The organism is candidate division KSB1 bacterium (assembly GCA_034505495.1).
Classification (GTDB): Bacteria; Zhuqueibacterota; Zhuqueibacteria; order Residuimicrobiales; family Krinioviventaceae; genus Fontimicrobium_A.
In genome coordinates, this window is the sequence record JAPDQV010000004.1 from 106,003 (window position 1) to 151,634 (window position 45,632).

General features: G+C 55.1%; 38 protein-coding genes. 22 read left to right on the forward strand and 16 right to left on the reverse strand.

Annotation, left to right across the window (positions count from 1 at the left end; translation table 11 throughout):
• The 4 genes from ONB24_03170 to ONB24_03185 all read left to right on the forward strand — a co-directional run.
• Nucleotides 1-1,367, forward strand: a 1,367-nt coding sequence (locus tag ONB24_03170) for an Nramp family divalent metal transporter (GenBank protein ID MDZ7315103.1), incomplete at its 5' end; no start/stop codon positions are given.
• A 168-nt stretch (nt 1,368-1,535) separates the two neighbouring features.
• Complete coding sequence (locus tag ONB24_03175) at nt 1,536-2,747, forward strand: PQQ-binding-like beta-propeller repeat protein (protein MDZ7315104.1); 1,212 nt, start codon at nt 1,536-1,538, stop codon at nt 2,745-2,747.
• A 175-nt stretch (nt 2,748-2,922) separates the two neighbouring features.
• Nucleotides 2,923-3,447, forward strand: coding sequence for a TIGR03546 family protein (locus tag ONB24_03180; GenBank protein ID MDZ7315105.1), 525 nt, complete (start codon nt 2,923-2,925; stop codon nt 3,445-3,447).
• A 2-nt stretch (nt 3,448-3,449) separates the two neighbouring features.
• Nucleotides 3,450-5,300, forward strand: a complete 1,851-nt coding sequence (locus tag ONB24_03185; protein MDZ7315106.1) for a TIGR03545 family protein — start codon at nt 3,450-3,452, stop codon at nt 5,298-5,300.
• A gap of 17 nt (nt 5,301-5,317) precedes the next feature.
• On the opposite strand, the gene ONB24_03190 is transcribed toward ONB24_03185, so the two are convergent.
• The gene (locus ONB24_03190; GenBank protein ID MDZ7315107.1) at nt 5,318-5,719 is read right to left on the reverse strand and encodes a cytochrome c maturation protein CcmE; all 402 of its coding nucleotides are present in this window, start codon (nt 5,717-5,719) and stop codon (nt 5,318-5,320) included.
• Between ONB24_03190 and alr (ONB24_03195) the strand changes: the two genes are divergently transcribed.
• Nucleotides 5,718-6,983, forward strand: a complete 1,266-nt coding sequence (alr, locus tag ONB24_03195) for an alanine racemase (protein MDZ7315108.1) — start codon at nt 5,718-5,720, stop codon at nt 6,981-6,983. The two genes, ONB24_03190 and alr (ONB24_03195), sit on opposite strands and share 2 nt — an antisense overlap.
• A 9-nt stretch (nt 6,984-6,992) precedes the next feature.
• Here the strand turns inward: alr (ONB24_03195) and ONB24_03200 are convergent, their stop codons facing one another.
• The 7 genes from ONB24_03200 to ONB24_03230 form a co-directional block, all read right to left on the reverse strand.
• A complete protein-coding gene (locus tag ONB24_03200; protein ID MDZ7315109.1) occupies nt 6,993-7,526 on the reverse strand; it encodes a D-lyxose/D-mannose family sugar isomerase in 534 nt (177 codons plus the stop codon).
• Between the two features lie 112 nt (nt 7,527-7,638).
• Complete coding sequence (gene cdaA / locus ONB24_03205) at nt 7,639-8,424, reverse strand: diadenylate cyclase CdaA (protein ID MDZ7315110.1); 786 nt, start codon at nt 8,422-8,424, stop codon at nt 7,639-7,641.
• Between the two features lie 3 nt (nt 8,425-8,427).
• Complete coding sequence (gene folP / locus ONB24_03210) at nt 8,428-9,282, reverse strand: dihydropteroate synthase (protein ID MDZ7315111.1); 855 nt, start codon at nt 9,280-9,282, stop codon at nt 8,428-8,430.
• Between the two features lie 4 nt (nt 9,283-9,286).
• Nucleotides 9,287-11,173, reverse strand: coding sequence for an ATP-dependent zinc metalloprotease FtsH (ftsH, locus tag ONB24_03215; protein MDZ7315112.1), 1,887 nt, complete (start codon nt 11,171-11,173; stop codon nt 9,287-9,289).
• 167 nt (nt 11,174-11,340) lie between these two features.
• The gene (gene hpt / locus ONB24_03220) at nt 11,341-11,892 is read right to left on the reverse strand and encodes a hypoxanthine phosphoribosyltransferase (GenBank protein MDZ7315113.1); all 552 of its coding nucleotides are present in this window, start codon (nt 11,890-11,892) and stop codon (nt 11,341-11,343) included.
• Nucleotides 11,870-13,282, reverse strand: a complete 1,413-nt coding sequence (gene tilS / locus ONB24_03225) for a tRNA lysidine(34) synthetase TilS (GenBank protein MDZ7315114.1) — start codon at nt 13,280-13,282, stop codon at nt 11,870-11,872. Before tilS ends, hpt begins: the two co-directional genes overlap by 23 nt.
• A 7-nt stretch (nt 13,283-13,289) precedes the next feature.
• On the reverse strand, nt 13,290-13,775 hold the full coding sequence (locus ONB24_03230) for an MGMT family protein (GenBank protein MDZ7315115.1): 486 nt from the start codon (nt 13,773-13,775) through the stop codon (nt 13,290-13,292).
• A gap of 245 nt (nt 13,776-14,020) precedes the next feature.
• On the opposite strand from ONB24_03230, the gene rfaE2 reads away from it, so the two are divergent.
• Entirely contained in the window at nt 14,021-14,512 is a 492-nt protein-coding gene (rfaE2, locus tag ONB24_03235; protein MDZ7315116.1) for a D-glycero-beta-D-manno-heptose 1-phosphate adenylyltransferase, read from the forward strand.
• Here the strand turns inward: rfaE2 and ONB24_03240 are convergent, their stop codons facing one another.
• A complete protein-coding gene (locus tag ONB24_03240) occupies nt 14,513-16,423 on the reverse strand; it encodes an AMP-binding protein (protein ID MDZ7315117.1) in 1,911 nt (636 codons plus the stop codon).
• A 156-nt stretch (nt 16,424-16,579) separates the two neighbouring features.
• Between ONB24_03240 and dnaG the strand changes: the two genes are divergently transcribed.
• From dnaG to alr (ONB24_03255), 3 genes are read left to right on the forward strand one after another with little or no spacing between them, the layout of a single operon-like run.
• Nucleotides 16,580-18,388, forward strand: coding sequence for a DNA primase (gene dnaG, locus ONB24_03245; GenBank protein MDZ7315118.1), 1,809 nt, complete (start codon nt 16,580-16,582; stop codon nt 18,386-18,388).
• On the forward strand, nt 18,385-19,272 hold the full coding sequence (locus ONB24_03250) for a metallophosphoesterase family protein (protein MDZ7315119.1): 888 nt from the start codon (nt 18,385-18,387) through the stop codon (nt 19,270-19,272). The genes dnaG and ONB24_03250 overlap by 4 nt, the downstream gene beginning before the upstream one ends.
• On the forward strand, nt 19,269-20,441 hold the full coding sequence (alr, locus tag ONB24_03255) for an alanine racemase (GenBank protein ID MDZ7315120.1): 1,173 nt from the start codon (nt 19,269-19,271) through the stop codon (nt 20,439-20,441). The genes ONB24_03250 and alr (ONB24_03255) overlap by 4 nt, the downstream gene beginning before the upstream one ends.
• Here the strand turns inward: alr (ONB24_03255) and ONB24_03260 are convergent.
• Nucleotides 20,408-21,211, reverse strand: coding sequence for a hypothetical protein (locus ONB24_03260; protein MDZ7315121.1), 804 nt, complete (start codon nt 21,209-21,211; stop codon nt 20,408-20,410). The genes alr (ONB24_03255) and ONB24_03260 overlap by 34 nt on opposite strands.
• Before the next feature lie 477 nt (nt 21,212-21,688).
• On the opposite strand from ONB24_03260, the gene ONB24_03265 reads away from it, so the two are divergent.
• The 3 genes from ONB24_03265 to ONB24_03275 all read left to right on the forward strand — a co-directional run bounded on the left by ONB24_03265 (nt 21,689) and on the right by ONB24_03275 (nt 24,662).
• The gene (locus ONB24_03265; protein ID MDZ7315122.1) at nt 21,689-22,369 is read left to right on the forward strand and encodes a SagB/ThcOx family dehydrogenase; all 681 of its coding nucleotides are present in this window, start codon (nt 21,689-21,691) and stop codon (nt 22,367-22,369) included.
• A 588-nt stretch (nt 22,370-22,957) separates the two neighbouring features.
• Nucleotides 22,958-24,325 carry a TrpB-like pyridoxal phosphate-dependent enzyme gene (locus ONB24_03270; GenBank protein ID MDZ7315123.1) on the forward strand — a complete coding sequence of 456 codons (1,368 nt, stop codon included), beginning with the start codon at nt 22,958-22,960 and terminating at the stop codon, nt 24,323-24,325.
• A gap of 52 nt (nt 24,326-24,377) precedes the next feature.
• Nucleotides 24,378-24,662 (forward strand): hypothetical protein, encoded by a 285-nt coding sequence (locus ONB24_03275; protein ID MDZ7315124.1) that lies wholly within the window; start codon nt 24,378-24,380, stop codon nt 24,660-24,662.
• Between the two features lie 6 nt (nt 24,663-24,668).
• On the opposite strand, the gene ONB24_03280 is transcribed toward ONB24_03275, so the two are convergent.
• The 6 genes from ONB24_03280 to ONB24_03305 form a co-directional block, all read right to left on the reverse strand.
• The gene (locus ONB24_03280) at nt 24,669-24,857 is read right to left on the reverse strand and encodes a zinc ribbon domain-containing protein (protein ID MDZ7315125.1); all 189 of its coding nucleotides are present in this window, start codon (nt 24,855-24,857) and stop codon (nt 24,669-24,671) included.
• 1 nt (nt 24,858) lies between these two features.
• Nucleotides 24,859-26,799 (reverse strand): heme lyase CcmF/NrfE family subunit, encoded by a 1,941-nt coding sequence (locus ONB24_03285; GenBank protein ID MDZ7315126.1) that lies wholly within the window; start codon nt 26,797-26,799, stop codon nt 24,859-24,861.
• 70 nt (nt 26,800-26,869) lie between these two features.
• Nucleotides 26,870-27,430 carry a manganese efflux pump MntP family protein gene (locus ONB24_03290; GenBank protein MDZ7315127.1) on the reverse strand — a complete coding sequence of 187 codons (561 nt, stop codon included), beginning with the start codon at nt 27,428-27,430 and terminating at the stop codon, nt 26,870-26,872.
• A 10-nt stretch (nt 27,431-27,440) separates the two neighbouring features.
• A complete protein-coding gene (locus tag ONB24_03295; GenBank protein ID MDZ7315128.1) occupies nt 27,441-28,163 on the reverse strand; it encodes a hypothetical protein in 723 nt (240 codons plus the stop codon).
• 5 nt (nt 28,164-28,168) lie between these two features.
• Entirely contained in the window at nt 28,169-29,044 is an 876-nt protein-coding gene (locus ONB24_03300) for a cytochrome c3 family protein (GenBank protein ID MDZ7315129.1), read from the reverse strand.
• A 17-nt stretch (nt 29,045-29,061) separates the two neighbouring features.
• Nucleotides 29,062-30,237 carry a hypothetical protein gene (locus tag ONB24_03305; protein MDZ7315130.1) on the reverse strand — a complete coding sequence of 392 codons (1,176 nt, stop codon included), beginning with the start codon at nt 30,235-30,237 and terminating at the stop codon, nt 29,062-29,064.
• A 297-nt stretch (nt 30,238-30,534) separates the two neighbouring features.
• Between ONB24_03305 and ONB24_03310 the strand changes: the two genes are divergently transcribed.
• From ONB24_03310 to ONB24_03355, 10 genes are all read left to right on the forward strand, one after another.
• Complete coding sequence (locus tag ONB24_03310) at nt 30,535-31,077, forward strand: cytochrome c family protein (GenBank protein ID MDZ7315131.1); 543 nt, start codon at nt 30,535-30,537, stop codon at nt 31,075-31,077.
• Between the two features lie 129 nt (nt 31,078-31,206).
• Nucleotides 31,207-33,096 (forward strand): cytochrome b/b6 domain-containing protein, encoded by a 1,890-nt coding sequence (locus ONB24_03315; GenBank protein MDZ7315132.1) that lies wholly within the window; start codon nt 31,207-31,209, stop codon nt 33,094-33,096.
• A gap of 225 nt (nt 33,097-33,321) precedes the next feature.
• Nucleotides 33,322-34,239, forward strand: coding sequence for a sugar phosphate isomerase/epimerase (locus ONB24_03320; GenBank protein MDZ7315133.1), 918 nt, complete (start codon nt 33,322-33,324; stop codon nt 34,237-34,239).
• A gap of 144 nt (nt 34,240-34,383) precedes the next feature.
• Nucleotides 34,384-35,550, forward strand: a complete 1,167-nt coding sequence (locus ONB24_03325; GenBank protein MDZ7315134.1) for a DUF2961 domain-containing protein — start codon at nt 34,384-34,386, stop codon at nt 35,548-35,550.
• Between the two features lie 15 nt (nt 35,551-35,565).
• Nucleotides 35,566-36,354, forward strand: coding sequence for a VIT1/CCC1 transporter family protein (locus tag ONB24_03330; protein MDZ7315135.1), 789 nt, complete (start codon nt 35,566-35,568; stop codon nt 36,352-36,354).
• Nucleotides 36,355-36,620: 266 nt separating this feature from the next.
• Nucleotides 36,621-40,010 (forward strand): phospholipase D-like domain-containing protein, encoded by a 3,390-nt coding sequence (locus ONB24_03335; protein MDZ7315136.1) that lies wholly within the window; start codon nt 36,621-36,623, stop codon nt 40,008-40,010.
• Complete coding sequence (locus ONB24_03340; GenBank protein MDZ7315137.1) at nt 40,007-44,392, forward strand: DUF559 domain-containing protein; 4,386 nt, start codon at nt 40,007-40,009, stop codon at nt 44,390-44,392. The genes ONB24_03335 and ONB24_03340 overlap by 4 nt, the downstream gene beginning before the upstream one ends.
• Before the next feature lie 123 nt (nt 44,393-44,515).
• The gene (locus ONB24_03345; GenBank protein MDZ7315138.1) at nt 44,516-44,620 is read left to right on the forward strand and encodes a DUF4258 domain-containing protein; all 105 of its coding nucleotides are present in this window, start codon (nt 44,516-44,518) and stop codon (nt 44,618-44,620) included.
• 149 nt (nt 44,621-44,769) lie between these two features.
• The gene (locus tag ONB24_03350) at nt 44,770-45,009 is read left to right on the forward strand and encodes a DUF2283 domain-containing protein (GenBank protein MDZ7315139.1); all 240 of its coding nucleotides are present in this window, start codon (nt 44,770-44,772) and stop codon (nt 45,007-45,009) included.
• Nucleotides 45,010-45,458: 449 nt separating this feature from the next.
• On the forward strand, nt 45,459-45,632 hold a 174-nt coding region (locus ONB24_03355), incomplete at its 3' end, for a sulfate transporter subunit (protein MDZ7315140.1).

Genomic DNA, 45,632 nt, shown 5'->3' on the forward strand with positions numbered 1-45,632 from the left:
GCGGTTTGGGCATTCTTTTGTTGGTCGGGCCCTCTATGGTTTGGGCAGCGGAGTTCATCGGCTCCGGCGAGGTCATCCTTTCTACGCGTATGGGGGCAATCCTGGGTCCCACGGTGTTGTGGGCGGTTGTGTTCGGCATTTTCCTGAAATACTGGATCGGGATGAGCGGCGCGCGCTATACGATCTGTACGGGCGAAGGCATGATCGACATGATCAGCCGCATGCCCGGACCCAAGAATTGGGCGGTTTGGGTGACGCTGATCGCTCAATTTGCCGCTGCCGCCGTTTCGATCGGCTCACTGGCCGCCGCCGCCGGTGTTTTTGTACACAGTCTGCTGCCGGTGTCTCCGGTTCTCGGCGGCTGGCTGGTCACTCTGTTCGCGCTGGCGGTGGTTTGGTCGGGCGTCTTTGACATCCTGAAAATGGTCATGAGCTTTTTTGTTCTGCTTATCGTCTTCGGCGTCCTGTATGTGGCCGTCAAAGTTTCTCCGGGGATGACGACGCTGCTGAAAGGCCTGCTTTTTGATGTGCCGCCGGTTCCGGATTGGGCTTTAAATCTTCCCGGGGTAAATGCCAATCCCTGGCGCGAGATTCTACCGGTGTTGGGCTGGGCGGCAGGAGGGTTTGCAAGCCAGGTTTGGTACACCTATTGGGTAATCGGCGCAGAATACGGCATGACTAAAGGTCGCGGTTACGGCCGCCCGGCCGATGTTGCGGCGCTGAAACAGATGCCAAAGCACGTTGCAGACAAAGTCGCCGGCTGGTGCCGCGTTGTTTATACGGACGCCACCTTGGCGATGCTCATCGGCGTCGTGACGACATCCGGATTTTTGTTGGCCGGCGCCGGCGTGCTGCGGCCGCATCAGTTGGCGCCTGAGGGACCCACCACGGCCATGACGTTGGCGACCATCTTTTCCTCGCGCTGGGGAGAGTTCGGCGCTGTTTTGTTTTTGCTTGCAGGCTGCGCCGCATTGATCAGCACACAAATCGGCCAACTGGCCGGTTGGCCGCGCCTTTTGGCCGATGCCCTCCGCATCTGTATACCCGCCTTCAACCGCCGTTTCAATTGGAAACAACAGTTTCGATTGTTTTTAAGTTTCTTTTTTCTCTCCAATATGATTCTCGTCTATTCATTCGGTTTCAAACCGGTGCTGATCGTTAAACTCTCGGCCGTACTGGACGGCCTGCTGCTGACCCCTCTTCAGGCGCTATGGATCTTGATCGGTCTCTTTGTTATACAACCGAGGCTTCTCTCACCCCAGGCGGCAGAACGATTGAAGCCGCATTGGATTTTTGCCGTCGGACTTTTTATCGCCTTTTTGGTTTACGGCTATTTTTGCGTGTTTCAAATTCCGTTACTTTTTTAACGAAATCGGGATTGCGGTCAAAAAACAGTTGTATCATTTTACCCAGCAGGAACCGGCGGCAGGCGCTTTTATCAGCCATGCCGTCGTACGACATTGAAGACCAATCGAACAATGGAAACATGACGTTCGTTTATAGGTTGCAGCGTCTAAAATGCAAGGAGGTTGCACATGAACAAAGGATTTAAAACGGTTGCGTGTTTGGCGCTAGGGCTGTTTCTGTCGCTTTCAGCGCAGGAATGGCCGCAATGGCGCGGCGTCAATCGCGACGGAAAAATCAGCGGCTTCAAAGCGCCGAAAGTGTGGCCTCAGACTTTGACCAAAGCTTGGCAGGTTACCGTCGGCTACGGCGATGCCACGCCGGCGCTGGTTGCAGATCGTCTCTATGTCTTCGCACGACAAGGCGATGAAGAGGTTTTACTGTGCCTTCGCGCAGCCGACGGCAGCGAGTTATGGCGGGCTGCTTATCCCGCGCCGGCGGTGACCGGACCGGCGGCCTCGCATCCCGGCCCAAGAAGTACTCCCTTGGTTGTTGACGGTAAGGTCGTGGTTCTTGGTGTCGGGGGCGAGCTGCGCTGCTTCAATGCCGCCGACGGGAAATTGTTGTGGGAAATCGAAGAATATGCCGGCAAAGTGCCGGACTTTTTCCCCTCCCTTTCTCCCTTGGCGCATAACGGAGTCGTCTATGCTCATCTCGGCGGGAAAAACGAAGCGGCCGTACTGGCCGTAGATTTACAAAGCGGCCAATTCAAATGGAAACTTGCCGCAGAATGTCCCAGCTATGCTTCTCCGATCATCGCAAAAATCGGCGGCATCGAACAGCTTGTTCTCTACTCCGAGAAAAGCCTGTTCGCCGTCGACATTAAGACGCCGCGCATTTTGTGGAGTTTGCCGTTGCAGTTGGAGCGCTTCTATTCCAATGCAGTGTCCCCCCTCCTTATCGGCGATCGAGTCATTGTAACCGGCCAAGGCAAAGGCACGACGGCCTATCAGATTCAAAAAGAGGGCACAGAATTCAAGCTCAAAGAAGTTTGGCATGCGGAAAGGGGGAACACCTTCAACACGCCGATTGTTCTCAACGGCGCCCTCTGGAGCTTGTCCGACAAAGGTCTTTTCTATGCTCTGAAAGCCGACGACGGCCGCGAACTCTGGGCGGGCGAGGAAAAGCACGACCGCTTCGGCTCCTTTGTCGACGCGGGCGAAGTTGTTTTTATGCTTTCGGCGACAGGCCAATTGGTCGTCCTTAAGCCGGAAAAAACATCGTTTCAAGAAGTTGCCCGCTACAAGGTTTCGGAAAAGGCAGTTTATGCTCACCCGATCGTCGCCGGAAAGCGAATTTATATCAAAGAAGAACAATCAGTAACGCTCTGGACGCTCGATTAAGTTAATAAACGTTTTTCTATATTTCGGATGAAATAGGCCGTCAATGCTTATGGGCAAGGCGGACGGAATTCCCGACGCCTTGCCTGCGTTTTTAGACGTCAGATTGAACAGCCGTAAAGCTGCCGCCTGTCGTTCAAACGGAAAGTGATGTTAGAGTCAACTCAAAGGTTAAGAGATGATCGCTTTAAAGATTCTTGCCAAACTGATCAAGACGCTGCGCTCGAATGCCGCACCGGCGCAGATTGCATGGGGATTCGTCTTGGGCATGATTCTCGGTCTCACCCCTCTGTGGAATCTGCACAATCTATTGGTGATTCTTCTTCTCATCATTTTCAACGTCAATTTGGGCGCGGCCACATTGGCGTTTTTTATCTTTAGTCTCTTTGCCTATCTGCTCGACCCGTTGTTCCACAGTCTCGGGTACTTTTTGCTGGTTGAGGTGGAGTCCTTGCGACCATTGTGGGTCTTTTGCTGCAGCACGCCGATCCTCGCTTTCGCCAACCTCAACAACACCGTCGTTTTGGGCAGCCTGGTAAGCTCCCTGGTTCTGCTGCTGCCGGTCTTTTTCCTCTTTAAAAAATTCGTAGTCGTCTATCGACAGAGCATCGATCCGCGCGTGCAGCAGTTAAAAATCATGCAAATCATCAACAGTTCCAAGATCTACAATTTGTATCAGCAAGTCAGCCGATGGGGAGAATAGCCGTGCGTTGGAAAGGAATTCTTTTTTTGGCGGTATTAGCTGCTCTGTTTATTGTTCTAAGCCTTATTTTTACCGACCTTTGGTTGGAAAGGCGGCTTGAAAATTTGGGATCCTCATTGGTCGGGGCAAAAGTCGAAATCGATCATCTCGATTTTTCCTTCGTTGGTCTGCATCTGAAATGGGACAGCCTTCAGGTCGCCAATCCCAAACAGACCATGAAGAACATTTTGACCACCGGCCGGACTGAATTCGACCTCGATCTGTTGCCGTTGTTGCAGAAAAAGATCGTCATCGAAAATCTGCAGGTGACATCGGTGACTTCGGGAACCGATCGCACGACCGACGGCAAGCTCCCGAAAAAACCGCGTCCGGAGAAAGAAAAAAAGCCGAATCTGATCACCAAAACCATCGATCGGCTGACGCAACAGGTCGCCGAAGCGCCGGCCTGGAATCTTGACGATCTCGGTAAAAAGGTGAACGTCGACAGCCTCATCAAATTCCTCGACATCCGCTCGCCGCAAAAAATCGACTCGCTCTATCAGGCGACTAAAACGCGTTACGACTATTGGGATAGCCTGTTCTCCTCAATCAAGGTCAAGCAGGAACTCAACGATTTTGAGACTAAGCTGACGGCGCTTCGGCCGAATGAAATCCGTTCCCTTGAAGATTTGGAAGCAGCCTTGCAGACGGTGCGCAGGATCAAGACAAAGGTCGATTCGCTGGAAAAATTTGTTGCGGATACGCGCGCAGGACTCAAGAGCGATTTGGATCTCTCGTTTCAAGGCGTCAGCTTGGCGGACGATTGGATAAAGGAAGATTATCGGCGCGCTCTGGAAAAGGCGCGGTTACCGGAGATCAGCAAGGAAAACATGGCCCGCTTTCTGTTCGGCGATCAGGTTGTCAACGATGCGGTGCGGGCTTTGGCTACTGTGAACACCGTCCGTTCTTACGCGGAAATGTTCAAATCGGACAAGCCGAAGAAAGAGAAACCGCCGCGTTTAAAAGGCCAGACCATTCATTTTGTTGAAGAAAACCACTATCCCCGCTTTTGGATCAAGAACGTGCGCCTCTCTGGCCACACGACGCGCGGTTTCCGTATCGAGGGCGGCGTAACGGATATTACGACGCAGCAACTGCTGGTCGGTCGGCCGACGGTCCTCAAAATTGCCGCCGAACGTCGCGACGGCGCCAACCTCGCCTTTGGGGGGGAGCTGAATTATCTGAGCGCCCCGCGGGAAACCTTTCGCCTGGAGCTCAACCGCATGCCGCTGCAGAACGTCACGCTGTCCAATCTTCGGCTGCTGCCGCAGCGGATTGCTCAAGGCAGCGGCCGTTTGAATCTGGACCTGCAGTTGACCGAGGATCGCATCCAGGGCGAACTCTATTTCATTGCCGAAAAGCTGCGGTTTGCCTTTGCCGAAGAAGCGACCAAGCGGCATGAACAGATCCTTCGCCGCGTGATCGATGCGGCGGATCTTCTTGATCTGCGCGTTTCCCTCCTAAGCGACGAAGGCAAGACCTCTTTGCGCCTGAATTCCAACCTCGACGATTTCCTGGCGCGTGAACTGAGAGCCGTGCTGAGCGAAGAAGTCGATAAAGCCAAAGCCAAGATCGAAGCGTATCTCGCGTCGCAAATCGATCGGCATAAGCAACAGCTGGACAAACTAGTGCAGACCAAAAGCGCGGCTCTCGGCATGGAGATCGACTCGATTGACGAGCTGATCAAGAATCCTAAAAAACTGCTCGACGAAAAACAAAAGGAACTGGAGCGCCGCATCGAGGAGGAAAAGAAAAAAGGAGCCAAGCGTCTGGAGGATGAAGTCAAAAAGCGTCTGCCCGGCGTCGGTCGCTGAGCGCTTACCTTTGGGTGTCAGAGAGTCTCATTCGATTGTTGACGCTTCGCCTCATATTTTGACGGGCATTTCAGCATGATTTTGGAGGCGCGGAACGAACCGTCGACCAGCTTGCCTTCAAGCACCACCTCCTGGGCTTCCGCCAGCTGATCGGGTTTGACGCCGTGATAAATTACGTTGAGGGTGTCTTGATCCGTAAACAGCCGAAAGGTTAATTGTCGGCCGAGCCGATCATAATGAATAGAGCGGGGATCGGCAAATCCATGCACGCGTAGGGTTCGTCCGCTGTTCGGTTCGCCGCGCGCGACGAGCTCGGATACCGTCAAATAATAAGCGGTGCTGCTGCGCAGACCATCGACAATCAAAAAAATCAGTGCGCCGACAATTAATGCGACGCCGACGACCACTTTGAGTTTCATGAGCGCCTCTGTTTGTACCGGCGACAAAATACAAACCGAACGAATAGAAAACAAGTGCGAGTATCAGCTGGATATGGATTTTTCCGACATACCAAAGAATGCGGAGTTATTGCGGCCGGCTTGGGTTGAGGTGGATCTCGATGCCGTCGCCCATAATGTGCGCCAAATCAAGGCCTATCTGGGTAATGTCAAGCTGCTGGCGGTGGTAAAGGCGGACGGTTACGGTGCCGGTGCGGTCGAGACGGCACGAACCATTGTCGAGAGCGGCGCCGACTATTTGGGAGTGGTCATGCTGGAAGAGGCGTATGAACTGCGCTGCGCCGGCATTCAAGCGCCTATCCTCAACACCGGCACCGTTTTCCCCGAGCAGGCGGAGCACGTTCTGGCTCTCGACCTCGAGCAGATGATCGATCGCTACGAGACCGCTGCCGCGCTCTCCCGCGCCGCCGTTAAAGCCGCCAAGACGGCCCGCATTCACTGTAAAATCGACACCGGCATGAGCCGCTACGGATTTGCCTTCGCCTCAGCCGCGGCGGAAATTGCCCGCATCGTTGCACTGCCGCGCCTGCAGATCATCGGCGCCTTTACTCATTTCCCTATGTCGGATGGGCTCGACAAGAGCTTTGCGCTGCTGCAAATCGAGCGAATGTTACGGGTAAAACGCGATTTGGAAGCAATGGGGATTGCGATTCCCCTTTGGCACATGGCCAACAGCGGCGGAACACTCGATTTACCTCAGGCGCATTTCGATATGGTGCGCGTCGGTCTGCTGAATTACGGTTATTGGCCGTCGAAAGAAGTTCGTCGTCCATTCGAGATCAAGCCGGCGATCAGCCTAAAGGCCCGCATCGTGGCCGTGCGGCAGATTGGTCGCGGCGACAGCGTCGGTTACGGCCGCAAGTTCATTGCCGAAAAGGATGAGCGAATTGCCGTGCTGCCCATCGGCTATGCCGACGGCTATGACCGCGGACTGAGCAAAATCGGCGAAGTTATCTGCAAAGGCAGGCGACTGCCGATCGTCGGCGGCTTGTGCATGGACGCCGCTTTTATCAAGGTGACGGAATGGCCGGACATCGGCATCGGCGATCTTGTGACGCTCATGGGCAAAGACGGCGATGACGAAATTTCTCCCCATGACATTGCCGCTTTGATCGGCTCGGTATCGTACGAAGTGATTTGTCGGTTGGGGCGAAGGCTGCCGCGCGTCTATGTCAAAAACGGCCGCGTCTCTGCCGTGCGCAACGAGTTGATGAGAAAAAGTTGAAACGACGCCTCAGGCTTCGACGCGCCGAATCTGCGGATCGGTAAAGAGGTCGTACTCGTCGCGGCTGGTGGTGGAGAATTCCGAAATGACGGCGCCTTCATCGCCCGCCTGAAACCAGTGCAGGGTATTGGGAGGCAGGGTATACTGTTCACCGGGCCGCAGAACGATCTCATGCCATACCGTAAAGCAGTTCGCTTTGTCCTGCGGAATGCGGGCTTGGGGATTCGGCGTCGGATCGCCCGGGACGTAGAGGTAAACAACGCCGCAACGGCAGCGAAAAGTTTCTTCTTTGCCCGGATCATCCAGAAGCGGCGGATGACGATGCTCGGGACAAATTTGCCGCGGCAGAAGCACCAATTCCTTGGCGCATACGCGCTCCGTATTGACGTAAACGACAATTCCCAAACCAATCTCCAAAAATCGCCCCAAACCCAAATCGGTAATTTCAACGGCCGCTTTTTCCGCCTCGGTCAAAACAATGCCCGCTCTCTGCAGATAGTCGAGGACGAGAAAACGGGCCGTTTCTTTTTCATTTTCCTTCATACCAAAATCCCAAATCTTGATGAACCAATCTTTTCCGTTTTTACCCGTAAAAACTGAAAAAGCGCTCTCGTCCGTTGGTAACGATCCAAGTCTATCGTACTAATTGAAAGCCCTAACGCGTCGTCAACGGCCCGTACTGAAAACCCTCGATGAGAATGCGTTTCAGTTCAGCGGCGCTGAGGTCGCGGTGCAACACGCCGTTCATAGCCACCGAGATTTTGCCGCGTTCTTCGGAAATGACGATGACAATGGCATCTGATTCTTTCGAAAGGGTCAGTGCCGCCTTGTGGCGGGTACCGTATTCAATGTCGGCAAACTCGTCCTGGGAGATGGGCAGGATGCATTTAGCCGCCTCGATGAGGTCGTTTTGAATGACGACAGCGCCGTCGTGCAACGGCGAGCGGGGGTTAAAGATGGAAATCAGGAGGGCGGGCGATACTTCGGCCTGCAGGCGCGTACCGGTTTCGATAATTGGCCGCATGCCGGTCTCGCGCGCCATAACGATCAGGGCGCCGTAGCCTCGGTCGCATAGCGCTACCGACGCTTCAACCACCTGATCGATAACCTTGCTGCCCCCGACTTTGATGAAAAAACGGACAATCGGGCTTTGTCCCATGGTGATCAATAATCTGCGGATTTCGGATTGAAAGATGATGACAAAGGCCACAACCCACACGGTGCGGACGTTCTCAAAGATCCAGGTCATGCCTTTGAGCTGCAAAAGAGGCGCCACGGCGGAGGCGAGCAGGATAAAAACCAGCCCCACCAGCATCTGCATGCCGTAGGAACCACGGAGGAAATTGTACAGTCGATAGATGATGTACGACATCACGGCGATGTCGAACAGATCCATGACGGTGACGGGCAAGAATCCTATGCGAAAGAGGACAAAGCGCATGGCTTATAATCCGCTGACGTCCAGGCGACCGGAAACGGCATCGGCGATCAGAGCAGCGCGCTTGGCGGCGCGGACGTCGTGAACGCGAACAATGCGTGCACCCAGGAAAACTGCAATTGCAACCGCGGCAAGAGTACCTTCGAGCCGTTCTTCGGGCGGCAGGTCGAGAATCCTGCCGATAAACGATTTGCGCGACGGGCCGATCAGCAGCGGCTGTTCGAGACGCCGAAATTCTTCCAGCCGCCGCAGGATTTCGAGATTGTGCTGCAGCGTCTTACCGAAGCCGATTCCAGGATCGACGACGATCTGTTCGCGCTTCACGCCGGCGGCTTGGACCGTAGCGATCCGCGCTTCAAGCTCGCGGAGGATGTCCTCAACCACATCGTCGTATTGCGGCTGCAGCTGCATGGTCTTGGGCTCGCCTTGGATGTGCATCAGCACCAAACCGGCGCCGCTTTCGGCCGCCAGCTCGGCCATGCGCGGATCGTAGGTGCAGCCACTGATGTCGTTGATGATTTCCGCACCGGCCGCCAGAGCGGCTTTGGCAACCGCGGCTTTGCGCGTATCGATGGAAATCGGCAGATCGAGGCGCGCCGCAATGCGCTCGATGACCGGCAGAATGCGACGCAGCTCTTCTTCTTCGGGTACGGTTTCGGAGCCCGGCCGCGTCGATTCGCCGCCGACGTCGAGAATGTCGGCGCCTTCTTCGGATAAGCGCATCGCCTGCTCGACGGCCGCTTGAGGATCGGCGTAACGGCCGCCGTCGTAAAACGAATCGGGCGTCACGTTCAAAATCCCCATAACAAGCGGCCGGTTCAGGTCGAGCCGTCGTTTTGCGGTTTGCCAATAGTTTTGCATCAAGTCAGCTCGCACTTTGTGTATCGGTCTGAGCTTCGGCAGAAGCGGCTGCGCGGCTTTTGCGCCTGCGGGCGGTTCCCTGCTTTCTTTCAGCTTCGGCCTGCTTCTTGGGTTTGACCGGCTCGAGCGCTTCACCTTTCATAATCTGGTCGATCTCTTCGCTGTCGAGGCTTTCCCGTTCCAAAAGCGCGGCAGCGAGACGATGGAGCGTGTCGATGTTGGTCTGCAGCAGATTATCGACGTCCTGCTGCGCCTCCAGAATCAGCCGCCGTACTTCGCGGTCGATCATCTGGGCGGTTGCCTCGCTGTAATCGCGATGCTGAGCGATCTCGCGTCCCAAAAAGATCTCTTCCTGTTTTTCGCCGTAGGTGACCGGACCCATCTCTTCGCTCATCCCCCACTCGCAGACCATTTTGCGCGCCAATTCGGTCGCCCGCTTGATGTCGTCTCCGGCGCCGGTGGTATACTCGTTAAAGATCAGCTTTTCGGCCTCGCGGCCGCCCAAGAGCTGACGCAGCATAGCCAGACAATAGGTGCGTGAGTAACTGTGCTTTTCGTCGATCGGCATGGTCCAAGTAACGCCCAACGCTCGACCGCGCGGGATGATGGTGACCTTGTGTACCGGATCGGAGCCGGGCGTCAGACGCGCCACCAAGACATGACCGGCTTCATGGTAGGCGGTGCTCTGCTTTTCCTTTTCGCTGATCAGCAGGCTCTTCCGCTCCGTGCCCATGATCACCTTGTCCTTTGCCTCTTCGAAATCTTCCATATCGACGCGCTGCTTATTTTTGCGGGCGGCCAGCAGAGCGGCTTCGTTCACCATGTTCGCCAGATCTGCGCCGGAAAATCCTGGCGTGCCTTTGGCTAGAATGCTCAAATCGACATCCGGGCCGAGGGGGATTTTGCGCGTGTGCACCTTGAGGATGCCCTCACGGCCGCGTACGTCCGGACGGTCGACGACGATTTGTCGGTCGAAGCGGCCGGGCCGCAGCAGCGCCGAATCGAGCACGTCGGGCCGATTGGTGGCCGCCAGCACGATCACGCCGTCGTTGGAGGTAAAGCCGTCCATTTCCACCAACAGCTGATTCAGAGTCTGTTCGCGTTCGTCGTGGCCGCCGCCCAAGCCGGCGCCGCGATGTCTGCCCACTGCATCCAGTTCATCGATAAAAATGATGCAGGGCGCATTCTTTTTCCCTTGCTCAAAAAGATCGCGCACGCGTGAAGCGCCCACGCCGACGAACATTTCCACAAAGTCGGCGCCGGACATGCTGAAAAAGGGCACACCGGCTTCGCCGGCTACCGCCTTGGCCAACAGCGTCTTGCCGGTTCCCGGAGGGCCGAGCAACAGCGCGCCTTTGGGGATCTTGCCGCCCAAGCGTTGAAACTTTTCCGGTTCTTTGAGAAACTCGATGATTTCGCGCAGCTCCTGCTTGGCTTCATCGGCGCCGGCCACGTCGTTAAAGGTCACGCGCGGATAGTTCTCATTGACCAGCCTGGCGCGCGACTTGCCGAAATTGAAAATACCTTGTTGTCCGCCCGCCTGCATTCGGCGTAAAAGATAAAGCCAAACGCCTAAAAACAGAATCCACGGCAGCGCCTGCATCAACATGGTCAGAAGGCTGGGCGAGCTAGGTTTGAAAGTAATCTTGACGCCGTGTTCCGTTCGCCACTTTTCGGTAGTGGCAAAATCCGGAGTGGTCGGCAGCACCACTTTAAAAGTCTCCAGGCTTTCCGAGCCCTCGGCGCGCCGCTTGCCCGTCACCAGGCTTTCCTCCACGCGAATTTCTGTCACGCGGCCCTTTTCCATGGATTCCATGAACTCGTCATAACCGATCAGGCTCTGCTTTCTCTCCCGTTCGCCGGAAAACTGCTGCGAAATGAGCAGCGCCAAGGCAAACAGGCCGATCCAGAAGAAAAGCGACCGCGATGCCTTGCCCCACTGCGGCGGATTTTGTTCCGGCCCGCCCGGCTTGGACTGCCGCGGCGGCGTCGGATTGTTCGACTGTTTTAGAAAAAGAGATTTATATAAAGATTTCATAGAGCGTTTTTGCCTTTTCGTTAGTCTAAAATGTAAACTGCCGGCAGATTGCGCAGCAGCTGTTTATGATCCAACCCATAGCCGATGACAAACTCGTTGGGAATCTCGAAACCAACGTAATCGATCGTTCGCGGATATTTGACATTTTCCTTTTTGTAGAGCAAAGTCACGTATTTGAGTGAGGCCGGCCTGAGCTGCTGAAACATCTGATCCATGTAGTGCAGAGACAGTCCGGTATCGACAATGTCCTCGACGACCAACACATGCCGGCCGGTTATGTTTGCGTCGATGCCTTTGAGCACCGTCACCTTGCCGGACGAGACCTTTTCGTCGCCGTAACTGGAAAGCTTGATGAAATCGATCTCCAAATCGATTTCAATAGCGCGCACCAAATCGGCGATAAAGATAAAACAGCCGTTGAGCACGCCGATAACGATCGGATCCTTGCCGCGATAGTCGCGGGTAATTTCGCGCCCCAATTCCAGGATGCGTTGACGGATCTGCTCCTGCGTGATGAGCACGCGAAAGTCGCCGCCGTATACGGCGCGTTCATAAATTGATTTTTCGATCATGCAGTAATGTCAACTTTAAACAGTTTCGAGTAGTTTCCGTGATTTTTACGCGATCATCGAGCCGCAAGCCGCAGACCCATACGATCCCCTCCTGATCCAATAAAATCGGCAGGCGCTTTCGTTCATGCCTCGGCACATGCGCTTCGTTCATCAAATCGGAGACCTTCTTGCGTCCTACGCCGTTGAGCGGCCGAAAACGATCGCCTGCCTGAAACGGGCGAATCTGAAACGGCGGCCGCAGCGCATCCGCATCGAGATAGGCAACCGTCGCGGGATGTGCAAAGATTAACGGTTTTTCAGCCGGCGTTATTTCCATGATGAGGTCATCCCATAATGGAATGGCACCTTTGAGTTTATCGAAGGCAAGCGGCTCTGGAACCGCCTTCAATCGGGAAATCGTCAGCCGCTCACCTTCCAAAGAGATCTCGATATCGCGCCCCAGTCTAAAGCTCTTGCCGAATCGTCCCGACCGGAGAAAGCGACTCAAATTCTCCCAAACGGCAAACGACAGGCGGCGCGGGTCATCGCGCAAGATCCGGAGCGCCTGCTGTAATATTAGTCTTTGCAGAGAGTTAAGATACGCTAAAAACAGCTGATTATCAAGGACAATTTTGTCCTCCCGCGATTCGATTAGGCACCGGTGCAACATCTCTTCTGCGGCGGTTTCCTGCACTCCATCCAACTCCGAGGCGGATTCCGCCAGTCGGTTGAGCGCGGCAACGACTCGGGGATTGAACTGCTCTTTGAGAAGCGGCAGGAGCACGAGTCGGATGCGGTTGCGGCGAAAAGCGGGATTCCGGTTGCTCGAGTCTTCGCGAAAGACCAGTCCGATTGCCTCGGCGGCTTCGGCCAGCTCGCGGCGTTCGGCAAACAGCAACGGGCGAATGTAAAGCCCTCTCTTGACGGGAATTCCGCTGAGACCCTTGATGCCGCAGCCGCGGAGCAGATGATCGAGAACCGTTTCGGCCTGGTCGTCCGCCGTATGTGCCGTAGCCACTGCACCCAAGGCAAGTGACTGTGCGGCAGCTTCGAAAAACCGATACCGCAGTTCACGGGCGGCCGTTTCCAGCGACAGCTTGTTCGATGCGGCAAAAGCCGTTACGTCGGCAGCTTCGCTCGAAAATGGAATTCCTCTTGATTTGCAGTATTCGCACACAAACGCTTCGTCGCCGTCCGACTCTTCTCCGCGCAGGCAATGATTGAAATGCAAAACAAAGAGCTCGAGACGCCGTTTTTCCCGAATTCGTTCGAGTAAAAGCAGCAACAACATCGAGTCGAGACCGCCGGAAACGGCCGCTCCCAGCCGCTGCCCCTCCTCGATTAATCCATGACGATCGACAAAAGCTTCGAACCTTTCGGTCAAACGCTCAAGTAAATCCTTGCTGCCCATCGAACACTCAAATTTTAACCAACGCCTGCCGATAGTTTTCCACAATCCATTTTTTGCCTTTTTGTACGAGGTGATGACCCTCTGCCTCCAATCGCTGCCTTTGCAGGTCTACGCCGCCCGGATATTTGGGGTTGACCTCGCCGTCGCTTTTCAAAATGCGCCAATAGGGCGTTATGTCGCTTTTTCCTGCCTGCAGCTCCTCTTCCGCAGCGTAAGCTGCAACCCAGCAAAAGATTCCGGTTGTAATGGGACAAGCCGTTGTTGTGCCGTATTGCGACGCCAAAGCTTTGCGAATCTCGTTGATGGTCAGCAGTTTTCCCGTCGGCACTCGCCGCATGATCGCATCGACGTCGAGCGGTTTGGCAATGACAAACGTATCGCCGGGTTTGACTCCCCATCGCATTGCGATTTTCATCGACGCGTCGCAGACGACAATTTTCGGCAAATTTTTGCTGTCGGCCAGTTTTTCATGCCAAGACTTTTTTGCGGCCATGCGCATTTCTCCTCGCGGAACCCGAGATCTTTAGCGGCAATAAGCAATAATTTGTCATCATCAAAAACAAAGGCGTACTTTCAAGGCATTCCTCAGCATGGGTTCTATATTCAAATCAGAGGCTTTTGGCGCCGCAATTTGCGTCGGCGGCTGACTTGATTTCCGGCGCTTTTTATAGCGTCTGCAGAAAAACAATTGGAGAGCAGCCTTTTTCTCTTTACATTTTCGCCAAACGGGAGGTCGATATGACGCATATTTCGAAACAAAAGACGCTCGCAGAATTGATGGAAATCGTCGCCTTGGGTCGCTCGACGGGGAAAAAGGTTGTGTGGACGAACGGATGCTTTGATATTCTGCATGCGGGGCATGTATTGTACCTCCACGCGGCCAAAGAACAGGGCGACATCCTCATCGTCGGCGTCAACAGCGACGCTTCGGTGCGGCGCAACAAGGGACCTCAGCGGCCGATCAACTCGGAGAAGGATCGCCTCATCGTGCTGGCGGCGCTCGAGTGCGTCGATTATCTGCTGCTGTTCGATGACGATTCTCCGGTGCAATTAATCGACCAGTTGCGGCCGGACATTTACGTCAAGGGCGGCGATTACACCATCGATACCGTCAACCAGGACGAACGGCGGCTGGTGGAACGGTACGGCGGCAAAATCGTGTTGATTCCCGGTGTTCCCGGCCTTTCCACCAGCGCCGTTATCGAAAAAATCCTGCAGGCTTACCGATAATTACTCGGTAAAGCGGGAGACAATGGTCAGGTTCTGGTGGTTATAGATGTCCTTGCCTTCCGGCGTGTACATGTAATCCAGGCGCGATTTGTAGAACTCGACAATGCGGCCGCGCACCATTTTGAGCGTGCTGTTGAGTAGGCGGTTTTGCTCGGTAAAACCTTCGCCGAGCAGGGCAAAGGTTGCCGGCAGCCACTTCGATGGAAAGAGTCCCGCCTGCTTGCCGCTGCGGTACTCTTCGATCACGTCATCGATCAGCTTGATGGCGGCGCGTTGACCTTCCGGCGTCTTGACGCTCAGTCCTTTTTGCGCCAGAGCCCTGACGACCGCCGCTTGATTCGGCACAATCAATGCCGTCGTGTAGGGCGACTGGTTGTTGTAGAGCATCATCTGATCGATCAGATCGCTGTGGCTGCAAAGGGTCTCTTCGATGCCCTCGGGACTGTATTTTTCACCGTCATTGCTGATCAGCAGACTTTTTTCGCGACCAAGCACATAAAGAAAGCCGTCCGCATCCACATAACCAAGGTCGCCGGTGTAAAGCCAACCGTCGCGCAAAGTTTCGCGTGTAGCCTTTTCATTTTTCCAATAGCCCGCCATGACGTTTTCGCCCTTGACGATAATCTGTCCCTTTTCGCCCACCGGCAGTTCGCGGCCGTTATCGTCGATGATTTTCAGCTCGAGATTCGGGACGATTTTCCCAGAAGAGCCGAGTTTGTGGCACTTGGGTACATTGGCGGAAATGATCGGTGCCGCTTCAGTCAGCCCATAGCCCTGAAACATTGGTATGCCGATGGCATAGAAGAAGCGCTGCAGTTCTATGTCCAAAAGCGCGCCGCCGCCGATAAAGAACTCTAACCGGCCGCCGAAATTTTCGCGAATTTTGCTGAACAGGATCTTGTCGTAGAGCGCCAACAGCGGCTTTTTTAGTTTGCGCAGCCCTTTGCCGCGATCCCAACCGATGCCGTTGTACTCATAGGCCGTGGCTAAAGCTTTCTGAAAAAGCTTTTCCACCTTGGGCCCCTTTTGCCGAATGCCTTTTTCGATGTTCTTGCGGAAATTGGCCGCCAAGGCCGGTACGCTGAGCAGAAAGACCGGCCGCGTTTCTTTGATGTTGACGGGAATATTTTTCAATGTCTCCAGCGGCGAAGACCCAACCTGCACCGACGCCATCGAGGCGCCGTTGCGCATCAGCGTATAGATGCCGGCCGTGTGCGCAAAAGAGTGATCCCATGGCAAAATGAGCAGCGACGTGTACCATTCGGGAATCGGCAGCAGCGCCGAAGCCTGCTCGACATTGGCCGTATAATTACGGTGCGTGAGGATGATGCCCTTGGGATCAGCGGTGGTTCCCGACGTATAGCAGATGTTTGCGGGATCATTTTCGCGCACGCCTCTCCACCGCACATCGAACTCTTCGCGGGAAGTCTTGAGGAACTCGTCACCCTGACGGTAAAGTTCTTCAAGAGGCACGATATTTTCCGCCGCTTCATCGATCGGATCGAGAACAATGATCTTTTCGAGATCGGGAAGGTCGTTTTGGATCGCCAACACTTTGCGCGCCTGGTTCTTCGAGACTACCGCCATGCGGCAGCCGGAATGCGCTAGGCGGAACTTGAGCTCGGACAGCTCCTCGATTTTGACCGAAAGCGGCACATTGATCACACCGGTATAAAGAATGCCGAGCTCGGAAATGACCCAATCGTTGCGGCCTTCGGAAATGAGCGCAATGCGGTCGCCTCTTTGAATGCCGTTGGCCATCAAACCGGCGGCAAAACGGTAAACCGACTGCTGGATCTCTTTGTACGTCGTCCCTTCATAACGGTCGGTCTTTTTCTCCCACATGAGAATGTTGTCGGGATACTTTTTCACGCTGTCTTCGAACAACTGCACCAAGGTTCTCTCGCTCACGATTGCTCTCCTTCTGTTGACAGAATGCACGTTCCGTTCGTCGTCGGCAAGCGGCGGCGCAGGACTTTTTTTTTCGGTTAATTTTTTGTAAGTTGCGCGGGCAATCTAACGGAAAAACAGGCTTATGTCAAGATTTTTCTCCGCTGTTGACCAGCAATGAGCCGCTATTCTCAAGAGATCATCGATCGGGTACGCGCCGCCAATGACATCCTCGAAGTTATTTCGGGCTATCTGAATCTGCGCCGAAAAGGACAAAACTATTTCGGCTTGTGCCCTTTTCATCACGAAAAGACGCCTTCGTTCAGCGTCAACGAAGAGATGCAGATCTTTCACTGCTTCGGCTGCGGCGCCGGCGGAAACGTCTTTACCTTTATTATGCGTATCGAAGGGCTCACCTTTATTGAGGCGGTTCGCTATTTGGCGCGCCGCGCCGGCATTGCGTTGCCGGAGGACCAGGAAGACCTGCAGGACGTACGCATCAAAGAGGCGCTTTATTTCGCTAATCGCATGGCGGCTGAATACTATGCGCAGATGCTGCGCTCGCCTCAGGCTGAAGAGGCCCGCGCTTACCTCGCCGGTCGCGGCATTTCCGAAGACGAGTATGATCTTTTCGGCCTCGGCTACGCACCCAATGAATGGGACGGTCTGCTGCGCCGAGCCGCTGAAAAGTCAATCGACGCGGATTTGCTTGCAAAGGCAGGACTGGCGATCAAAAAGGAGAACGGCGGCTATTATGACCGCTTTCGCGGGCGGATCACCTTTGCGATCAAAGACCTGACCGGCCAGGTTGTGGCTTTTGGGGCGCGGAGACTTTATGAGGACGGTTCGCCGAAATACATTAATTCGCCGGAAACGGAAATCTACCAAAAGCGCTACATCCTTTACGGCCTTTACGACAGCCGCGAAGCGATCCGCAAGGCGGATCAGGTCATCATCGTCGAGGGGTATACCGACTGGATGAGCCTCCATCGCGTCGGCATCCGCAATATCGTCGCCACCTCGGGAACGGCCCTCACCGAAGACCATGCCGCCGTTCTGCGCCGCTATACCTCGAACGCGGTGCTCTTTTTCGACTCGGATTCGGCAGGAGCGGCGGCTTCGCTGCGCGGGGCCGACATATTGCTCGAAAACGGCCTGGAAGTCAAAATCTGTTCCGCGCCCGAAGGTAAAGATCCCGACGAATTTGCCAGACGCGCCGGTGCTGAGGAGGTAAAGCGTGTAACGGCCGCAGCCGTGCCGCTGATCGACTTTAAATTGAAGCGCTTCGAGGCGCTCGGCAGAGGAGCTTCCGCCAATCGGCGCGCGGAATTGACGCGTGAATTGCTCGCCTCGGTGGCCAAAATGAGCGATCCGATCCGCCGCTCGTTTTTAGTGCGGGATTTTGCCGAACGTCTGCATGTTGATGAAGCATTTTTATGGAGCGAATTGACCAAGCTTCAGCAGCAACATCGCGCGGCTGCACGCGCCGAGAAGCAGGAGCCGGTGTCGGAACCCGCGGTCCGCACCCGTCGTCAGGCAGCGGAGATTGCCCTGCTGGAAGTCTCTCTGCGCCACCCTGAGGTTATCAGCCCGATCATGAAAAATCTCAACCTCGATGATATTGCCGATGAAGAAATTCGCAGGATCTTTGAACGATTCAAAGAAGAACCTGTCGATCCGGATCAGTTTCGGCCGCAGGACTATGTCACCGCCGTCGGCGATGCCTATCTTGCCGAGCGCCTTTCCGGTCTGCTGCATGCGGACGATCCCTTTCCCAAGTTCCGGCAATACGCGCGCCAGTGTTTAATCAATCTGCACTTGGAACTGATCGATGAAAAGATTCGTCAAATCAAGGAACTCATGAAGGAAGAAACGGCCGAACAAAAGACGGAACTGCTCGATCAACTGCGTTATCATCTGCAGGAGCGGGAAAAAATGCGGCGCGGCGAACACCTCATCTGGCCGCTAATCCAAGAATCTCTATGAAAAAATCCCAACGAATTCTCTCGCGCCGACTCGAAAGACACCTTAAAATCATCGTCGAACACCTCAAGGCGCCGGCAATCATCCTGACGCCCGCGCTCAAGCTCACGGGACTCTATGAGCGCGGTTTTCGCAACGCTTCCCGATTGCGGCGATGCGAGTTTTCGCTGTCCTTTACTGCACTGCCGCCGGCGTTCGACGGCTATCGTCTGCTGATTCTCAGCGATCTGCATATCGACACCCCTCTGCCGCTTGCCGAACAAATCCGCTCGTTGACTCGAGATGTTCCTTTCGATCTCGCGCTGTTTTTGGGTGATTTTCGGCATAAAATTTCCGGAGCCCATCGGTCGGCCGCTGAGAAAACGAAGCAACTGTTAGCCGATCTAAGCCCCAGGGACGGCATTTTGGCGGTACGCGGTAATCACGACTCTCCTGCTCTTATGGAGGAGTTGCAGGATGCAGGCATAGAGGTCTTGACCAATCGTCACAAAGCCGTCAGACATGATGATCAGGCGATTTGGATTCTCGGCGTTGACGATCCGCACTATGACCGCGCCGATGATTTGGCGGCCGCCGCTTCAGGCGTTCCGGCAGACGGATTCAAGATTCTGCTCGCGCACACGGCCGAGCTGTTTAGAGAGGCAGCCGCATCGGGCGTCGATCTCTATCTGTGCGGTCACACGCACGGCGGCCAGATTTGCCTGCGCAACGGCCGACCGATCATCACCAACGTCCGCACGCCGCGCGCCTGGTCGTACGGCTTTTGGCATTATCGCAATATGACAGGCTATACCAGCAGCGGTGTCGGCTGCAGCTCAGTTCCGGTTCGATTCAATTGCCCGCCGGAAATTGTCCTCATAACACTCAGGAGAAAAATGAGCGAATGAAACGCATTAATCAGCCGACCATCGCCGAGTGGGAAAACATCGTTCGTCCGACCCAGGTTGAAGTCAACTTGACGCGGTTGCGGCAAAACTTGGCGGCCATTCGCGCCAAAACCGCGCCGGCGCGCATCATGGCCATCCTCAAAGCCAATGCCTACGGCCACGGGTTGGTAAGGGTTGCTCAATTGATGCAGGAAGAGCGCGTCGATTATATCGGCGTTGCGGTATTGGAGGAAGGCCTGCTGCTGCGCGAGGCGGGCATCCGGCTGCCCATCTTGGTCTTGGGAGGCGTGTTGGGCAATCAGATTCCCTACTTTATTCGTCACGATTTGACCATCACGGCTTCCAGCATCGACAAGCTGCGGGCGATCGAGGAAGCTGCAAAAGCCATGGGACGCACGACCAAGGTGCATCTCAAAATCGATACGGGAATGGAGCGGATCGGCGTCCATTACTATAACGCCGAGGGATTCATTCGTGCCTCTCTGGAATGCCGTCATGTTATGGTGGAAGGCATTTACACGCACTTTGCCAACGCCGATACAGCGGACTTGTCGCATGCACGGCTGCAGCTGCAGCGTTTTCTCGACGTGTTGGAAATCTATGACCGGCTGGGTGTGCCGCGCCCCACGGCGCACGCGGCCAATTCCGGCGCCATCCTGCAGCTCCCCGAGGCCTATCTGGACATGGTACGGCCCGGCATTCTGCTCTACGGCGTCTACCCTTCCCGCACTGCAGCGCGCACCGTACCGGTCAAGCCGGCATTGACTTGGAAATCGCGGGTGGTCTATTTTAAGGTCATTCAACCCGGCCATCCGGTCGGCTACGGCTCCACATGGCAGACGGATCATCCGGTGCGCGCAGTCACGGTGCCGGTAGGCTATGGAGACGGCTATTTCCGCAGCATGTCGCACAAGGCGCAGGTTATTCTGCACGGCAAACGCTATCCGGTCGTCGGCGTGATCTCCATGGATCAGATTGTCGTGAATATCGAAAACGACAGCGCCTACAACGACGATGAGGTCATCTTGATCGGCGAGAGCGACGGGGTTTCAATTACCGTCGAAGAATTGGCCGACTGGGCGGGGACCATCCCCTACGAAATTCTGACCAACATCAATACCCGCGTGCCTCGACTCTATCGCGGGGAAGAGGTGCCGAATCTGCGGTAGAATTCGGACAGATTAAGTACCGGAATACCGTTGTTTCGCGCTTTTTCCTGCTGATCTTGATTGTTGTAGCCCCATCCCGCCAAATAGAGATTGATTCCCAACGGCTTGATTTTGAGCAATGTGTCGACTTGATCATCGACAAAGTGAAAGGCGCATGCGTCACAGGCGCGTTCGTCGAGCAATCGCTTGATGATCTCCCCTTTGGGAGCGGCAGAGGTGTCGAATATGTTTTCCTCCGGCAGAACGATCCGATGAGCTTGAAAGATTTTCTCGACGAACGTCAGGCGCTTGCTGGTGATGATGTAAAGGTTTGCTTTGTGAGGATAGGTTGAGAGAAACTCGCGCATGCCGGAATATAGCGGATTCAGCTCGCCCCATAGATGCGGCGTCTCCCGACTGAATTCCAAGCGCCGATGATAAATGAGGTCGAAGAAGCGCTGCCGCAGATCGCGCCATTGTTCCGTAAAGGCGTCGAACGCCTTCTGGTTTTCGATGGCGGCGTTTTGGTGAATGGCGTGAGCAATGTAAACATAGTCCTCGCCTTGGCGGATGAAATTGCGCAGGCGACGCGCTTCTTTCAGCCAGTCTGCGGGAAGCGCAGCCTCGTCCGGCACATGCCGATCCCCGCAATAATCAGCATAGGCATTGTAAGCGTTGAACAAGCACTCGCGGATGCTGTCAATGATCACACCGTCCATATCGAGCGCCAGGATTTCCCGGCTCGGGTCGAACGAATCCGCCCCAAGAAACGATAGAGAGCAATCAGTCATAAAATCCTTTTGCATGGGATGAAAAGTCGGGACTCTGCCTCAACTATCTCAATCTATTTGAAAACCCGACTCTTTTTTTGCAATATGGCGATTTTTGCGCTTCTTTGCAACAAGGCGAAAGGTAATTCGGGAACCGGCCGGAATAAGCGAACCTAAACATTTGAACTGCGTTTTTTAGATCGATTCCTATCAGCAAAAAAGACCTTGCGCGAGCCTTCATATAAAGGCGATTCAAGACTCTGCCGCATTCGGCTTGGCGGCCCGACAAGCCTGCGGCAGGCCTTAATTCTTGATGAAAGAGAGTAAAAGCAAACATTTCCGGCAACATCTATCACTTAAAAGCATCGAGTTGACGCAAAAAGTTTAAAACGTCGGATTGTGCCAAATTGCTCGACTATAAACCAATTCAAAAAGTTTTACTAAGGGATCACGCGAAACAGAAAATTAGCAAGTTCTTGAATCAGAAAGGAGCTGCCCATGAAAGGAAGAATGTTGCTTTTGTATGGATTAATGATGTTCGGACTGCTTTCGGCTCAGGAGGCGCGGAGCATCAAGCTCAATCCTCCCGACTTGACGCGCGGGCTGCCGTTCATGCAGACCTTGGCGGTCAAGGCATCGGCGACAGAGTGGTCGGATAAGGAGATCAGCCTACAGGACCTCTCCGATTTGCTCTGGGCCGCCAACGGATTGAATCGCCCGGCTGAGAACAAGACCACCGCCTCGTCGGCCATGAACGCGCATGACGTCGACATTTTTGTCTTTATGAAGGACGGCGTCTATGTATACGATTTTCAGAACCATGAGCTGGATTGGGTGCGCGACGGCGATTTTCGCGGGCAAATCTATCGACCGAGGCCGAGGCCTATAACCAATGCTGCCGAACCGGCTGAACCAACCCCGCAAGTGACCGACGCCCCGATTCAGCTTTTGTTGATCTCGGACACCGACCGTTTTCGTGCCGGCAGCAAAGAGGCGCGGTACGAGTGGGCCGCCCTCGATGCCGGAATCATCTCACAGAACATCTCGCTTTTTTGTGCCGCCACGGGACTTAAAACCCGACCTCGTGCTCTGGTCGATAAGGATAGGGTACGAGAGATCCTTAATCTGAAAGAGTCGCAGTACGTCTTTCTCAACCACCCGATCGGCTACGCCAAATAGATACGGCGGTTGTACCAAAGATTTTAAGCCGATAAAGCGGAAGGCAATAAAAACTTTCAAAGCTGCCAAATCAGCGGATTTCAGCCTACATCACGCGCATTGCCGCGGACAAGAGCGGAGGGATATCGATGCTGCAGTCAATGTCGAAGCGAGTACAGGCAGCCTTTTTTCGTAGAAAAAGGGTTTTCAGTGAATGAATTTCTTGACACGAATAGACAAAAATGATATATTTAGTCGGATTTTAACGAAAGACATATGTGATGAAACTTGAACTGAACAACGCGTGGTTTTGGTGGGGCTGGCGCAGCCATAGTGGATGCGGTGGGTCAACACCATAATCGCGCGTGATTAGGATAGTACAAGCCCGCTGCAGGAATTCTTCAGCGGGCTTTTTTTTTGACTGACCGCCTGACAGTTCATGCAGGCTGCTAAAAAGCAGTGCTTAAACCAAGCCCGTTTGAAAACGGCTGCCTGACGGCACAGCCGCACAACTTTAAAGCAATCGGATTCTTTATGCTGGGTAAAGTAACCATCAGATGATCGACAACAAATTCAGTTCACTATAGAACCATAACTGGAGGAATCAGCATGACCAAGTTTACGCTCACAGACAAAGACATCCCGCGGCAATGGTACAATTTGGGCGCCGACTTGCCCAAGCCGATGCTGCCGCCGCTCGGTCCGGACGGCAAACCGATAACGCCGGAAATGCTGGCGCCGGTTTTTCCGATGAATCTGATCGAACAAGAAGTTACGACGCAACGATGGGTGGACATTCCCGAAGAGGTGCTGGAACTCTACTCGATTTACCGTCCCACCCCGCTCTATCGGGCGCGCCGTCTGGAAAAATTTCTCGGCACTCCGGCCCGGATTTACTTCAAGAACGAAGGCGTCAGTCCTGCCGGTTCGCACAAGCCGAACACGGCCATTCCGCAGGCGTGGTACAACAAGCAGTTCGGCATCAAACGGCTGACGACCGAAACCGGCGCCGGACAATGGGGCAGCGCCCTTGCCTTTGCCTGCTCGCTGATCGGTTTGGAGTGCAAAGTTTTTATGGTACGCATTTCTTTCGATCAAAAGCCATTCCGCCGCTTGATGATGGAGACATGGGGCGGAAAATGCGTGCCGAGTCCCAGCAAAGAAACCGAAGCGGGCCGCAAGATTTTGGCCGAGCACCCGGACACCCCCGGAAGCCTGGGTATTGCCATTTCTGAAGCGATCGAGGCGGCAGTGACGGATCCCACCGGCAAAACCCGCTACTCCCTCGGCAGCGTGCTCAATCACGTCATGCTGCACCAAACGGTCATCGGACTGGAGGCCAAAAAGCAGCTCGAACTGGCGGGCGAGAAAAAAGTCGACGTAGTCATCGGCTGCGCAGGCGGCGGCTCCAACTTTGCAGGACTCTCTTTCCCGTTTGTGTTGGACAAAATCAACGGCGCGCAAATCGACATCATTCCGGTCGAGCCCTCCTCCTGCCCCACCCTCACCCGCGGGCCTTTTGTCTATGATCACGGCGACACGGCCAAAATGACGCCGCTGCTGCCGATGTACTCGCTGGGTCACGATTTTGTACCGGCGCCGATTCATGCCGGCGGTTTGCGTTATCACGGCATGGCGCCGTTGGTCAGTCATGCCACTAAGCTGGGATTGCTTTCGCCGCTGGCATTGCCGCAGCTCGAATGTTTCGAGGCGGCCATCACCTTTGCCCGCACCGAAGGGTTTATTTCGGCGCCCGAAACCAGCCATGCCATCGCCGCCGCCATCCGCGAGGCGAAAAAAGCCAAGGAGGAAGGCAAAGAAAAGGTCATTCTCTTCAACTGGAGCGGGCATGGATTGATGGATCTTCGCGGTTATGAACTGTATATGGCCGGTCAGCTCTCCAACTATTCACTCCCCCAGGAGGAGATCGAGCGTGCCATGGAGGTATTTAAAAACTATCCTCCCGCCGTTGTTTGAAAAAAAGAAACGGGGCGCCAAAGATCGGCGCCCCGTTCGAGGGTAAATACAAATGATCGATCAATTCGACAAACTGGAAATTCGCTGCCCCATGCTGGGACATTCGGTAACGTTTTACTATTGTCGCACTACATCCGGCGACGAACCCTGCCGTCGCTTGCCCGACTGTTGGTTCGAACGCATTCCGGTGCACGATTTTATCCGCTCTTTTTTCAGTGCTGAACAGCAGCAGAGGTTTTTCCAACCGCCGCCGCCCAAGCTTGTCACGCTGGTGGAGCTGATTGAACGGGCGAAGCAGACGGCTGCCGCACCCGATGCGAATGATGAGCGAACCTGATCTTCTTCACGCCAAGCGGGCACCGCAGGCCGAGCAAAATCGATCTTCCGAATGCACGGGCTTATTGCAGCTGGGACAGATGCGGCCGCCTGCAGATTTGTCTCCTGAGCTCGGCTCAGCCGTTTTCGTAAAGAGAGGATACAAAATGTAAGCGCAAACCCCAATCAGAACGATCACCAAGCCGATTGTCGCCATTCTATTCATTCTCCTTTCTTCGCCCCTTCCCCAGGCCGATGAGCACGCCGATCGTCATAATGCCGGCGCCGATCCAGATCCACATGACCAGCGGATTGAGCAGAACTGTAACCGAGGCCTGTTGTCCTTCCAGATCGTACTCTTCCAGAATCACGTAAACATCATGTTGCAGGGTGGAATAGATGCCCACTTCGGTAGCCGGTTGAAAGTTCTCAAAGAGATGCCGTTCGGCTTTGACCGTGCTGATTGGTCGGCCGTTCTGCAGCACCGAAAACACGGCGGCATCGACCAGGCGATCGACGCGGGAGCGGCGATCGAGCTGCTGCAGCTGCAGTTGATAGGGGCCGATTTCCAGGGCTTCACCGCGCTTTAGCACACCGGCGGCTTCGCTCGAAAAAGAAGAGGAAGCGACGATGCCTATGAAAAAGCAGAGCACACCGAAATGCACCACATACGCGCCGATGCGTCGGCTGCGTTTGCCGACTGTCTCTGCAAACGCGCTGAAAGGACGGTGATGCAAGAGACGCCCAAAGTTCAGCTCGTTCGCCAGCACCTGCAGCGTAGCGGCCAGACTAAAAGCGGCGATCATTAGAGCAACGGCGGCCCATGGATTACTAACGCCGAGCAGCAAAGAGACCAAGCATGCAACCGCTGCAATCGCAAGCGGCAGAGCCGGCCTGCGCGCCCACGTCCGTTCGGTACCGGAGCTCCAAGGCAGCAGGGAACAAATACCGAGCAACAAAAAGAGGGCTATAGCAATCGGCGCCGCCATGCGATTATAATAGTCCTGCGTCACGCTCAGCTTTTCCCCGAGCGCCTCGGTGACCGTCGGCAGCAGCACACCCGCCAATACGCCGACGGTCAATGCGACAAAAAGCACGTTGGTGAGCAGAAAACTCGACTCTTTGGTCCTCCAGGAAACGATTTCCTGCCTGCCCTTCAGTTCCGGTGAACGGCGCAGAAGCAAGGTAAAGGATACAAGGAGAACGACGGCGAGAAAAATTAAAAACAGAGGACCGAGGTTTGAGGCGCCGAAGGCATGAACCGAGGCAATCAGCCCGCTGCGCGTGACAAAGGTGCCGAAGATGGTCAGGGCAAAGGTCAACAGAATCAGCGCGAGCGTCCAACGTTTCAGCACGCCTTTTCGTTCCTGCACGATGAGAGAATGAAGAAAAGCTGTTCCGGTCAGCCAGGGCATGAGAGAGGCGTTTTCAACAGGATCCCAAGCCCAATAGCCGCCCCAGCCGAGCTCTACGTAGGCCCATTGCATTCCAAGAACGTTTCCCAGCGTGAGAAACAGCCAGGAGAAGAGCGACCAGCGGCGCAGGGATTTGAGCCAAAGCCCATCAAAGCGGCCGAGGATAAGCGCCGCAACTGCTGCGGCAAACGGAACGGTATACCCGACGAAGCCGATATAGAGCGCCGGCGGGTGAAAGACCATGGCCGGATTTTGGAGCAGAGGATTCAATCCTTGACCGTCAGGCGGCGTAAAGGGAAGCAGTTTGAACGGGCTGGAAACCAAAGTCAGTAGAATCAGAAAAAAGAAAGCTGTGGTTTGAACCACGCCGAGGGTATAGGGCAAATAATCGGCAAGGTCGCGACCGTACTGTCGCATTGCCAGGACGGCGAATAGGCTTAAAAGCAGGCACCAGAACAGGAGCGAACCGGCTTGTCCCGCCCAAAAGGCCGCCAAGGTGTAGAACAGCGGCAGGGAGCGGTTCGAATACTGGGCTACGTATTCGATGCGAAAGTCTCGATTCAGCAGTGCAATCACGAGGGCCAGCGAGGCCAAAACGACCAGAGCAAAGGTCGCTCGTGCGGCGCGCTCGGCGCTTTTAATGAACGGTGAACGGAGCTGTTTGGCGCCGGCAAAAAACAGCAGGGCGCTGTACAAAGACGTCACCAGCGCCAAAGCCAGGGCATGAGAGCCGATAAAACTCACAAAGATTTCCTTTCCATTGGCCTTCGGAAAATAGCAAAAACGTCTCTGAACTGCAAAGGAAACTGTCTTTTCAGTGGGACAAGTGGCTGATGAGAATGCGCAGGCCGATGGCGATGAGCACCAGGCCTCCCAGCAGCTCGGCGCGCTTGCTGAACAGCTTGCCGATGAGTCCGCCCGCAAGGACGCCGAGGAGCGAGAGCCCTCCGGTGATCAATCCTATCATCAAAGCGGGATACCAGATGTCAACTTTTACCAATGCCAGGCTAAAGCCGACCGCGAGCGCATCGATGCTTGTAGCGATCGAGAGAAGAATGAGGTTCCAGCCGCGGGATGGGTCGACAGGGTAGGATTTTTCCTTAGAAGAGAGGCTTTCGCGGATCATTTTGCCGCCGACAAAGGCAAGCAGGCCGAAGGCAGCCCAGTGATCGACGCGATGAATCAACGGGGCGATCGTTTTGCCGCCGAACCAGCCGATAATCGGCATGATGCATTGAAAAAGACCGAAATGGAACGAGATGCGGAAGCGTGCCCGTCGTCGGCAGAGAAACGGCGTCGTACCGACGCTGATGGACACGGCAAGAGCGTCCATTGCCAGGCCGCAGGCGAGCAGAATGATCTCGAGCGTCGGCAAGTTCCTTCGCCTAAAATTTATTCCAAATCAAGCGTCCTCCATGACAAGAGCTGACGCAATTTCCCTTGCTCCGGTCCCATCCCCATTGTGCATGCACCTCTGCAGGCGGTTCGTCGATGTGATTGGGCGCGGCGAGAGAATCGGGCACGACGTGACAGTGTGAGCAACGAAAGAGGGCCATATGCTTTTCGTGAGCGCCGACGCCCATTGCCGAAGTTGAGGTGTTGCCGGATAAATCCTCAGGCGGATAATTATGCTCTGCATTGCCGTGGCAGACATTGCAGGCTTCCGGCCCGGCCTCGGCGGTGTGGCAGGTATAGCAGGAAGAGCCTGAGCGACCGCCGCGGTAATCTGCTCCGTGGCAGGACTTGCACTCCGCCATCGACCAGTTGCGGCTGCGAATGGGCTGGCCGTGAAAATCGGCGGTTGTCTTTTGCTTCCATCCTATCGGGTGCGGATAGTCCTCGTGACAGCCGTAACAGCCGACGCCGCTTTCGCCGCCGCGCAGATCGTCGCCGTGACAAGAACGACAGGAGGAATAGCCGACAGTGACGACTTTGACGCCGTGAAAGTTTTCCGAAGCGGGATTGCTCCACTCTTTGCTGTGGGTCTTGGCTGGAAGCGGAAACCGGTCTTCGGCACAGCGGACGGCTATGAGCATAAAAAGACTTGCGGCAATCGTTCTGCTAAAACGGAGTGAATGGAATCGCTGGGTCATCTTGAGGCCTCTCATACAGCTTACCTCACGGAGCGGGTGTGGCATTCGGCGCAGCTCGGTTCGGGCCGTCCGCTGTGACAGGCGAGGCAGGTCTCCAGGTCCAGTTTTGCCTGGCGCGCATGGCGTCCGCCGGTGCGGGGATTGGACCAGCCGGCCGTCTGATGGCCGCGCGGCAGCACCATCTGCTCCCGATGGCAGGCCACGCAAGAGGCAAGCTCGTCGTGACAGGTCAAACAGGCGTCGCGTTTGGAGCGCGCCTCCCGGCCGTGCGTGCGCAAATAGTTGAGCGGATGCACCTCACGGTCTAGATTATCGCCGGCATGGCAGCGCAAGCATTCGTTTTGCAAATGACAGCGGCTGCAGGATTCCGTCTGCAGCAGCGAGAGCCGCCCATGCGACGTTCGCCAGTCAAGACGATGGTTATCAGGCGCCAGGCGCTCATCCGACGCATGACAGAGCGTGCAATAGGTCGTTTGACCGTTCAAAGGATGGCAGCTCTGACACTGGGCCATTTTAGGTAAATGCTGCTCGCGCGCGTTGCTGCTTTGTTCGACGCCCTGATGACAGACCAAGCAGGCGATTCCTTTCGCCGCATGTCGGTCGTGGGGAAAATGGCGAATATAGTTCGTGATGCGCGGCGCCTTGACGTTTTCGGTCTTTCCGGCATGGCAAAAACCGCACTCGGTGGTGCTTTTTTCATGGCAGGTGTAGCAGGTTTCAGCCGGAGGCAGCAGGTTGTCTTCTGCTCGGCTGCTGGACGCGGCCGTATGACAGTCTGCGCATTCCAACCCGTTGGCCGCATGAGTCTTGTGCGAAAAGACGATATCGACCGTGTCGAGTTGTGCGGCAAACAGCAAAACCACGGTCAACGGCAGGATGAGCATGGCATATCGCATCGTCAGGTTTTTCCTCGCTACCAGGTCATCGTAATGTGATTTAAAAGCCGCACATCGTAGGTTCGCAAGCGGTCGTTCAGCCATTGCCCTTCGAGATCAGCCGACAGTCGACGGCTGAAGCGATAAGAAAGCCGTAGGGCATTTGACCATTGACGGTCATAAGCATATATCTGCTCGATCCGGTAGCGTGTCAAATCCACGGCAGCCGAAACCGTCAGCCGTTCGGTTAAATCATAAAATGCGTTCGCACAAAGACCGAACTGATCACCGGCAAAGCCGCTCTCATAGACGGCGCTGATTTCGCCGTAAGCAGTGGAAAAGGTCACGTAAAGCTGATCAGCCGCTTCCCGTTCGAAGCGCACGTATTGAGCCTGCAATTCGAGGAACTTTTCCGGTAAAACCTCCAAAGATGCCGCTGCTCGCCAACGCTGATAGGGCCGCGGCGTAAAAATCGTGAAATAAGAGTCGGAAAAGATTTGCGGCTGCTGCTCACGATATTCGACATTGGTCTGCAGCCTGGCGCTCCACTGTGTGCGTGCGGAAAAGAGAAGCCTCTGCGTGCTTTGTCGTTCGAGATCGAAATGCATTTGTGCATGCAGGTCAAGGTTCGAGAGCGGGCGATAGGTCGCGTTTACGCCGCTCAGGCGCTGCAGCGTTGTACCTTGACCGAATCGATGCAGGTAAAAGAGCTGCAGCTCCGATCCGCTTCCGCCCCAGGCCTGCAGGGTTGCGCCGACTAGAGGCCGCCGATCCTCCCATTCGAGTCCAAAACGGCGATCGATAGGACTCGGCAGGCCGCCGTACAGCTGCAGCTGAAGCTGCGGCTGCAGGCGCCAACTTGCAGCGAGGCCGTCGAGCGCGCCGAGCGAGAAACCGGGATGCAGATAGAGCCGTCCCGCCGCAGCTGTAATCCGATCGCCGAAAGCTTTGAACTCGACGTAAAGGGCGTAAAGACGAAAGCGTTCATCCGGCTGCGCACCGACAGTGCTGCTCAAAACACGGAAATTGCCCCCCAGCCGCGTATTCAGATGCGGCTGAACTACTTGAAACCTAACAGACTGGTAAAGGAGAGCCTGCCGATTATCGCGCTCAAAGAGATAGACGGAGTTGCGCAGCGCGCCGTGAAAAGAAAAGCTTTCGGCCCGACCCAAGCCGACTAGGCAAATACAAATTGTCAGAATTCTGTTCGTCAATGAAGATCAAATTAGATTAGTCTCAAAAAGTTAAGTCTTTTCGCTTAAAATTCCAAGATCGCTTTTGCACAACCCTATGAATTTGCCTATCCCTACTGCATTTTGCCGAAACGTGGAAAGGGGAAATTTGTTTCGGTCCATACGGCATCGTCGGCTTATCGAACAATAGAGGCTTTAATTCGTTGATTTTGAATGTGCAGTTTTTGCTGTTTCCAATTTCGTTGTTGATTTTCACTAAAAAAATAGATAAATAGAGTCGTTCCCATTTTTCGAAGGCAAATCGTTCATGGAGGTGAGATGGCGGTTGTGAAGCGGTTCGCAGTAAGTCTTTTATGTCTGTTCGTTGTTGCAGTCTTTTCCGCCGACGGTGCCAAGTATGTCGGATCCAAAAAGTGCATGATGTGTCATAAAGGGGCAAGTCAGGGGGATCAGTACGGCAAATGGCTTGCGTCGCCGCATGCCAAGGCGTTCGAGACGCTGAAAAGCGACAAGTCCAAAGAGATTGCCAAAAAGCAGGGGATTGCCGATCCGCTCAAGGCGGATGAGTGCCTGATTTGCCACGTTACCGGCCATGCAAGTCCGGCTTCGGCGCGCGCCGAGGGCTTTGACCCAACCGCGGAAGGCGTCGGTTGTGAGGCGTGTCATGGTCCAGGCTCACTCTACAAGTCGATGAGCGTGATGAGGGCGTTGCGCGAAGGCCGTCAGGACCCCAAACAGGTCGCTTTCGAAAACGGCAAGGAGAGCTGCCTTCGCTGTCACAACGAAAAGAGTCCCACCTATCGGCCGTTCGATTACGCCGTCCAATGGCCCAAAATCGCCCATATGATTCCAAAAAACTAATCCCGTAGGCTGTTGCAAAGTTTTTACGACCCTAGTCAGCCGCCGTGTTTGAAGACCGGCAGGACAAGAGGACTGACCAGTAATAAAGCCGCTCGAACGCCTAACGAAGACAACTCAAGCGATATTTTGATGATCAGGAGACATGTAAAACTTTTGTTTCTTGCCGCGGGGATAGCAAGCGGCTTCCTTCGCCTCTTTTCAGCCGTGCAGGCGCAGTCCTGCCTGGAGTGCCACGGCCAAAGCGATTTTGTCATCGAGAGCGAAGCCGGAGAGCGGTCTCTCTATGTCAATGCGGCCGAGTATCGCGCCTCGGCACACGGCGATTTCAACTGCCGCGACTGTCACGCGGATGCGGTCGGCGATCCGCATCCCGACCGTCTGGCGCCGGTTGACTGCAGCCGCTGCCACGAAGACGAGCCGAAGCAGGTTCAGGAGGGCGTTCACGGCGGCGCAACCGAGCGCAAACCGACCTGCAGCCGATGTCATACGGCGCATGCGATCAAAAGCGGGGCGGACACCGCCTCGACCACCCACCCTCTGCGGCAGCTTGCGACCTGTCGCGCCTGCCACGGCGACTCTTTGCACTCAAAAAGGAACGGCGATCGCCTCGATCATCTCGGCGTACATGAGGCGGCTTTGCGCGAGGGTAACGCATCGGCGCCGAGCTGCAGCGGCTGCCATCAGGCGCACCGCATCTTAAGCAAAGCCGATCCCCGCTCGCCGGTCTATCGCGCCAACCTCAGCTTCACCTGCGGCGCCTGCCACAAGGATGCCGCAGAACAATATCAGAAGAGCGTCCACGCGGCGGGTTTGCGGCAAGGCGAGTTTATGTCCGCGACCTGCATTACCTGCCACGGCGCGCATACCATCCTGTCTCCCGACGATCCGGAGTCACCGGCGCATCCGCTCAATGCGCCCGATCGGCTTTGCGCCCCCTGCCACGACTCGGAGCAGCTGACGAGCCGCGTCGGTTTGGTCGGTAAGGCGTTTCAATCCTACAAAGACAGCTATCACGGATTGGCAGCCTCGCGCGGTTCCTCGGTCGCCGCCACATGCGGCAGCTGTCACGGTATTCATGAAATCCGATCTAAAAGCGATCCCAAGTCGTCGGTCCATCCCGCCAATGTGCGCAAAACCTGCGCACGTTGCCACCCTTACGCCGGAGAAGAATTTGCCCGCAGCTACAGCCACGCCGACCTCAATGCCGCCGGACGCCGCATCTCTTCGGTCGTGCGGTCGGTATATCTATGGCTTATCGTCATCGTCATCGGCGGCATGGCGGTGCACAACTTCATCATCTGGTCTGCCCACCTTCGCCTGAAGCTGCGCGAGCGTCGCAACCTTCGACGCATCCGACGCTTCGATCGGGCGTGGATCATCCAGCATCTGGTGGTCCTCATTTCTTTCACCGTCCTGGCTGTTACAGGTTTTGCTCTCAAGTACCCCAAGGCGTTCTGGGTTCGTGCTCTCTATGCCGCAGGAATGACGGAAGCAATACGCGGCGGACTGCATCGCGTTGCAGCCGTCGCCCTCCTTGCCGCCGGCCTCCATCACCTTTATTGTCTCTTTTTTGTTAAAGGGTGGCGCGGCGAGCGCTCGGCACTGGCGCCGCGACTCGCCGACTTGGCACAGCTGCGGCAGAATTTGATCCATCACCTCACATTAAGGGGTAATCCGCCGCGTTTCGGACGCTACAGTTATATCGAAAAAGTCGAATACTGGGCGCTCATCTGGGGCACCGTTATCATGGCCGTTACCGGAGGTGTGCTGTGGTTTCCGGCGCTCAGCACCCGTTTGCTGCCGTCATGGAGCGTGCAGGTTGCCGAAACCATTCATTTTTACGAGGCGGTGCTGGCCGTGGCTGCCATTGTTGTGTTTCACTTTTTCTTTGTCATTTTTCACCCCAAGGAATATCCGCTCAATGTGACGGCCTTTACCGGGGAGGTTACGGAAACGGAAGCTCAGGAAAAATTTCCCGCCTGGTACGAGGAGCTGGAGCCGCCAAAGAGCTCACACTAAGGAGCTTTCAGCAAAGACAAATTCTTGACCGATTTGAGCAGGTTCAATCAAAATCTGTTCTCGGCCGCCGGATAAAGTGCCGACTCGGATAGAGGCACAATAATTCTCCTCACTCCCCTCTTTTTTCTGCAGCTCTTCTTGAGACCGCCATCTTGTTATTGCATTCCAGCATAAAAATTCCTACACTGCTGTAAACGGCACGTTCATTTACGTGGAGGTTACCGCATGGAACGAAGGGCGTTTCTACAGATGATCGGGGCCGCTTCGTTGGCAGCCTTTGTACCCACGGCCAAAGCGACGGCCGGTGACGGCGTCAAGATCGGCATTTGTGATTGGAATCTGGGGCCATCCTGCGATCCAGAATTGATTCCGCGCGCCGCCGAAGCGGGTTTATCGGGACTCCAGGTGAGCGTCGGCACACGGCCCGACCACATACCGCTGCGCGATCCAAGAGTTAGACGACGTTATCTCGAGCTTGGGCAACGTTACGGGATTGCTGTTCATTCCGTAGCTGCCGGGGGAATCCTCAACGCTATTCCGCTGGCCGAAGAGCCGCAGTCGGCCGTGTATGTCATCGACGCCCTTGAAGCCGCGGCGGCGCTCGGCGCCAAGAACATCCTCATCGCCTTTTTCGGCAAAGGCGATCTGCGCTTGACCGACGCTGCCGGCCGGTTTATCGAAAAAAAGCGCGACGGCTGGAGCATCTATGAGCTCGACACCAAAAAGGTCACGCGCGTCGTAGAGGCGCTGCGCCAAATCGCGCCGCGCGCCGAGGATCTCGGTATAGCGCTCGGCCTCGAAAACACATTGACGGCGGAGCAGAACCTCGAAATCATCGACCGCATCGGCTCGCCCATGGCGCAAGTCTATTACGACATCGGCAACTCGACTCACTACGGCTATAACGTACCGGCAGAGATTCGCCGCTTGGGTAAAGAGCGCATCTGCGAGGTACACATCAAGGACTGGAAACGCTCGGTTTTCAGTTTGGAAAACGGTGAAGTGGACATGGCTGCTGCAGCCCGCGCCTTGGCCGACATCGGTTACGACAAGTGGTACTGCCTGGAGACCAGCGGCCGCGAAGGCCGATTCGTTGAGGATACGCGCGACAACGTCGCGTACGTCAAACGCGTCTTCGGCTGAAAAGTTAACCCTTTTAAAAGGAGGCTTCGGCAGAGAACAACAATGACGTTTGCATCGCACGGAGCTCAAAAAAGCATTTAAAACACACCTCCGTGTTCTCTGCGTCTCCGTGGCTGAAACAACCCTATCATTACGAGGTGCCGCATGAAACGACTCACCATTCTTTTCTGGCTTTTCGCAGCCGCCTGGGTTGCGGCGCAGACGACCGATCTCTTTGAGCTGGCAAAAATTCGCAAGGACATTAAAAGCAGGCGGGTGAGCAGTTACGACCGCAGCGGCGGCAACAACGACCGCCTAGAGCACATCTGCGACGGCGAAACCCGCAGCCTGTTTCAAGTGTCCGGCGCAGGGATGATCAATCATATCTGGATCACCATTGCGCCGCCGCCCGAAGAGCTCAGCCGCAACGACATCATTTTGCGTATGTATTGGGACGGCAACCCGTTCCCGTCCGTGGAATCACCGATCGGGCCGTTCTTCGGCCAAGGATGGAACGAAAGCTATCCCTTCTCTTCGCTGCCGCTGGCGGCCGGACCGGTGGACGGCCGCGCCATGGTCAGCTATTTCGTCATGCCGTTCGCCAAGGGCGCCAAAATCGAAGTAGAAAACCAAACCGGCAAAGAGATCGAGGCGTTCTATTATTACATCGACTATGTGGAGCTGCGCGAACTGCCGCCCGACATGGGGAGATTTTGCGCCTGGTACAATCATGAGCTGCCCGAAGCGCCGCCCGAGGGGGAAAACGAGTGGAACGCGCTTGGACCGCAGGGCAACAATCCCGACGGTAAACGCAATTATGTCTTTTTAGATGTCAAGGGCAAGGGGCATTTCGTGGGCGTCAATTATTACGTACAGTCGCCCGGCCCGATTTGGTACGGTGAGGGCGACGACATGATCTTTATCGACGGCGATCAGATCACCCTGCACGGCACCGGTACCGAGGACTATTTCAACACTTCCTGGTGCCCGCAGGTTTTGTTCAGCCATCCCTATTACGGCTATGCCCGCGTCAATCGGGACATCGGCTGGATGGGACGCACGCACGTCTATCGCTTTCATATCAACGATCCGCTCTATTTTGACAAGTCTTTTCGCCATACGATCGAGCACGGCCACAACAATTGTCTGACGCTGGATCTGGCCAGCGTGGCCTATTGGTATCAACAGCCGCCGCTGTCGCCGCTGCCGCCGATCCCAAATAAAGAGCAGCGCGCCTTCAAGCCGCTCAACGGTCTGTGGCAGATTCACCAATGGCGCAACGAGTGGCGCAAAGCCAAGGGCAACGACGGCAAACTATGGGGCAACGAGTAAGGAGTCGATGCACGAATGTTGACCAGAAGCTTGGACAAGGCGCGCGAAGCGTATAAGAGACGGGATGTCGAGGCGGGTCGGGCGGCGCATCTGCAGCCGCCCGAAGCGCATCGCGAGGAGCAGGGCAAATACATCAAAAGCCTGGTCTACGGCGGCTTGGACGGCATTATCACCACTTTTGCCGTGGTGGCCGGAGTAGCCGGAGCGTCGCTGTCGTCCGGCGTGGCGCTCATTCTCGGTGTCGCCAACCTGGTCGCCGACGGTCTGTCCATGGCCGTCGGCGACTATCTGAGCACGCGCGCCGAAAACGAGTACAAGGCCGCCGAACGGCAGCGCGAGGCCTGGGAGGTGGCGCACTTTCCCGAAGGCGAACGTTTGGAGATGGTTGAGTTGTATGAAGGAAAAGGAATTTCGCGAGCCGATGCCGAGGCCATGGCGGACATTCTTGCCAAATATCCGCGCGCGTGGGTCGAGGTGATGATGGCGGAAGAACTGGGACTGGTGGGAGAAGACGAATCTCCGCTGGCCAATGCCGTCATGACGTTCGTTTCTTTTGCGCTGTTCGGTTTTTTGCCGCTGGCGGCATTTTTTGCGGCGCCGGTTTTTGGTTGGGTGCAGGATCATTTATTTGCAACGGCTTCGATCATAACCGGCGCGGCTTTGTTTGTGTTAGGGGCGTTTAAGGTACGGATTACCGGCCAATCCTGGCTGCGTTCGGGATTCGAAATGCTGCTGGTCGGCGGTTTGGCGGCCGCGGCAGCGTACTTTATCGGGGACGTTTTGGCGGGGTGGGCAAAGATGTAGGGCAAGTTTTCAATTTGCGGTCTTCCGGCAATTTGCAAAATTGCCGAATGGACAATTTAGAAAATTGTTCTACGAGCTGACGCGTTTATTTTTAAAATTGAGCTGCACGCAGCACAAATTTTAAATTTGTTTCTTCCGGCGAAATTTGCAAAATTGTGTCCTAATTCATTTGAATATTTGCTGCTTTAGGAGCAAATATTTTGTTTGCTCTGCCCTCCTGCTATATAAGATGCGATGAATTCTCACATATTTGACAACGAGGGGTTATGCCGCAAATTTTTGACAACATCGAACGACGGTTGGTCGACGGGCTGACGGCGGTCATGGCACAAGCCGAGCAGGCGTCGTTCTGCATCGGCTATTTCAATCTACGCGGATGGAACGAGCTGGCCGACGTGGTCGACGGCCTGCAGGCCAAAGAGGGCGCCTGCCGCATCCTTATCGGCATGCATCGGCCGCCGGACGAAGAAGCGCGCCTACTGGCCGGTCTGCGCGGCGAGGAAACCGGTCCGGATGGGCCGACGGCGGCGCTGCTCCGAAAGCGCTTTACCGAGACATTCCACAAGCAACTGCAATGGGGCATTCCCACCAATCAAGCGCGTGAAGCGCTTCGCCGCCTGGCTTCCCAACTGCGTATCGGTCGTGTGCGGCTCAAAGCCTTTTTGCGCTACCCCTTACATGCCAAGCTGTACCTGATCCGCCGACAAGATGCCGCTGCCCCCCTGATCGGCTTTGTCGGCAGCAGTAATCTCACCCTGGCCGGAATATCCCTTCAGGGTGAACTGAACGTCGACGTTGTCGAGCAGGACGCGGCGGAAAAGCTGCAGCGCTGGTTCGAGGAACGTTGGAACGACGAGCAGGCCGTGGAACTTTCCTCAACGCTGGCCGATCTGATCGAAAAGTCTTGGGCCTGTCTCGAGGACGTCCGCCCCTATCTCATCTATCTCAAAATTGCCTATCACCTATGCGAAGAGGCGCGCCAAGGCGAAAAAGAGTTAAAGCTGCCCAAACCCTTTCAGAACGTGCTGCTCGATTTTCAAGCGGCGGCGGTGGCGCTGGTTGTCAAACGGCTTAACAAGCTCGGCGGCGTGCTGCTGGGCGATGTCGTCGGGCTTGGTAAAACGCTCATGGCGGCGGCCGTGGCGCGCATTCTGCAGGAAGACAACGATTCCTGGAGCACCCTCGTCATTTGTCCGCCCAAGCTCAAGCCGATGTGGGACACAGTGCTGCAGGAGTATGAAATCACCGGCAAAGTGCTGTCGCTCGGCCGCGTCGACCGTGAATTGCGCGATCTGCGCCGCTATCGATTGGTCATCATAGACGAAAGTCACAATCTGCGCAACCGCGAAGGCGTGCGCTACCGAGCCATCAAAGAATACATCGAGGAGAATGAATCCAAGGCGCTCCTGCTGACCGCCACGCCGTACAACAAACAGTTCCTTGATCTCAGCAATCAGCTTCGCTTGTTTATAGACGAAAATAAATCGCTGCACGTTCGTCCTGAGCGCTTCTTTCGCCTGTGGGCCGAGCAGGGCCGCGACGAAGCCGATTTCGTCGCCCGCTTTCAGGCACCGAGCGACTCCCTGCGCGCCTTCGAGGAGAGTCTCTTTCCCGAGGATTGGCAGGATTTGATGCGGCTCTTTCTCGTCCGCCGCACCCGTCAATTTATTCTGCAAAATTATGCTCAATTCGATCAAGAACGCCGCCGATATTTCGTGATGATGCAGAATAAGCGGTTCTATTTTCCGGTCCGCCGACCATTAAGCATCACTTTTCCAGTGGAACCTGACGACCTTTACGGCCGGCTGCTGCAGGAATCGGTCGTGGAAGAGATTGAACGGCTGAAGCTGCCGCGTTACGGCATGGCGGGCTATCTGGTGACCGACGCCGAGGCGCGCGCGGATACAAAACAGAAAACCGTCATTGCCAACCTGAACCGCGCCGGTCGTCGATTGATCGGTTTTTGCCGCACCAACCTCTTTAAACGACTGGAGTCGAGCGGCTACAGTTTTATGCTCTCCGTCGAACGGCACATCACCCGTAATCTCGTAACGCTCTATGCATTGCAGAATCGCTTACCCGTCCCCATCGGCACGCAGGACGCAGCGCTTCTCGATCCGGCGCTCAACGATTCGGATGAAGAATTTGCCGAGCCGGACGTCGAGACCGGCGAGACGACTCTGCCGGAGCCGACGCCGGAGGTCGGCAAGCGGGAAACACCGGCCGCAGCCTTCCGAGGTCATGCGGAGCAGGTCTACCGAAGGTACTCCAAAGACCTTAAAAAACGGTTCGATTGGCTGGATAGCGAATTTTTTCGACCCGAACTGATGCACGACCTCCAGGCCGACGTCGACGCACTACTGCGGATTCTTGAAAAAGCCGGCAACTGGGAGGTCGATCGCGATGCCAAACTCTGTAAATTGGAAAGCCTTTTGCGCCAAATCCATCCTCAAAAAGCCCTCGTGTTTACCCAGTTTGCCGACACGGCGCTTTATCTGAAAGAAGAGCTGTGCCGGCGAGGCCTGACGAATCTGGCCTGCGTAACCAGCGACGAGGGCGATCCGGTCGCTTTGGCCCGGCGATTCAGTCCCCATTCCAACGGCGGTTTGAAAAACGGCGAAAGCGAGCTGCGCATCCTTATCGCCACCGACGTTCTTGCCGAGGGTCAGAATCTGCAGGATGCCCATATTCTGATCAATTATGACCTGCCGTGGGCGATCATCCGGTTGATTCAGCGCGCCGGCCGCGTCGACCGTATTGGGCAGCAGCACGATACGATTACGGTCTACTCATTTCTGCCGGCCGACGGGGTCGAGCGCATCATCCGCCTGCGTCGTCGGTTGCTCGAAAGATTGACCCAAAACCAGGAGGTCATCGGTGCAGACGAGTCCTTTTTCGGCGAGGAAGCCGCACAAAAGCTGCGCGACTTGTATACCGAAAGAGCCGGTGTTTTGGATGACGATGAGGATCAGGATATCGATCTTGCCAGCCTGGCGCTGCAGGTATGGAACAGCGCTTCGGCGGCGGATCAGAAAGCGGCTGCGGAGCTGCCGCCGATCGTCGCCGGCGCGCGGCATCTCGGTGATGGAACGGCGGGTCTGCCCGGCGCGGTCACCTATCTCAAGTTTCCCGACGGCGCCGACGCGCTGGTACGGGTTGACGAAAAGGGCGACCTGATCTCGCAGTCGCTTGCGGCGATTTTTCGCGACATCGCCTGCGCGCCTGATGAACCCCCGGCGCCGCTTTATGAAGGCCACGACCGTCTCGTGGAGCTCTGCGCGCGCAAGGCCGCCGAGGAACAGGTCAAGCCGGAGGGGAAACTCGGTTCTATGCGCAGCGTCCGCCGCCGTCTCTATGAACGGTTGGACCAGATGCGCAAAAATTGGCAGCGGCAGCGGGAAGACCAGCTCCGAAAGCTCGACGCCGTCAACGCCCTCATTGATCTCATCTGGCGATTTCCGCTCACCTCTGCGGCGCAGGAGGCGATCCGACGGCAGATGCGCTTGGGTATCTCTGACGACGATCTGATCGAGCTGCTGCAGAAAAGGATGGAAGATGAAAATCTGTGTCGAATTATGGAAGAAGAAGCTGCGGCCGAGCCGCAAATCATTTGCTCCCTCGGCCTGCGGCCGAAAAAGCAGAGGAGCGACGCATGAACTGCTCTCCCGAAAGCGTTCGCAGCCGATTGGATGAAGGACTGACGCGGGAAAACCTGGGCAAGTTGTTCCTCGAGACTTTACACTGGGGCAAACCGAGCGACGCCGCCCCCAAGTGGATTATCCTTGATAGATTGCCCGACCGCCTGCTTGCCGAGCCCATCGCGCAGATCGCCGGTGTGCCGGTTTATTACGTCGATTGGCCGGGTGAAACGCTTCCCGGCGTTACGCTGCGACGCCAAGTTCACAATCGGTTGGCTTTTATCGGCGCCGAACACCTCGTGTGGTATGTGAAAGGGCCGCAAGCCGCTCTTACCTTTGCCAGGCGCCGCAGCGACGGTAAAACCGAATTACGCACCCTGCCTTATCAAATCGGTTCGCCTGCCCGCACGACGGTCGAGCAGCTCGCGAAACTCGCTTTTTCCTTCGATGAACTCGGTCCTGAAGGCCGACCGCCGATCAGCATTGTCATCGACAAACTTAATGCCGCCTTTGACGTCCAGGCGGTCACCAAAAAGTTCTTTGAGGAAATCGCCAACTGGTATTTCTGGGCGCGCGGGCACGTCGTCTTTCCGATGCCCAAAGGCGAAAAGAACCCCGAGGCGTATCTCTCGCAAAGTCTCATCCGCCTCATCACCCGCCTGATTTTCTGCTGGTTCATCAAGCAGATGGGATTGATTCCGCGGGAACTGTTCGATCTGCAGACCCTGTCGCGTCTGCTCAAAGACGGCGAGAATCTGGAAGAGAGCAACCGGACTATTTTTTACAAAGCCATTTTGCAAAACCTGTTTTTTGCGACGCTGAACCAGGAAATCGACAAACGCCAATTCCGCAAGCGCAACAAGGATCCGCGCGGCCGCAACCCGCACCGCGGCATTACGAATCTCTATCGCTATGAAGATCTGTTCGCGGATCCTCAGGCCTTTATAAAGCTGGTCGAGCGCATCCCGTTTCTCAACGGCGGGCTGTTTGAGTGTCTGGATCAAGTCTATCGCGCTGAGGAGAATCGGCCCGATGTGCGCATCGACGGCTTTTCCGATCACCCGAAAAACCCGCTGTCGGTGCCCGATTTTCTTTTCTTCGGCAAAGAACGAACCGTGGACCTTTCGGGGGCTTACGGCGAAGCCAGGTACAAGCGCGCCGTCGTCCGGGGTCTGATCCATATTTTTAACCGTTACAACTTTACCGTCACCGAATCTACGCCTTTAGATCAGGAGGTTGCGCTCGATCCTGAAATGGCGGGCAAGATATTCGAGAATCTTTTGGCGTCCTACAATCCGGAAACCGCCACCACCGCGCGCAAGCAGACGGGCAGCTTTTACACGCCGCGGGAAATCGTGGATTATATGGTGGATGAGAGCCTTATTGCGTATTTGAAAGGGAAGTTGGGGGAGTCAAATTCGAGAGGCTTGGAGGGGAACAACTGTACTCCAGCCAACTCCAAGGGGGAGGAACCTCTCCCCCGGCCCCTCTCCGAAGGAGAGAGACCTCTCCCCCGGCCCCTCTCCGAAGGAGAGGGGAGGAAGCTCACTCCCGGCCCCGCTCCTAAAGGAGAGGGGGGAAATTTCACCCCCGGCCCCGCTCCTAAAGGAGAGGGGAGGGTTTTTTCTAACAATCTGTGTTTGAATGCTGGGGCGTGCAAGTTGCCGCCGCGCTATATGACGACAGATTCTGCAACATGGAGGCATCTTAAGCCTTTAGCGCGCGGGCTGCGTCGGGAGCAGACGGAAGCGGAGAATATTTTGTGGCAGCGGCTGCGGAACAGGCAACTCGGCGTGAAATTCAGACGTCAGCATGCTATTGGGGAGTTTATTGTTGATTTTGTGTGTTTGGAGCGGCGTCTGGTGGTGGAGGTGGACGGAGGGATACACAAGCAGCAAAAAGAGTATGATGAGGAGCGATCTCGAATTCTCGCGGCGTTGGGCTTTAGAGTCATCCGTTTTTGGAATGATGAGGTCATCAACAACCTCGAGTACGTTCTGGCGGCCATTGAAGAAGCCATTAGGGAGCCTCTTGCTGGAGAAGAAGCGATCTATGGGGAGGGGGGAAATGAGACCCCATCCCCGGCCGATCTCGGGCGGGGAGCAACCCCACCCCCTACCCCTCCCCGAAGGGGAGGGGTAGTTTTGGCGGCGGTTCATTTCGACCCCACAACCCCACCCCCAACCCCTCCCCAAAAGGGAGGGGAGAATGAGACGGAGGCGGAGTCGGCTTTGAGCAATAATCTCGAAGCCCGTCTGCGTCATCTGCTGGCTTATCACGATGAGCCGCATCAGTTCAGTCCGGAGGAAGCGGAGACGCTGATTGCGGCGATCGACAATCTCAAGGCCCTTGATCCGGCCTGCGGCTCCGGCGCTTTCCCGATGGGACTGCTGCACAAGCTGGTGCATCTCCTCGGCAAACTTGATCCGCGCAACGAACAGTGGAAGGAGCGGCAGATCGCCCGTGTGCGTGATGCCATGACCGCGGCGGAAAAGATCGAAGACGCGGCCATCCGCGAACGATCGCTCAAAGAACTCGAAAGCCAAATCGAGAGCATCGAGGACGCCTTTGCGCGCGGCGAACTCGACTACGGACGCAAGCTCTACCTGATCGAGAACTGCATCTACGGCGTGGACATTCAGCCCATTGCCGTGCAGATTGCCAAAATGCGTTTTTTCATTTCGCTGACGGTGGAGCAGAAAGTCGATCCGACCGCGCCTAATCTCGGCATCCGGCCGCTGCCCAATCTGGAGACCAAGTTTGTCGCCGCCAACACGCTCATCGGTGTGGAGCGGCCGGCGCAGGGGGTGCTGCGCAACCCGGAGATCGACGCCAAGGAGGCCGAGCTGCGGCGCATACGGGAGCGCCACTTTACCGCGCGCACGCCGGCGGCCAAGGCGCGGCTGCGCGAGCAGGACGCGAAAATCCGCGCCGAGATCAGCGAGCTGCTGCGCCAGGACGGCTTTCCGCGCGAGACGACCGAAAAACTTGCGGCGTGGGACCCCTACGACCAGAACGCCTCCGCCGACTTTTTCGATCCGGAGTGGATGTTCGGCGTGCGGGACGGGTTCGATATCGTGATTGGGAATCCGCCGTACCTGGAGTCTCGGAGCCATGCTTTTTCTAATGAAATGAAAACAAAGCTATTGGATGCAATTCAACGACGCTGGCGTGGCATTGAAGTTTTATCTTATATCACGCGAGGAGCTGATCTGCTCGTATTCTTTCTTGAAACCAGTCTTTCACTGATTCATCCTCAAGGAATTGTCGTTTTAATTACGCAAAACGCTTGGTTAGATACAGATTATGGCAAACATTTTCAGGAATTCTTGCTGCGGACAACACACGTTAGCTTAGTGGTGGACAGTGATTTCAAACATTTCAAAAGCGCCTATGGCCCAAACATTAATACTGTAATTACATTTTTTAAAGGGCGCAAACCTGAACCACAAAAAGCAATCACTTTTGCGAGATTTACAGGTCAATTTGATGCCGGTTTGCTTCCATCATCAGGCGATACAATTAATAAAGCGCTCGCAAATGTAAAATTTCTACAATATAGGTACGATTCACCGACGCTACAAAAAACAAAATGGGGGATTTTGCTATCGTTGGAAGACACTGCTTTAGATTTGCTTTCTATTTTAGAAAAGTGCGCTACGCCAATAGAGCACATTTCTATAGCAAGCTTCTCTGTCGGGCAAGGGCTGAATTTAACAAAGGAATATTTTTTGAATGATATCCAGATAAAAAAATTATCATTCATACGCAAGGCAATGATTCCGATCTTTACTTCAGTAGATGGAGCCCCATTTCAAATAATCAAAACATGTCAATACCTGGCCGATACCCGGCGATTGAATAAAGAAGAATTGGAGGAACTTCGAAAGCATGGCATTGCATCTTTTGATCCCAGCGCTACGAAAAAGACTCCACCGGTGCTAATACTCCCGCGTGGGATTGGAAGACATTTTTGCGCTATCAATAGAGCAAAAGCATATTCAGCAAGTGCTGTTGATATTTACGCAAAGGAAAGCTCAATTAATGAAGATATGTTACTAAATCTCTGGATAATATTAAATTCTTCTATAACATGGTTAATGCGAGAAGTTTCCGGACGGAAAAATTTAGGTGGCGGAATGTTAAAAGCAGAAGCAACAGATTTAGCTTCTCTCCCATTATATATGGACCTCGGGGAAAAACGCTCAATCAAAAAAATTGCTGAGAAACTATGGGCTCGTGAAGCTCTCGATCCAATTTTAGAACTTGAAACTGAGGAACATCGTGCAATAGATGCGCTTGTTTTTGATTCTCTTAATTTAAGTGAAAAAAATCGAAAACAAATCCTTGACAGCCTAAAAAAGAAACTTATCGAGCGTACAAGCAAAGCCAAGACATAAAAAAATTTGGCGTATTATGCCCTATCTAGGAATTTTATTTTAGCGCGAGATCGACCAACACGTCTACCGTCTCTACGGCCTGACGCCGGAGGAGATTAAAATCGTGGAGGAAGGGGCGGGAAAATGAACTTTCGCTTCTCCAAGCATGCCGAATCGGAAATGGAATTACGGGGGATTCCGCGCGAGCAGGCGGATGAGGTACTGCTCCGGCCCCAGCAGATTGTTTAGGAGCGGCCGCCCCTAAAGGCATATCAGTCGCAGGTGAACGTCGGGGGTAAAATGATGCTGCTGCGCGCCATTGTGAATGATACCGTAGAACCTGCCGTTGTGGTAACCGTTTACCGTACAAGCAGAATCAGCAAATATTGGAGACAGCCATGAAAATAACTTATGATCCGGAAGTGGACGTGCTGCGGATCCTTTTCCGCAACGTCCCCATAGAGGAAAGTGACGAGGACAAGCCCGGAATCATTCTCGACTATGACAAGGACGGCAATCTTGTCGGAATGGAGATTCTTGACGCCTCAAAACGTACTGATAATCCTTGGGCAATCGACTTTACCGTAACGGAGCCTGCCTCTGTCGTCTGCGAAAAGCCGAAAAAATATGGTTCATAAACTTGTACCGCGGGCAAACCTTTAGACCCCTGGAAGGCAGAAAATGGGGGGTGTTGCCGGCAACAGAAGCATCGGATGCGGCGCATATGCTGCCCCTCCGGCCTGACGTCGGAGGAGATCAACATCGTCGAGGAGGAGACAGATTGAAAATGCCTGATCGTTGTTTTTAGGATTAGCGTCTTTTCAAATGCCGATTTTAAACGCCGAGAGCCGGAAAACGGCGTATAAAGCGGCGGTCCATCTTGAATGCAACCGGCGGGGAAAACGAGAGTCGGTAGCGCAAGTTATAAACTTGCGCTACAGCGGCGCCTCATGCAAAGAGACGCCGCAAATTTTCTGCAGATTACTGTTTTTTCTTTAGCAAAAATTGTGTATTCTGAAGCTTGATTTCTGGAAAATGGTGGGCTAGTATCCGCGGGGAATACAGTAACATGGAAGGCAGGAGAACCATGCGGCGCGTTATCGCAGCGTTTTTCATCGTTATCGGCTTTTCGGCAATCGTCCGGCATCCGCTTTGGGCGCAGACCAAGACCCTGCTGAACGTTTCCTACGACCCGACGCGCGAGCTGTATCAAGAGTTCAACAAAGTCTTTGCCGATTATTGGTTCAAAAAGACCGGCGAA

What these genes read in the sequence shown, in the direction of transcription:
- ONB24_03175 (MDZ7315104.1), top strand. Translation starts at nt 1,536, where the DNA reads ATGAACAAAGGATTTAAAACGGTTGCGTGTTTGGCGCTAGGGCTGTTT.
- ONB24_03180 (MDZ7315105.1), top strand. Translation starts at nt 2,923, where the DNA reads ATGATCGCTTTAAAGATTCTTGCCAAACTGATCAAGACGCTGCGCTCG.
- alr (MDZ7315108.1), top strand. Translation starts at nt 5,718, where the DNA reads ATGAGCGCCTCTGTTTGTACCGGCGACAAAATACAAACCGAACGAATA.
- ONB24_03190 (MDZ7315107.1), bottom strand. Translation starts at nt 5,719, where the DNA reads ATGAAACTCAAAGTGGTCGTCGGCGTCGCATTAATTGTCGGCGCACTG.
- ONB24_03200 (MDZ7315109.1), bottom strand. Translation starts at nt 7,526, where the DNA reads ATGAAGGAAAATGAAAAAGAAACGGCCCGTTTTCTCGTCCTCGACTAT.
- cdaA (MDZ7315110.1), bottom strand. Translation starts at nt 8,424, where the DNA reads ATGCGCTTTGTCCTCTTTCGCATAGGATTCTTGCCCGTCACCGTCATG.
- folP (MDZ7315111.1), bottom strand. Translation starts at nt 9,282, where the DNA reads ATGCAAAACTATTGGCAAACCGCAAAACGACGGCTCGACCTGAACCGG.
- hpt (MDZ7315113.1), bottom strand. Translation starts at nt 11,892, where the DNA reads ATGATCGAAAAATCAATTTATGAACGCGCCGTATACGGCGGCGACTTT.
- tilS (MDZ7315114.1), bottom strand. Translation starts at nt 13,282, where the DNA reads ATGGGCAGCAAGGATTTACTTGAGCGTTTGACCGAAAGGTTCGAAGCT.
- ONB24_03230 (MDZ7315115.1), bottom strand. Translation starts at nt 13,775, where the DNA reads ATGGCCGCAAAAAAGTCTTGGCATGAAAAACTGGCCGACAGCAAAAAT.
- rfaE2 (MDZ7315116.1), top strand. Translation starts at nt 14,021, where the DNA reads ATGACGCATATTTCGAAACAAAAGACGCTCGCAGAATTGATGGAAATC.
- dnaG (MDZ7315118.1), top strand. Translation starts at nt 16,580, where the DNA reads ATGAGCCGCTATTCTCAAGAGATCATCGATCGGGTACGCGCCGCCAAT.
- ONB24_03250 (MDZ7315119.1), top strand. Translation starts at nt 18,385, where the DNA reads ATGAAAAAATCCCAACGAATTCTCTCGCGCCGACTCGAAAGACACCTT.
- alr (MDZ7315120.1), top strand. Translation starts at nt 19,269, where the DNA reads ATGAAACGCATTAATCAGCCGACCATCGCCGAGTGGGAAAACATCGTT.
- ONB24_03260 (MDZ7315121.1), bottom strand. Translation starts at nt 21,211, where the DNA reads ATGACTGATTGCTCTCTATCGTTTCTTGGGGCGGATTCGTTCGACCCG.
- ONB24_03265 (MDZ7315122.1), top strand. Translation starts at nt 21,689, where the DNA reads ATGAAAGGAAGAATGTTGCTTTTGTATGGATTAATGATGTTCGGACTG.
- ONB24_03270 (MDZ7315123.1), top strand. Translation starts at nt 22,958, where the DNA reads ATGACCAAGTTTACGCTCACAGACAAAGACATCCCGCGGCAATGGTAC.
- ONB24_03275 (MDZ7315124.1), top strand. Translation starts at nt 24,378, where the DNA reads ATGATCGATCAATTCGACAAACTGGAAATTCGCTGCCCCATGCTGGGA.
- ONB24_03280 (MDZ7315125.1), bottom strand. Translation starts at nt 24,857, where the DNA reads ATGGCGACAATCGGCTTGGTGATCGTTCTGATTGGGGTTTGCGCTTAC.
- ONB24_03295 (MDZ7315128.1), bottom strand. Translation starts at nt 28,163, where the DNA reads ATGAGAGGCCTCAAGATGACCCAGCGATTCCATTCACTCCGTTTTAGC.
- ONB24_03300 (MDZ7315129.1), bottom strand. Translation starts at nt 29,044, where the DNA reads ATGCGATATGCCATGCTCATCCTGCCGTTGACCGTGGTTTTGCTGTTT.
- ONB24_03310 (MDZ7315131.1), top strand. Translation starts at nt 30,535, where the DNA reads ATGGCGGTTGTGAAGCGGTTCGCAGTAAGTCTTTTATGTCTGTTCGTT.
- ONB24_03315 (MDZ7315132.1), top strand. Translation starts at nt 31,207, where the DNA reads ATGATCAGGAGACATGTAAAACTTTTGTTTCTTGCCGCGGGGATAGCA.
- ONB24_03320 (MDZ7315133.1), top strand. Translation starts at nt 33,322, where the DNA reads ATGGAACGAAGGGCGTTTCTACAGATGATCGGGGCCGCTTCGTTGGCA.
- ONB24_03325 (MDZ7315134.1), top strand. Translation starts at nt 34,384, where the DNA reads ATGAAACGACTCACCATTCTTTTCTGGCTTTTCGCAGCCGCCTGGGTT.
- ONB24_03330 (MDZ7315135.1), top strand. Translation starts at nt 35,566, where the DNA reads ATGTTGACCAGAAGCTTGGACAAGGCGCGCGAAGCGTATAAGAGACGG.
- ONB24_03335 (MDZ7315136.1), top strand. Translation starts at nt 36,621, where the DNA reads ATGCCGCAAATTTTTGACAACATCGAACGACGGTTGGTCGACGGGCTG.
- ONB24_03340 (MDZ7315137.1), top strand. Translation starts at nt 40,007, where the DNA reads ATGAACTGCTCTCCCGAAAGCGTTCGCAGCCGATTGGATGAAGGACTG.
- ONB24_03345 (MDZ7315138.1), top strand. Translation starts at nt 44,516, where the DNA reads ATGAACTTTCGCTTCTCCAAGCATGCCGAATCGGAAATGGAATTACGG.
- ONB24_03350 (MDZ7315139.1), top strand. Translation starts at nt 44,770, where the DNA reads ATGAAAATAACTTATGATCCGGAAGTGGACGTGCTGCGGATCCTTTTC.